The organism is Sulfuriflexus mobilis, assembly GCF_003967195.1.
Taxonomy (GTDB): Bacteria; Pseudomonadota; Gammaproteobacteria; order AKS1; family AKS1; genus Sulfuriflexus; species Sulfuriflexus mobilis.
In genome coordinates, this window is record NZ_AP018725.1 from 1,136,305 (window position 1) to 1,193,975 (window position 57,671).

General features: G+C 50.3%; 51 protein-coding genes (1 of these 51 running past the window's edge). 35 read left to right on the forward strand and 16 right to left on the reverse strand.

The window, feature by feature from the left end; all coding sequences use genetic code 11:
• Positions 1–116: 116 nt before the first annotated feature.
• The 3 genes from EL386_RS05805 to EL386_RS05815 all read left to right on the forward strand — a co-directional run bounded on the left by EL386_RS05805 (position 117) and on the right by EL386_RS05815 (position 1,725).
• Entirely contained in the window at positions 117–866 is a 750-nt protein-coding gene (locus tag EL386_RS05805) for an RNA polymerase sigma factor FliA (protein ID WP_126454325.1), read from the forward strand.
• Positions 867–925: 59 nt separating this feature from the next.
• Positions 926–1,357: a DUF1249 domain-containing protein gene (locus EL386_RS05810; RefSeq protein WP_126454326.1), complete on the forward strand. Its 432-nt coding sequence runs from the start codon at positions 926–928 to the stop codon at positions 1,355–1,357.
• A 164-nt stretch (positions 1,358–1,521) separates the two neighbouring features.
• On the forward strand, positions 1,522–1,725 hold the full coding sequence (locus EL386_RS05815) for a hypothetical protein (RefSeq protein WP_126454328.1): 204 nt from the start codon (positions 1,522–1,524) through the stop codon (positions 1,723–1,725).
• Between the two features lie 14 nt (positions 1,726–1,739).
• Here EL386_RS05815 and EL386_RS05820 read toward each other — a convergent pair whose 3' ends face one another.
• Complete coding sequence (locus tag EL386_RS05820) at positions 1,740–2,192, reverse strand: hypothetical protein (RefSeq protein WP_126454330.1); 453 nt, start codon at positions 2,190–2,192, stop codon at positions 1,740–1,742.
• Positions 2,189–2,644, reverse strand: a complete 456-nt coding sequence (locus tag EL386_RS05825; protein WP_126454332.1) for a YkgJ family cysteine cluster protein — start codon at positions 2,642–2,644, stop codon at positions 2,189–2,191. Before EL386_RS05825 ends, EL386_RS05820 begins: the two co-directional genes overlap by 4 nt.
• Positions 2,645–2,854: 210 nt before the next feature.
• Between EL386_RS05825 and EL386_RS05830 the strand changes: the two genes are divergently transcribed.
• A complete protein-coding gene (locus tag EL386_RS05830; protein WP_126454334.1) occupies positions 2,855–3,307 on the forward strand; it encodes a hypothetical protein in 453 nt (150 codons plus the stop codon).
• A gap of 12 nt (positions 3,308–3,319) precedes the next feature.
• Positions 3,320–4,237, forward strand: a complete 918-nt coding sequence (locus EL386_RS05835) for a hypothetical protein (RefSeq protein WP_126454336.1) — start codon at positions 3,320–3,322, stop codon at positions 4,235–4,237.
• Between the two features lie 55 nt (positions 4,238–4,292).
• Here EL386_RS05835 and EL386_RS05840 read toward each other — a convergent pair whose 3' ends face one another.
• The 3 genes from EL386_RS05840 to EL386_RS05850 all read right to left on the reverse strand — a co-directional run bounded on the left by EL386_RS05840 (position 4,293) and on the right by EL386_RS05850 (position 7,262).
• Positions 4,293–5,420 carry an NAD(P)/FAD-dependent oxidoreductase gene (locus EL386_RS05840; RefSeq protein WP_126454338.1) on the reverse strand — a complete coding sequence of 376 codons (1,128 nt, stop codon included), beginning with the start codon at positions 5,418–5,420 and terminating at the stop codon, positions 4,293–4,295.
• Positions 5,402–6,613, reverse strand: coding sequence for an SAM-dependent methyltransferase (locus tag EL386_RS05845; protein ID WP_172597634.1), 1,212 nt, complete (start codon positions 6,611–6,613; stop codon positions 5,402–5,404). Before EL386_RS05845 ends, EL386_RS05840 begins: the two co-directional genes overlap by 19 nt.
• 115 nt (positions 6,614–6,728) lie before the next feature.
• Positions 6,729–7,262, reverse strand: a complete 534-nt coding sequence (locus EL386_RS05850) for a metallophosphoesterase family protein (protein WP_126454342.1) — start codon at positions 7,260–7,262, stop codon at positions 6,729–6,731.
• A gap of 167 nt (positions 7,263–7,429) precedes the next feature.
• Here EL386_RS05850 and EL386_RS05855 point away from each other — a divergent pair, with 167 nt between their 5' ends.
• Positions 7,430–7,774 carry a histidine triad nucleotide-binding protein gene (locus EL386_RS05855; RefSeq protein ID WP_126454344.1) on the forward strand — a complete coding sequence of 115 codons (345 nt, stop codon included), beginning with the start codon at positions 7,430–7,432 and terminating at the stop codon, positions 7,772–7,774.
• A gap of 69 nt (positions 7,775–7,843) precedes the next feature.
• On the opposite strand, the gene EL386_RS05860 is transcribed toward EL386_RS05855, so the two are convergent.
• The gene (locus tag EL386_RS05860; RefSeq protein WP_126454346.1) at positions 7,844–8,290 is read right to left on the reverse strand and encodes a ligand-binding protein SH3; all 447 of its coding nucleotides are present in this window, start codon (positions 8,288–8,290) and stop codon (positions 7,844–7,846) included.
• Positions 8,291–8,602: 312 nt separating this feature from the next.
• Here EL386_RS05860 and EL386_RS05865 point away from each other — a divergent pair, with 312 nt between their 5' ends.
• The gene (locus EL386_RS05865) at positions 8,603–8,908 is read left to right on the forward strand and encodes a hypothetical protein (protein WP_126454348.1); all 306 of its coding nucleotides are present in this window, start codon (positions 8,603–8,605) and stop codon (positions 8,906–8,908) included.
• On the opposite strand, the gene EL386_RS05870 is transcribed toward EL386_RS05865, so the two are convergent.
• Together EL386_RS05870 and EL386_RS05875 are read right to left on the reverse strand one after the other, a co-directional pair.
• Positions 8,905–9,285, reverse strand: a complete 381-nt coding sequence (locus EL386_RS05870) for a response regulator (RefSeq protein WP_126454350.1) — start codon at positions 9,283–9,285, stop codon at positions 8,905–8,907. The two genes, EL386_RS05865 and EL386_RS05870, sit on opposite strands and share 4 nt — an antisense overlap.
• A 181-nt stretch (positions 9,286–9,466) precedes the next feature.
• Complete coding sequence (locus EL386_RS05875) at positions 9,467–10,210, reverse strand: glutathione peroxidase (RefSeq protein WP_126454352.1); 744 nt, start codon at positions 10,208–10,210, stop codon at positions 9,467–9,469.
• 455 nt (positions 10,211–10,665) lie between these two features.
• Between EL386_RS05875 and EL386_RS05880 the strand changes: the two genes are divergently transcribed.
• The 4 genes from EL386_RS05880 (at position 10,666) to EL386_RS15875 (ending at position 15,395) form a co-directional block, all read left to right on the forward strand.
• Entirely contained in the window at positions 10,666–11,331 is a 666-nt protein-coding gene (locus EL386_RS05880) for a response regulator (protein ID WP_126454354.1), read from the forward strand.
• Positions 11,332–11,463: 132 nt separating this feature from the next.
• Positions 11,464–12,453, forward strand: coding sequence for an ABC transporter substrate-binding protein (locus EL386_RS05885; RefSeq protein WP_126454356.1), 990 nt, complete (start codon positions 11,464–11,466; stop codon positions 12,451–12,453).
• Complete coding sequence (locus EL386_RS05890; RefSeq protein WP_126454358.1) at positions 12,437–15,103, forward strand: ATP-binding protein; 2,667 nt, start codon at positions 12,437–12,439, stop codon at positions 15,101–15,103. The genes EL386_RS05885 and EL386_RS05890 overlap by 17 nt, the downstream gene beginning before the upstream one ends.
• Before the next feature lie 163 nt (positions 15,104–15,266).
• Complete coding sequence (locus EL386_RS15875) at positions 15,267–15,395, forward strand: hypothetical protein (protein WP_269471119.1); 129 nt, start codon at positions 15,267–15,269, stop codon at positions 15,393–15,395.
• A gap of 262 nt (positions 15,396–15,657) precedes the next feature.
• Here the strand turns inward: EL386_RS15875 and fusA are convergent, their stop codons facing one another.
• The 3 genes from fusA to EL386_RS05905 form a co-directional block, all read right to left on the reverse strand.
• Positions 15,658–17,742 carry an elongation factor G gene (gene fusA / locus EL386_RS05895; protein WP_126454360.1) on the reverse strand — a complete coding sequence of 695 codons (2,085 nt, stop codon included), beginning with the start codon at positions 17,740–17,742 and terminating at the stop codon, positions 15,658–15,660.
• A gap of 239 nt (positions 17,743–17,981) precedes the next feature.
• Positions 17,982–18,539 (reverse strand): GNAT family N-acetyltransferase, encoded by a 558-nt coding sequence (locus EL386_RS05900; protein ID WP_197722157.1) that lies wholly within the window; start codon positions 18,537–18,539, stop codon positions 17,982–17,984.
• A 17-nt stretch (positions 18,540–18,556) separates the two neighbouring features.
• Positions 18,557–18,832, reverse strand: coding sequence for a type II toxin-antitoxin system TacA family antitoxin (locus EL386_RS05905; protein ID WP_126454362.1), 276 nt, complete (start codon positions 18,830–18,832; stop codon positions 18,557–18,559).
• 472 nt (positions 18,833–19,304) lie between these two features.
• Here EL386_RS05905 and EL386_RS05910 point away from each other — a divergent pair, with 472 nt between their 5' ends.
• The 6 genes from EL386_RS05910 to EL386_RS05935 all read left to right on the forward strand — a co-directional run bounded on the left by EL386_RS05910 (position 19,305) and on the right by EL386_RS05935 (position 27,547).
• Positions 19,305–20,390, forward strand: coding sequence for a DNA cytosine methyltransferase (locus EL386_RS05910; protein WP_126454364.1), 1,086 nt, complete (start codon positions 19,305–19,307; stop codon positions 20,388–20,390).
• Positions 20,383–23,361, forward strand: coding sequence for an ATP-binding protein (locus EL386_RS05915; protein WP_126454366.1), 2,979 nt, complete (start codon positions 20,383–20,385; stop codon positions 23,359–23,361). The genes EL386_RS05910 and EL386_RS05915 overlap by 8 nt, the downstream gene beginning before the upstream one ends.
• Positions 23,354–25,207 carry a response regulator receiver domain gene (locus tag EL386_RS05920; protein WP_126454368.1) on the forward strand — a complete coding sequence of 618 codons (1,854 nt, stop codon included), beginning with the start codon at positions 23,354–23,356 and terminating at the stop codon, positions 25,205–25,207. Before EL386_RS05915 ends, EL386_RS05920 begins: the two co-directional genes overlap by 8 nt.
• Entirely contained in the window at positions 25,197–25,616 is a 420-nt protein-coding gene (locus tag EL386_RS05925; protein ID WP_126454370.1) for a very short patch repair endonuclease, read from the forward strand. Before EL386_RS05920 ends, EL386_RS05925 begins: the two co-directional genes overlap by 11 nt.
• A gap of 2 nt (positions 25,617–25,618) precedes the next feature.
• Entirely contained in the window at positions 25,619–26,446 is an 828-nt protein-coding gene (locus EL386_RS05930) for a protein NO VEIN domain-containing protein (RefSeq protein WP_126454372.1), read from the forward strand.
• Between the two features lie 234 nt (positions 26,447–26,680).
• On the forward strand, positions 26,681–27,547 hold the full coding sequence (locus EL386_RS05935) for a hypothetical protein (protein ID WP_126454374.1): 867 nt from the start codon (positions 26,681–26,683) through the stop codon (positions 27,545–27,547).
• Between the two features lie 6 nt (positions 27,548–27,553).
• On the opposite strand, the gene EL386_RS05940 is transcribed toward EL386_RS05935, so the two are convergent.
• A complete protein-coding gene (locus tag EL386_RS05940; RefSeq protein ID WP_126454376.1) occupies positions 27,554–27,775 on the reverse strand; it encodes a hypothetical protein in 222 nt (73 codons plus the stop codon).
• 189 nt (positions 27,776–27,964) lie between these two features.
• Here EL386_RS05940 and EL386_RS05945 point away from each other — a divergent pair, with 189 nt between their 5' ends.
• The 3 genes from EL386_RS05945 (at position 27,965) to EL386_RS05955 (ending at position 30,916) form a co-directional block, all read left to right on the forward strand.
• The gene (locus tag EL386_RS05945; protein ID WP_126454378.1) at positions 27,965–29,377 is read left to right on the forward strand and encodes a CARDB domain-containing protein; all 1,413 of its coding nucleotides are present in this window, start codon (positions 27,965–27,967) and stop codon (positions 29,375–29,377) included.
• 320 nt (positions 29,378–29,697) lie between these two features.
• Positions 29,698–30,219 carry a hypothetical protein gene (locus tag EL386_RS05950; RefSeq protein ID WP_126454380.1) on the forward strand — a complete coding sequence of 174 codons (522 nt, stop codon included), beginning with the start codon at positions 29,698–29,700 and terminating at the stop codon, positions 30,217–30,219.
• A 28-nt stretch (positions 30,220–30,247) separates the two neighbouring features.
• Complete coding sequence (locus EL386_RS05955; protein WP_197722158.1) at positions 30,248–30,916, forward strand: hypothetical protein; 669 nt, start codon at positions 30,248–30,250, stop codon at positions 30,914–30,916.
• A gap of 442 nt (positions 30,917–31,358) precedes the next feature.
• Here EL386_RS05955 and EL386_RS05960 read toward each other — a convergent pair whose 3' ends face one another.
• A complete protein-coding gene (locus tag EL386_RS05960) occupies positions 31,359–31,916 on the reverse strand; it encodes a hypothetical protein (protein ID WP_126454384.1) in 558 nt (185 codons plus the stop codon).
• Positions 31,917–32,255: 339 nt separating this feature from the next.
• Here EL386_RS05960 and EL386_RS05965 point away from each other — a divergent pair, with 339 nt between their 5' ends.
• From EL386_RS05965 to EL386_RS05980, 4 genes are all read left to right on the forward strand, one after another.
• Positions 32,256–34,436: a RelA/SpoT family protein gene (locus EL386_RS05965; protein WP_126454385.1), complete on the forward strand. Its 2,181-nt coding sequence runs from the start codon at positions 32,256–32,258 to the stop codon at positions 34,434–34,436.
• 333 nt (positions 34,437–34,769) lie between these two features.
• Complete coding sequence (locus tag EL386_RS05970; RefSeq protein WP_197722159.1) at positions 34,770–35,207, forward strand: secondary thiamine-phosphate synthase enzyme YjbQ; 438 nt, start codon at positions 34,770–34,772, stop codon at positions 35,205–35,207.
• Positions 35,204–35,533, forward strand: a complete 330-nt coding sequence (locus EL386_RS05975; RefSeq protein ID WP_126454387.1) for a hypothetical protein — start codon at positions 35,204–35,206, stop codon at positions 35,531–35,533. The genes EL386_RS05970 and EL386_RS05975 overlap by 4 nt, the downstream gene beginning before the upstream one ends.
• 199 nt (positions 35,534–35,732) lie before the next feature.
• Positions 35,733–36,908 (forward strand): ketose-bisphosphate aldolase, encoded by a 1,176-nt coding sequence (locus tag EL386_RS05980; protein WP_126454389.1) that lies wholly within the window; start codon positions 35,733–35,735, stop codon positions 36,906–36,908.
• Positions 36,909–36,971: 63 nt separating this feature from the next.
• Here EL386_RS05980 and EL386_RS05985 read toward each other — a convergent pair whose 3' ends face one another.
• Positions 36,972–38,576 carry a cation:proton antiporter family protein gene (locus tag EL386_RS05985; RefSeq protein WP_126454392.1) on the reverse strand — a complete coding sequence of 535 codons (1,605 nt, stop codon included), beginning with the start codon at positions 38,574–38,576 and terminating at the stop codon, positions 36,972–36,974.
• Positions 38,577–39,176: 600 nt separating this feature from the next.
• Here EL386_RS05985 and EL386_RS05990 point away from each other — a divergent pair.
• From EL386_RS05990 to EL386_RS06015, 6 genes are all read left to right on the forward strand, one after another.
• Positions 39,177–39,794, forward strand: a complete 618-nt coding sequence (locus tag EL386_RS05990) for an SOUL family heme-binding protein (protein ID WP_232020250.1) — start codon at positions 39,177–39,179, stop codon at positions 39,792–39,794.
• Positions 39,795–40,041: 247 nt separating this feature from the next.
• The gene (locus tag EL386_RS05995; protein WP_172597635.1) at positions 40,042–41,952 is read left to right on the forward strand and encodes a metallophosphoesterase family protein; all 1,911 of its coding nucleotides are present in this window, start codon (positions 40,042–40,044) and stop codon (positions 41,950–41,952) included.
• A gap of 231 nt (positions 41,953–42,183) precedes the next feature.
• Entirely contained in the window at positions 42,184–43,566 is a 1,383-nt protein-coding gene (locus EL386_RS06000) for a phosphatidylserine decarboxylase (RefSeq protein ID WP_126454396.1), read from the forward strand.
• A gap of 49 nt (positions 43,567–43,615) precedes the next feature.
• The gene (locus tag EL386_RS06005) at positions 43,616–44,989 is read left to right on the forward strand and encodes a metallophosphoesterase (protein ID WP_126454399.1); all 1,374 of its coding nucleotides are present in this window, start codon (positions 43,616–43,618) and stop codon (positions 44,987–44,989) included.
• Between the two features lie 221 nt (positions 44,990–45,210).
• On the forward strand, positions 45,211–46,155 hold the full coding sequence (locus EL386_RS06010; RefSeq protein WP_126454401.1) for an aldo/keto reductase: 945 nt from the start codon (positions 45,211–45,213) through the stop codon (positions 46,153–46,155).
• A 14-nt stretch (positions 46,156–46,169) separates the two neighbouring features.
• Positions 46,170–46,754, forward strand: a complete 585-nt coding sequence (locus tag EL386_RS06015; RefSeq protein ID WP_126454403.1) for a DUF6064 family protein — start codon at positions 46,170–46,172, stop codon at positions 46,752–46,754.
• 77 nt (positions 46,755–46,831) lie between these two features.
• Here EL386_RS06015 and EL386_RS06020 read toward each other — a convergent pair whose 3' ends face one another.
• Positions 46,832–47,464, reverse strand: coding sequence for a hypothetical protein (locus tag EL386_RS06020; RefSeq protein ID WP_126454405.1), 633 nt, complete (start codon positions 47,462–47,464; stop codon positions 46,832–46,834).
• Positions 47,465–47,638: 174 nt separating this feature from the next.
• Here EL386_RS06020 and EL386_RS06025 point away from each other — a divergent pair, with 174 nt between their 5' ends.
• Positions 47,639–49,909, forward strand: a complete 2,271-nt coding sequence (locus EL386_RS06025; RefSeq protein WP_172597636.1) for a hypothetical protein — start codon at positions 47,639–47,641, stop codon at positions 49,907–49,909.
• 93 nt (positions 49,910–50,002) lie between these two features.
• Here EL386_RS06025 and EL386_RS06030 read toward each other — a convergent pair whose 3' ends face one another.
• Entirely contained in the window at positions 50,003–50,626 is a 624-nt protein-coding gene (locus tag EL386_RS06030) for a hypothetical protein (protein WP_126454409.1), read from the reverse strand.
• A 722-nt stretch (positions 50,627–51,348) separates the two neighbouring features.
• Between EL386_RS06030 and EL386_RS06035 the strand changes: the two genes are divergently transcribed.
• The 4 genes from EL386_RS06035 to hrpA all read left to right on the forward strand — a co-directional run.
• The gene (locus EL386_RS06035; protein WP_126454411.1) at positions 51,349–55,161 is read left to right on the forward strand and encodes a hypothetical protein; all 3,813 of its coding nucleotides are present in this window, start codon (positions 51,349–51,351) and stop codon (positions 55,159–55,161) included.
• A gap of 12 nt (positions 55,162–55,173) precedes the next feature.
• Positions 55,174–55,917: a hypothetical protein gene (locus EL386_RS06040; protein ID WP_126454413.1), complete on the forward strand. Its 744-nt coding sequence runs from the start codon at positions 55,174–55,176 to the stop codon at positions 55,915–55,917.
• 154 nt (positions 55,918–56,071) lie between these two features.
• Positions 56,072–57,073: a phospholipase C/P1 nuclease family protein gene (locus EL386_RS06045; protein ID WP_126454415.1), complete on the forward strand. Its 1,002-nt coding sequence runs from the start codon at positions 56,072–56,074 to the stop codon at positions 57,071–57,073.
• A gap of 211 nt (positions 57,074–57,284) precedes the next feature.
• On the forward strand, positions 57,285–57,671 hold the 5' portion of the coding sequence (gene hrpA / locus EL386_RS06050) for an ATP-dependent RNA helicase HrpA (RefSeq protein ID WP_126454417.1). 3,570 nt of this gene lie beyond the right edge of the window; 387 of the gene's 3,957 nt are visible here — the first part of the coding sequence; it begins with the start codon at positions 57,285–57,287; its stop codon lies off the right edge, out of view.

Sequence of the window (57,671 nt, forward strand, 5' to 3'; positions counted from 1 at the left end):
GCGTTGGCGGCTAAAGAAAAGGTCTTGGCTGCCGATCCCTTATGGAGAAGTGAGTACTGTGCCCACCAACATAAGGGTACTGGGCCGGGACACAAATAAGGGAAAGACAACGTCGCATGGCTGAATTGCCAAGAAAACCCGAGGACGTGTACAAGGAAGTCAGTGCCGACCTGGATGCCGTCGTCGTTGAGCATGCCCCCTTGGTCAAGCGCATCGCCTATCACCTCAAGGCCCGGCTACCGGATAGCGTGCAGGTCGATGACTTGATCCAGGCCGGGATGATCGGCCTGATCGAGGCCAGCCAGAAATATGATGAGCAACAAGGGGCGCGTTTCGAGACCTATGCCGGCATTCGTATCCGTGGTTCCATGCTCGATGAATTACGCAAGAATGACTGGGCCCCGAAATCTGTTCACCGCAAGGGCCGTGAGCTGGCCGATGCCATCAAGGTCATCGAGGGGCGCACCGGGCGCGACGCGCGTGATCAGGAAATCGCCACCGAGCTGGGAATCGATCTGGATGAGTATTACCGTATCCTGCAAGAGGGCAATGCCTGTATAGTCAGTATGGAGCAGTACGGCCTTGATAAGGAAGAATTCCTGACCGGACTGGTGGATAATCATTCCAATCCGGAGTTACAGCTCTACCAGGACCGTTTCCGGGACGCCCTGAAAACGGCGATTGCCGGATTACCTGAGCGTGAGCGGATCGTGGTCTCGCTTTATTATGAATCCGAAATGAACCTGCGTGAGATCGGTTCGATCATTGGTGTCACGGAATCGCGTGTTAGCCAGTTACTCAATCAGGCCCATGTCCGTCTCAGTGCCCGCATGATGGAATGGCAAAAACAGAAAAGTCAAGATTGACGCCCCGCCGTAACTAAACGATAGTTGAACACAGGTTTTCAAGACAATTTGTAATACTTATGAGCCATACTATTCAACGCCAGCGTCTGCATGATTTGAATCGCCTCAACGAGGTGAATTACCAGCTTATCATGCGCCTGCTCCCAGACCTGTTGAATATGGCGGATACTGCCGTCTCGAAAGCAAAAAATGCAGATGATCTGCATTTGCAGGTGATCGAACGCAGCCCCTACACCACGGCCCTGTCCCTGACGCATCACTACAGGGCTGGCGCTATTCGTCTTGCCGTCCCCGACCTGTGGTTACGCGTCTACCATGATGTTTGTGTGGCCGAGGCGATTGCCCAGATCGATGGTAATAGCCCGGCGCATGCACGTGCCTACGACTGGCACAGGGGCCTGGATGCCGAGGTTAAACGCCAGCTGAATACCTTTACGGAGAAATGGTTGCGTGACTGCCTGCAGCAGGGACACGTCTTCAAGCACGCCTGATCTCATTCAGTCACTTTATCTTCCTGATAAAGTTTTTTAGTTATCTATATCGTTCAATACATGAATAATAGGGTTTAGTTCTTTAACCCGGGTGCCGTTATAGTTTACAGGCCCGGCTTATTATTTTGACGGGAAATAGCATGTACATCCAAGGAGGTGCAAGCATGAACCGACAACATCCACCCACAGGACATCAGGACTACCCTGATACCAGCCAGCAGCTTCGTGACATCGCATTAGAGACCGATGACATGCCCGGTATTGAAGGCGTGCACCAAGGTGTGATCCTTATGGATGGCTGGGGAAATGAATGGGATGATACCGGAGACTTCGGTGAAATAGATTTTCGCCTTGTCGATGATGAGTAAATAATAGCGTTGTATTACTGGGCGGCCTCGGGAAATTCCAGGGCAGGGTGCCATCTTGCATGTATTAATTGCCAACGCCCATCTATGGGTCTCCAGTTTGTCTGTACCTTAAATAACTGCCCGCGTTCAGGTACCTGATCAGGGCCATCGGCGGTGCCGGCATAAAAGATCACCTTGGCTATATCATCCTTGATTTGAATACGGGTGTCGGCCATGTAGATATAGATAGTCCTGTTGTTATTCAGCTGTCGGCCGACAAATTCTTCAAAGACTCCATAGGTCCCGTGGTACTGGCCTCGATAATCTTTACTAACATGAAACATAAAGGCCTGCGGGTCGTGTTTTTGTATGGCCTCGCGCATGGTCTGCATAGTCGTTTGAATGGCCATCTCATCGGCAGTGTCACTGCAGGCGACCAGGCTGATGCAGGCAAACAACAGCAGGGAAGTGAAGAGTGTTTTTATCATGCGTGTTCCTCGGCAGCGGCCTGCTGTTTTAACTTGCGTTCAATCACCTTAATGTCGACAACCTGACCACGATTAATGCCCTCACAGTATTTTTTCTCGGCCTGCCAGTGTGCCTCGTCATCCATTAATTCAGGCCAGAAGGGATAGGTCCTGCACTGGGTGGGCCGCAGGGCATAGATGCCACAGCGGCCGTGTTTATCGAGAAACGCGCACTGGCCATTATGCATACGTATGCCCCAGCTATCACGTGTCAGATGCTCAACATAACGGCGCCTGAACCAGGCCTCTGAAACCTCAAGATGCTTACGTAATTTCGCGGCCTCGGTCGGCGTCAGTGCAATATAGTGTGTCTCGGCGTTGCCGGTGCAGCACTTGCCGCAGGCGGTGCATTCAAAGTGGATGGGTTTATCCTGGTAAAACATACATTCAGCCTCTACAACAAAGCCAATCATACCTTAATACCCTATCGTCATAACATTCGAGTTGCGGGGAGGCAACGATGGTGATTTAGGCATAAGGGACGGTTTTTTATAAAATAAAGTAAAAACAGTGGTTTATATATCCGGTTATGTGCGGCTATTCACAGTTTTCTGGCTATGGTGCTGGTACTTTTTCACATAAATATTGTTGTATAGCCCCGTGCCCATGTAAGGAATTTGCCCATGATAAATCAACAGCGAGTCTCACCTCGGCGACGCCTGGCCTATGCCGGCATTATTGCCTCTAGCTTTTTCCTCTCTGCCTGTGACCCCATCAGCCTGACAGCGCTGGGTATCGGTGCCTCAACCGGGGTGAACTATGGTCTTAACAGCGTGGCCTATAAAACCTTTACTGCTCCGATCAGCACCGTCAACAAGGCGGCGGTTACTGCATTGAAGACGATGGGCATCAAGATCAAGTCAATCGAAAAAACCAGCGAGGGTCAGGTGATTATTGCTCAGTCCTCTGACCGTGAAATTGAGTTGACGCTGGAGGCGGTGAGCAAAAAGACGACGCGCTTGCGCAGTATCGCTCGTCAAGGGACATTCCTGATGGACCGCGCAACCGCGACGGAGATAATTTTCCAGACGGAAAAGGCGTTAGTGGGTGATCGAAAAGTATATGTGGGTGCATAACTGGAGATAATTATGAAAAATTTATCTATTCATGCAGCGTTCTTGGCAGCAACATTTTCTTTACCTGTTATGGCCGAAACGGAGATGACCTCGACTTCAGATTCTGAAATGACCATGGAGGCCTCAACTGATAGCATGACAGGCGCAGAGTCTTCTACCGTAGTGACCACAAAGTTAAGCAATGATTATCAGCAGTTACTGGGGGAGAACGCTGAGGCCGTTGTCAGTGGTTTGCGTGAAGGGCAAGAGTTTACGATCAGTTCAACAACAACTGTGGATGGCGTGGAAATCACCGAGTCGGCCACGATCACACCGCCAACGGGAAAAATGGGTTTTGGTAATGTTTCCCACAGCCTGGCACTCACCGAGTATCAACTTGGGCAATTGGGCATATCAGACCCCTCCGTCCTGGAACTGGAGGCGGCGCTGTTAGGCGGTACTGTCACACTGAGCAATGGAGAGGTAATCGAATTACAAGGTGTGCTGGCCCTGCGCAGCGAGGGTATGGGCTGGGGTAAGATTGCACAGCAGTATGACACTAAGCTTGGTCACGTGATTAAAGCGGTAAAAACAGGCCAGCCCATTGCGGTATCGGCGACGGATACTACAGCATCCGCAAGCGGTACAATGACGGCGAAAAACCACGGTCATGGAAAATACACAACAACCGTGTCAAAAGGCCATGGTGGCGGGAATGCCTATAAGTACGGTCAGGGTATTACCAGTGCAACAGGCAGTAGTATAGGCGCAGGGCATGTCAATACATCCCACGGTAAGGGTGCTGTGAAGACGTATCAGAATCATGGTGGCAATGGGCATGCCTTTGGCAGTGGTATTGTTAGCGCCAGTGGCGGCAGTATTTCTCCCAATGCGGGCCACGGTGGCGGTAGATCGAATGCAGGAGGGAATGGTAAAGGCAGAGGGAAATAATAATAAAAATTATAGTGCGGTGAAAGGATCCCGTAGCCGCGGCTACGGGATCTTTTTATGTATGCTTTAAATCAGTGAGCGCAGCCTGTTGTTGATGCAGGAACCAGCGGTTGATAACAATATGTCGCGCAAACCATTTGCTTCTTAGCAGTATGCCGGCAAGCAGGCATTTTAGTCGAGAGGGTGAGTGGTTCTTCTGCGGAAGCATTTTATCGCCGAAACGTTGACGCAAGGCCGTTTCGTAACCGGCCAGGTGGGCAGGCGAATAATTACCCTTCGCGTCTATAATCGTCTTCGCGGCCAATAAAGCGGATTCTATGGCAGGGCGAATACCCTCACCACTTTGCTGATAGGCAAGCCCTGCAGAGTCACCGATAAGTAATACCCCATCATCATAAACACGCCGGGGCGCATCATTATAGAGTAAATAGGCGTGACCATTCAATTTTCCGGGAATATTCTCAGGAACGCGGCCAGCCCGTTTCAGTTCATTAATGAAATTATCGACATGCATGGAAAGTTTATTTCGATCCTGGCGGCCAAGTCCGATATTGAGGAAGTTGCCTTTTCGAAAAACCCAGCCATAACCCTTCAGGTCGGGGGTGAAAAATAACTCGGGTGTTTCGGCATCAACCGGACAGCTCTTCGATTGTTGCTCGGTCATTTCGAACTCAACTTCCTGTGCTGTAACCGGCGCCTCTGACGCACCAACATGGGCCCCGAGGTGGCGGGCGACCGGGCAGAAGTGACCACCGGCACCAATAAGTAACGGTGCAGAAAAATGATCATTAATAATCCAAATATTATTATCTCTGCGAATGGATTTGACCGGCTCATTCATGTGGCACTCGACACCACTGCGCTCAAGCAGGTAATGGTCAAATTCGCTGCGGCGTATACCATAACTGACCACATCATCGTATTGTGTATAAACGTCTCTACTACCAATGCGGCTGGTTCGGAATGATCTAATCGGTTGCAAAACCCGTGAGCTGGCGTAGTCATCCAGGTCAATATCAAGTGATTGCATAACCTCAGGGGTCACCCAGCCGGCGCAGACCTTGTTGCGCGGAAACTGACTCTTGTCGAGGAGACTCACCTTCAGTCCATGTTGATGAAGTTGCCGGGCACAACTGGAACCGGCAGGGCCGGCGCCAATAATGATTACATCACTTTTTTCCATTCGGCTTCTTCTTCCTTGCGATAGACGTGATCCCGTGTCCAGGGTACCTGGTTGCTGGTGCCCGGCGCAAAGACAATCTGGTAAAGTTGCATTGTGCCGGTGGAAAATGCCGCCACTGAGCCGGCCAGGTAGAGTCGCCAGGCACGGACAAACTCTTCATCAAACATCTCCGCGACCTGATCGGTATTTTCCTCAAAGCGCTCCAGCCAGTGACGCAGGGTCAGGGCATAGTGCAGGCGTAGATTTTCTACATCCAAAACGGAAAAGTTAACCGGTTCAAAAATATCCATGGCCTCGCGCAGTGTCGGCGGATAGGCGCCGGGGAAAATACGGCGTTGAATCCAGGCATTCATACGCTCCGGCTGGTTGCGGCCAATGCTATGTATGAGGCCGCGACCATCTTCCTTAAGGCAGCGTTTAATGACGGCACCAAGTTCTTCATAATTGTTAACGCCAACATGCTCCAGCATGCCGACCGAGACAAAGGCATCAAACTTACCCTGGATATTGCGATAGTCATCCTCGATAAAGGTCACCAGGTTATCCAGACCCTCTTCCTTGGCACGCTGTCGGGCGTGCAGGATCTGCTGGTGGGAAATATTATAGGCATGCACCTTTACACCATAGTGTTTGGCCAGATGCAGGGCCAGCGAGCCCCAACCACAACCGGCCTCCACCACGGTTTCGCCGGGCTTGAGTAACAGCTTGCGTGCGATGTGGTGCATCTTTTCCTCTTGTGCCTGTTCAAGCGGCTCTTCCGGGCTCGGGTAATAGGCACAGGTATAGAGCATCTTGTTGTCCAGCCACAGGCTGTAAAACTTGTTACCGATATCGTAGTGCTGGTGAATATTTTCCTTCGAGCCCTTCAGGCTATTGTGGCGCGGCCGGGCCTGCCAGTGAATAATGAGTTTTTGCAGCCAGTTACGCTTGCTTCTCGCCATGCCGCGGTAAATGTATTCGAGGAAGGTGACGAGGTCGCCGGTCAACTGGATATCGCCATTGCTGTAGGCGTCACCAAAGTAGAGTTCGGGGTTGATCATGAGACGGAACAGGGCGGCACGTGAACGGATGCGCACATGCGCCACCGGCATCGTATGTTTCGGCATGACCTGGACAGCATTCCAAAGGCTGATGCGTATAGGGGCCTCACCGATCAGGCGGTAGAGGATCTTGAGCAACCATCTGTCGAGCATTGATACCATAGGTAACCTTCCTCATGATAGCCAATCCAACACGGCTGTTGGTCAGCCGTGTCCTTATGCTGCCGCAAAAACAGGTAACAGGTCAATGCCCGACTGGGCGGTTTAATCAGATGTCTTGTTCGGGGAAGCGGTGTTCGCTGACCTGCCACGTGTCGTGACTGGCCTCGAGGAGCAGGCAGGAGGGGCCGCCACGGGTGCGTATGCGGCCGGCGGCACCGGGGTTCATTACCCAGGGGCTCGCCTCAAGGTCGCAGACCATCTTGTGACTGTGGCCATAAACGATGGCACGGGCATGGGGAAAACTTTCACGCAGCTGGTCGTGTTGCGGGTGATCGCCACCATGGCAGTGGCCGTGTACGACGACGATATGTCCGCCGGGGACCTCGAAACTGGCCTCATGGCCGATAGTGTCGAGGGCCGGGTGTTCATCGGCGTGCCAGACCTGCTCGATGTCATTATTACCGCGTACCGCAACGACCTGGCCACTACGTGGGCGCAGTTGTTCGAGGACATTCTGGCCCATGATATCGCCCGCGTGCACGGCGATATCGCAGTCCTCGATGAACGCGGCAATGCGTGGGTCGAGGTGACCATGGGTATCCGAAACAATACCTATACGCATGACAGAGGTTTTATTCATGATGACAGTGTGGCTGACCAGATGGTTTGCAGGCGCGCATAATAGCCGAGATGGGCCGTGGCGTCACGCCTAAAAACGGCCCGATCCGCACCCGCTTTTGCACGGCTTGTGTCTGCCGGGAGATACCGGATAATGGGATCATTCGTGACCCTGGAGTGAGGCGTAAAATGAGTGATTGTCTGTTTTGCAAGATGGCCACGGGCGAGATCAGCCCGGAGATACTTTACGAAGACGCTGAGCTGCTGGCCTTCCGTGATATCAACCCGCATGCGCCGAGCCATTTTCTGGTGATCCCGAAACGCCACATTGCGACCATCAATGACCTGCAGGCCGGCGACGCCGAACTGGTCGGCAAACTCTACCTGGCTGCGGCCAGGGTGGCCGCCGATCTCGGTGTGGCCGAGGCGGGTTATCGCACGGTGATGAACTGCAATGCCGATGCTGGCCAGACCGTGTTTCATATCCACTTACACGTACTCGCCGGACGCCACCTTGCCTGGCCGCCGGGCTGATCGCCCCAGGCAAATAAAAACGGCGTGCCGGTAACCGACACGCCGCTCGCTATCACTGGCCGGTCAGACTCAGGCATACTTGGCCTTGGCTTGTTTGGCGGCCTTGGCATCATCGGGGGAGTAGGCGGCACCTGACCAGAGCATGTCGTAGGCAATTTCCTCGTTACCGTTTTCACACAGTTCCAGCACGTTCTCGAACAGGGGCTGGAAGGTCTCACTGCGGTGTGATTCCTCGTGGTCGGCAAAGGTCTTCCAGAAGGTGATCACGAGGGCCTCTTTGCCCTTCATGTCACTCTCCACGGTCTGGCCCACGGTGCTGCCCTCGTTAGAGATGTCACCGCTGTTCATGCAGACAAAACCACCGACAAAACCGGTCTCAGAGTGGTAAGTCTTGACGTTCTCACACAGTACCGCCACACGTTCCTGCAGGTCATCAATCGTGTATTCCGGCTTCAGCACCACGCGGTTAACGGTGACAACACCATCATGTGGAAAACCATTAATTAAACTCGCCATGCGGCACCTCCAAATTTAGTGAATAAAAATAATTAATCTGCACATAAGTGCATTAGTGGTCTCTAATATAGCGACTTGTGAAGGAATGTCAATACCCTAGTAAATCACTGTGGTACTGCCGCGGGGAGAAACAGGAATATTTTTATAAAACAGCAGGTTAAAGAAGGTTGCGGCGTGGGTAATACGCGGCAAAAACCATGGGTTCAGGTAGACGGGCAAAAAAGGCGCCATGCCGGGCAGTGTCGCAAGGGGCTAGCCAGGCGACGGGCCGGTGGTATACTTTCGCGTCTGACCTTGGCACAGGATACAGGGATGCAGCTCGGGCTCGTATCAACACCGGCATATCGATTGCTTCAGCGGGTTGCTCCCGTTGAGGAAATCGTCGGCCGGCCGTCACCCGCCGATAGCCATCGCCGGCAGGCTGACGATCAGCGGCCACAGCCACTTCGCCTACCCACTACGACGGAATCAGAGAATGCCCGTCGGCACTATGATTACTCGCGCATCGAAGCCGTACCGGGGCGTACGGCACAGGCCTTGCGGGAATACACAGAGATCGCAGATGGACCGGAGCGGGAGCAATTACAGGCGCAACTGGGCCTGGATATGTTTGTCTAGTCAGGCAGGTACTTTTCGAGGACCTGCTTGATGGTGTTGATACTCAGGGGTTTGGGGATGTAATCATCCATGCCGGCCGCCAGGCATTTTTCCTGATCACCGCTCATGGCATTGGCCGTCAGTGCAACAATATAAATATGCTCGGATTTATGCTCGGATTCCGAGGCACGAATACTCCGCGTCGCCTCGTAACCATCCATAACCGGCATCAGGCAGTCCATGAAGATGATTGCATAATCATTCCTCGCCATGGCCTCGAGGACTTCCGCACCATTATGGGCAATATCGGCGTTGTAGCCGAGCTTTGACAGCATGCCGATAACCACCTTCTGGTTTACGGGATTATCTTCTGCTACAAGTATGCGGTTTGCACTCATGGGTTTAATGACGGTTCCGAATGATGGAATATTTTTATCAAGCTCGAATAAAGCTTAACACAGTATTTAGTCGTTACGAATATGCCTATTGTGCACAAGCCCTATAAAAACAATGGCTCACAAAAGATTTTGAGCCACTGTTTCCCGGACTATAAGAGCCTCAGCATGACGAGCCCCTGGCTCAGGCTGCCTGCCTCTTCTTCAGGTATTCCTCGAGCGCATCGGAACCACCAATGTAGTCACCGTTGATGAACACCTGCGGTACCGTCGACTGACCGGATACGGCACGAATCGTCGATTCGCTGAAATCACGGTTCAGCACCAGTTCTTCGAATGTCATACCGGCATCACGCAGCATGCCCTTGGCACGCACACAATACTCGCAACCTTCACGGGTAAAGACGGTGACATCACTCGGCTTGGCGGCATTGGGCGCGATGTAGTCAAGCATTGTATCGGCATCGGAAACCTCAAACGGGTCACCCGGGACATCCGCCTCGATAAACTGTTTTACAATCACACCGTCTTTCACCAGCATGGCATAACGCCATGAGCGTTCACCAAAACCCAGGTCGGTCTTCGGCACCAGCATGCCCATGCCGCGGCTGAAATCACCGTTGCCGTCGGGCAGGAAGGTGATGTTGAAGGCCTTCTGCTCGTTGCGCCATTCATTCATGACAAAGGCATCATTCACAGAGACACAAATTACCTCATCCACGCCATGCTGCTTGAAGACCGGCGCCAGCTGGTTGTAGCGTGGCACATGGGTAGACGAGCAGGTCGGGGTAAAGGCCCCTGGCAGCGAGAAGACAATCACGGTCTTGCCGCGGAAGACCTCATCAGAACTGACCTTGAGCCATTCATGATCCTTACGGGTGCGGAAAGTTACCTGGGGTACCTGCTGGCTTTCGCGATTTTCTAACATCTGCATATCTCCTGTTGCTGGAATACGTTACGGGCCTGCCTCGCAGTACCCGATGGACGAGGGCATTATCAGGCCTGTGCATGTATAGTAGAAATCGTTTATATCTAATATATTAATAGGTTTTACCAATCGATAGGACGGGGTAACACAGAGCCGCGGGGGCAGACGGGCATAAAAAATGGGCGTCTGCAGACGCCCACCGTGGTCATGTATATCCTGAAAGGAGGAGGGATATACATAACCGATTGAAGAAGCATTATTCTTTTTTGATTTAGCTTCTTGCCCCCCTGCATGTATAAAACCTTACAGTAAGTGTTGTAAGCTTAGCCTGCGGTGGCGGCCCTGACTAGTAACCAGAAGGTCTAATCCTTTGGTACTAGTGTATTTGTTCGCGGCAAAGGGTTAAATACATCGCAAGTATTTGAATAAAAATAATATATTGAAAGGATGCAACGATGAAGATACTGCTGGCCGATGACCATGCACTCATACGGGAAGGTTTTGAGCGCACCTTGTCGCAACTGGATCAAGCCATCGAGTTTGTGCACGCCGATGACAGGGCGAGTGTCCTGTCGCAACTGGCCATACATGCGGATACCGACGTCATCCTGCTCGACTTGTTTATGCCGGGGGTGAAGGGTTTTGATTTACTCAGCGAGATCTGTAACCGCTATACAAGCATACCGGTGATCGTGATCTCCGGTACCGAAGACCCGCGTTACATGCGCAAGGCTATCGATAAGGGGGCATCCGGTTATATCCCGAAATCCGCGAGTACCGACATCATGATGAGCGCCATTCAACTGGTGCGTAACGGCGGTGTGTATATCCCCGCAGACATGCTGCAAACGAAGTCGGCAGCGAACCCGCGGCAAATCCATAGCCCCAGCCAGACACGGGCGAATGAAATCCGTGAGGCAGCAAGCAAACTGACGGCTCGCCAGCAAGAGGTGCTAGCACTGATGGGGCGTGGCATGTCGAATAAAGAAATCGCCCGTGCCCTTGAAGTTTCTGATCACACCATCAAGATTCATGTGGCAGCAGTGTTGCGTTTATTCAATGCGGCAAACAGAACAGAGGCCGTTGTGATGGCGCAAAATTCCGGGATCATCGACGTTTAAACCCAAACCACAGGAGAGTGAGTAATACCTGCATTGATTTCATAGCTCATCCGTTCTCGTGAAATAAAAACATATTTGATCGAATAAACACCCCCGGAACGTGTCTGACATATCGATGATGACAAGCTATTTATGATTGCAGAAACTGCAAAACATTTCGTATTACTGTTATTGCTGATGCTTATCAGCAGTATGGCCGCGCCTGTGTGGTCGGCGGAGGGAGCGCATACGGTTGCCCTGGTGATTGATGAAGAATCACGCATTCATGACAAGGCCGTTGCCGGTATCAAACAGACCATAGAAGACAGTGGCAAGGCAAACATCATCTTCAGGACCATCAACATAAAAGACCCGCATAGCAGCGAGGCGCTGCATGCCAAAGATATTGACTATGCCATTGTGGTAGGGGTCAAGCCATCGCTGTTTGCCATGAAGCATAAACCAGACTACCCGGTGCTTTATACCCTGATCCCGGAAAGCACCTATCAGGAGATCATTCATCACCGCATCCCGGCGAGTGCACTATCGCCTGAAAATGACTACGTCATTTACCTCGGCCAGCCTGCCGCCCGTCAGCTGGCGCTTTCGCAAATCATTATGGGCCGTAAAAGTCGCGTGGGCATGGTGGTGGGTGCCGAGGCGACGGGTGAAGTTCAAGCCATACAGGCCGAGGCAAAAGCCATGCAGCTGGAGCTTGTCGTCAGGCAGGCGGGTAATGGAGAAAATACGATTGATGATATGAAACAGGCGCTGAAGGGGGCCGATGTTTACCTGGCGCTTTACGATACCAATATTCTCAATCGGCATAATGCAAAATGGTTGCTGTATATGGCCTATAGAATGAACAAGCCGGTCATCGGCTTTTCATCGAGTTATACCCGCGCGGGCGCGATAGCCTCCATTTTCTCCACCCCGGAACAGATAGGCAGGCAAAGTGGCGAATGGCTATTAACCATGCTGGCGAACGGCACGGTTAAGCATATTCAGTATCCGAAATACTTCACAGTCAGCACCAACCCGAACATACAACGCCTTTTACGGCTGGAGAGACTCCCCGGCGATAAAATTGAAGACATGATTCGTAACAAAGAGGAGGTCTTGAGCCATGCTGGGAATCAATAATTGGGGTATTAACGCCCGCGTTATTTTCCTGGCCATGGCGCCGGTGTTACTGGTGACCTTCGTGCTGGCATCGTATATCAATACGGCCCGCAATAATGACCTGAGCCAGGAGCTGGCAGTAAAGGGGCAGATCATTGCCAATAACCTGGCCTCGGCGATGGAGTTCCCGGTGGCCACCGGAAACCTTCTCCAGTTACAGGGCCTGGTGGAGGCCAGTATTAACAAAAATGACCTGGTCGGGGTAAAGATCACCGATGCCGACAATACCCTGATATACCAGGCGGGTGTGAGTGCCAGGGATAAGATGACCCAGACCTATCATGCCGTGATCCTCTCCTCGGCCATTGATTATGACGAGTTATTTAATCAGGATGACGCCACATCGGGCAGCTATGAACAGGTGCTGGGTATCATCGAGGTGTATATCTCCACAGACACCTATGTGGTTCGCCAGCGCAAGATACTCACGGGCACCCTGTTGATCACCCTTGCGGGCCTGTTAATGAGTTTGTTTCTGGCCTTGTTGATCGCCAGGGGGGTCACCCGCCCGGTACGCGAGGTTATCGAAACGGTTGACCAGTTGACGCGAGGTGAACTCAGTGCGCGCATGATTGAAGAGTCTGGCGGCGAACTGGGTAAACTGCGTGACGGTATTAACACCATGGCAGAGACCATCCAGAGCTCACAGCAAAAGCTTGAAGGACAGGTCAGGGAGACGGTCTCTGATTTACAGCAAAAGCTCAGGGAGCTCGAGGCCGGCAACATCGAGCTGGACATAGCACGTCACGAGGCCATGCAGGCCAAGGATGCCAAGTCAGACTTCCTTGCCAACATGAGTCACGAGATCCGCACGCCACTGAACGCGGTGATTGGTTTCAGCCGACAACTGGAAAAGACTGGCCTCAATCATCAGCAACAGGAATACACCCGAACCATTAACCGCGCGGCGCGGCAGTTACTGACCGTGATTAATGACATCCTGAATTTCTCCAAACTTGAATCCGAGACCATGCACATTATCGCTACGGAATTCAGGTTGCGTGATTGTCTCGAGGAGAGCGTGCTGATGCTGAGTCAGGCGGCGGCGGAGAAGGGCATCGAGATGGTCCTGCTCATCGATGCGGATATCCCGGATGTGGTAGTCGGCGACCAGGATCGCCTCTCCCAGGTGATCGTCAACCTGCTCAACAATGCCATCAAGTTTACCGATTCCGGATCGGTGGTTGTGCATGTCTACAATGAACTCGGCAGTGAAAACGACGCAATACACTTCTCGGTGGCAGACACCGGCTGTGGCATCAGCGAGGCCTCGCAGCCGCTGGTCTTCAGTCCCTTCTACCAGGCGAACCAGACGGCCAGTAAGCGTTATGCGGGTACCGGCCTGGGGCTGGTGATCTGCAAACGACTGATCGAGATGATGGGCGGTGAAATCGGCTTTACCTCCACGGAGGGTGAGGGCACAGAGTTCTCTTTCCATATACCAATGCAAACTGTCAGCCACCATGACGGTGTGGTGCTGGCCAATGACGTGCGCGTCTTGTTAGTGGATGAACATGATTATTCACGCCGGGCAATTCGTAACGCGCTGGTGCATATGGGGGCGCATACCTATGCCGTGGCGGGCATGGACAAGCTCATGGATTTGCTGCAGGCAGAAACCGGTGAACGCGCTAATGACGTGGTCATGCTGTCACTGCCGGCGGCATACCCGGTGAAAAACTTTGAGGCCGACTATCTGCAGCGGGTCAGGGCGGTTTACCACGGCACCATTATCGTCTTAATGAGCGGTGACTACCATGATATCCACGCGCTATTGCAGAAAGACCCGGATATTCGCATGCTCACCAAACCGCTACGCAGTGATGCACTGGTGGCGATGTTGTCACAGCCCGGGGACGATGCCATTCCGGCGATAACCGAGGGGGCAGACAATCCATCTGCCGACAATAACTTGCCGTGCACGATCCTGGTGGCTGAAGACAACGAGCTGAACCAGAAATACATGCTGGGGCTGTTATCAGCCTACCATGCGAATACCGTGTGTGTAGACACCGGCATTAAGGCCGTAGAGGCGTGCAAGAATATTCACTTTGACCTGATCTTCATGGACCTGCACATGCCCGGGATCGACGGTCTCGACGCCGCCCGCCAAATCCGGGCGCTACCCTGTGATGCTGCGCAAACCCCGATTATTGCCGTCACCGCCGACGTCTTCGCCAACGAAGACAAGCGGCTCCTCGAGCAGGGCTTTAGCGGCTGCCTGTTAAAACCCGTCGATGAAGACAAACTCGATGCCATCCTCAAACACTATATCCGCGCAGACGATCACCACACGCCGGTCAGTGAGGCGGACATAAAAAATGGCCTGAGCCGGCTGCCTGAAGACATGGTTGAACGGTTGTTCACCAGCCTCTACGAGGTTTATACCGAACTGGCAGGCAGTATTACCAGCAAAGACGCCACCCAGGCATACGAACTGGCGCATAAGATATTGGGGCTGGTGTGTTACTTCAAGGTCGGCAGCCTGGGCGACGATATTCGCCGCCTGCAGGATGCCGTTAAGCAGGAAGATTTTGCCAGCGCCGGCGATTTGCTCCTTGAGAGCCTGCAACAGACGCAAAAGATAGAAAAAATCTGGCGTTCCGGCTAATTTGTAAGCCATTTCCTATAGCCCGCCGGGCAGATTGCTGACGTCATAAGCCAATGTAGTCTGTCATCAGGGGAATGGTGTTTTCCACGCTACAGTATTAGTATTTTCCCCAGGTAGTACGGCATGTAAGCAAGGCGTTTATTTATCCTGCCAGGGGTGAAATATGATTAATACCATTCACATCATCGCCATCGCCTCATTGCTGGTATTGTTCGTGATCTCCGCACATGCCAGCCCTCCCAATACCGAACAGGCAAGCGCTCAGCCCGTCGTCCACGCGACCGCAAAATAAAAAATGGGCGCCAGAGGCGCCCACCAAAATAGTCTGTATGTCGAACTGTGAGAGATGGGAGACATACTGACAATTTTGCACAACAGACTCAGTGTATGGGCTATGCCTTGTCTTGTATGTGTCAAATCGCACAGTGCATGCATCAAGCGTTTTTTCCCGGCCGCCGGTTATAAAAAAAAGGGCCGACAAAATGCCGGCCCCTTTTTTTATAGGGAAGTGCAGGAGCGGTTTTGTACACGGAGGTACTTATTCCGCGTAAACCTTACTTCTTGGCTTCGCGCTCGTGGGCTTCCTTGATCACCACCTCGGCCACATTCTTCGGACAAGGCATGTAGTGCAGGAACTCCATCGAGAACTGGCCACGACCAGAGGTCATGGTACGCAGGTCACCGATGTAACCAAACATTTCAGACAGCGGGCACTCGGCCTTGATGCGAACACCAGTCGGACCCGGCTCCTGTGACTTGATCATGCCGCGACGGCGGTTAAGGTCACCAATCACATCACCGACGTTATCATCCGGTGTAAACACGTCCACCTTCATGATCGGCTCCATCAACTGCGGGCCGGCCTTCGGCATGGTCTGACGGTAGGCGGCCTTGGCAGCGATTTCAAAGGCAATGGCCGAGGAGTCAACGGCGTGGAAGGCACCGTCGTTCAGGATCACCTTGAAGTCCAGGCAAGGGTAGCCGGCGAGTACGCCTTTTTCCATGCTGCTTCTAAAGCCCTTTTCAACGGCTGGCCAGAATTCACGTGGCACGTTACCACCGGTAACCTTTGATTCAAATTCGTAACCCGTACCCGGTTCACCTGGCTCGATGGTGTATTCGATCTTACCGAACTGACCCGAACCACCCGACTGCTTCTTATGGGTGTAAGAATCTTCAATACGCTGGGTAATCGTTTCGCGGTAGGCCACCTGTGGTTTACCCACCACGACTTCAACACCGTGGGTACGCTTGAGGATGTCGACCTTAATATCCAGGTGCAGCTCGCCCATACCCTTAAGAATGGTTTCGCCACTCTCTTCGTCGGTTTCAACACGGAAGGAAGGATCTTCCTGCACCATCTTGCCGATGGCGATACCGAGTTTTTCAGACGCGGCCTTATCCTTAGGCGCCACCGCAATCGAGATGACGGGGTCCGGGAAGACCATCGGTTCGAGTGTGGCAGGGTGCTTCGGATCACACAGGGTGTGACCGGTCTGCACGTTCTTCATGCCGATAAAGGCGACGATGTCACCGGCGCGGCAACCATCCAGCTCAATACGGTCATTGGCGTGCATTTCCACGATACGACCAATACGCTCGGTCTTGCCCGTGAAGGTGTTCAGAATGGTGTCACCTTTATTCAGCGTACCGGAGTAAACACGCACAAAGGTCAGGGCGCCAAAGCGGTCATCCATGATCTTGAAGGCCAGGGCGCGGAAGGGTTCTTTGTCATCCACAATCGCGAACTTGCCAGTCTCGTTACCTTCTTCATCGGTCAGCGGCTGTGGCGTCACTTCGGTTGGGTTAGGCAGGTAATCGACTACCGCATCCAGCACCAGCTGAATGCCCTTGTTCTTGAACGCCGAACCACAGTAGGTCGGGAAGAAGTCCAGCGCGATGGTGCCCTTGCGAATGCAACGCTTGAGGTCATCAATGGAAGGCTCTTCACCCTCCAGGTATTTTTCCATCAGGTCATCGTCTTGTTCAACGGCGGTTTCGATAAGCTTCTCGCGCCATTCTTCAACCTTGTCGGTCATGTCAGCGGGAACCTCTTCAATTTTGAAGTTTTCCGGCAGGCCGGAGTCATCCCAGACATAGGCCTTGCGGCTGAGCAGGTCTACCACGCCAACAAAACCTTCTTCCACACCGATAGGCAGCACCATCACCAGCGGGTTAGCGGCGAGCACGCTCTCGACCTGGCCAACCACGCGGTAGAAATCGGCACCCATGCGGTCGAGCTTGTTAACAAAAATAACACGCGCCACCTCAGACTCGTTGGCATAACGCCAGTTGGTCTCAGACTGCGGCTCAACACCACCGGAACCACAGAAGACACCCACACCGCCGTCGAGCACCTTCAGGGAGCGGTACACTTCAATGGTGAAGTCGACGTGTCCCGGGGTATCGATAATGTTCATGCGGTGGCCGTTCCACTGACAGGAGGTTGCCGCAGACTGAATCGTAATACCGCGCTCCGCTTCCTGTTCCATGAAGTCGGTGGTGGCCTCACCATCGTGCACTTCACCGGTCTTGTGGATCTTACCGGTCAGCTTGAGGATACGTTCCGTGGTCGTGGTTTTGCCGGCATCCACGTGCGCGAAAATGCCTATGTTTCTGTATTTGCTAATATCAGTCATGACTCTACTCTGCGGTTAATCTTAAATTTGTGAATGCGGGTCGAACCACGGCCAACATTGCGTAAAAGGGGGCTGATTTCTAAAGGATTCAGCGGCGCGCATTATATGCTAAAGCACGCCTCATGTGTATGAGATTTCGGCTATTTCGACGATTTTGCACCAAATTGATGGAAAATTGCCTGTCACCGACCGCGCAGCCGCTCCACGCGACCAAACAGTACGAAGAATGCCGAATATAACTAGGAAAACACTGCCTGTATGGTTTCGATTGGTAAAAATAGCTTATATTCCTGGCCAGGTAAGGCCATAAACCCATAATGCTCATAGAAGCGGCGGGCCTCATCATCCAGGGCATCAACGATAACGACCTTAACCGCCATTTCAGCCGAGGCCGTTAATACCCGTTGCAGGGCATCAATGAGCAATCTTGCCCCAAGCCCTTGCCCCAAGGCGCCACGGTCTACCGCAAGCCGGGCAACCAGTGCAGCCGGTATAGGGTATTCCGGTAATGAACCTGAGAACGAATCTGGCAACTCTTCAAATTCCACTTGTGAGGTGCACAGGGAGTAATACCCCTTAACCAGCCCATCATCATCGACGGCCACAAAGGTCTTGGCGATGTTTTTTTTATCGTTTTGGCGTGCAAAACGACTCAAATACTCATTTAAGCCGGGTTTTCCGCAATCGAAGGCCTTGCGCCGGTGTTGCTTGTGAATGGGCTCAATGATGTACATGGAGGTACGAATGTCGCGGTAGGCATGGACGCCGTTAGCGACCCCTGAGCCCGTCGATGTCATCCGTCACATTGAACGCCTTATTTCACAGCATATTTTTCAGCGGCACGACGCAGGGCATCGCTAGGGGCGGGTGGGCTGGCGAGCGCATTTAAGAAAACATCACGCGCCTGGTTCTTCAGAAGCAGGCGCTCATGCTCGGCAATCAGGCGTGCAGCGCGCTCGCGGGCGGCCTCAATAACAAAGGCCGTCATACTCAGACCAGAGATCTCCGCCGCACGGGCAAACAGGGTCTTCGAGTCAGTGCTGACCCGAACATCGATACGCTCATCTTTTTTTGATACAGAGGTTGCCATGCTGCTCACCTGTTGAAGTAATGCTACATCGTAGTATAGGTCATGTACGGTAAATGTACACACAATATATTTTGGACTTCGTCATTCCGGCGCGACCAGAACAAGGTTCAGTAAGTACTTAATGAACATCGAAGATGTTCTAAGTGCAGGCCGAAATCCATAATTGTTTTTCATTACAAAATAGCGCTATATCATTGAATTTAAAAGGGTTTTATTCACATTTTAATGTGATTAATTCAACAAAAACAAGCATTGCAGTCATTATCGTCATCATCGCTTAGTTTCTATGTTACGTAAGTATAAAAATATATATTTTTCATTAGCTTGCCAGATATAACCAATGCTCCTTCTCATGTGATATATTAAAAAGCAAATTTGTTCTGGGGGTTAGCTAAATAAGAACAACAAACCAGGGCTCTCAACCTTAATTACTAGAGCACTTGTTCTATTATTTTACGAATCATGTATTTATATGGCGAAATATAAATTTAATTGTGTGGATTTATTCGCGGGAGCGGGTGGTTTTTCATTGGCGGCCAGTAATGCCGGCATAAACGTGGTAGCGGCGGTTGAGTGGAATCCCAAAGCTTGTGAAACGTACCGCCATAATCTTATAAACAACAAAAAACACGTACTCTACGAGGAAGATATCCTCCAATTTAAGCCACAGTCTCTTTATAGAAATCATTTCTCCAATGGTGTCGGGTGCGACATCCTTCTAGGCGGTCCTCCATGCCAGGGTTTTTCAGTACACCGTTTAAATGATGCGGGGGTCGATGACCCTCGAAATGAATTGCTGCTTCGATACTTCGCATTCGTAAAGAAACTGAAGCCCAAGGTTTTCCTGATGGAAAATGTGCCCGGACTGCTGTGGAAAAGGCATGAAGATTTCTTAAATGAATTTTATAAACAAGGGCGGAAGGCTAAATATAAGGTATATGCACCTGAAGTCATTGATGCGCAGTGCTACGGTGTACCTCAACGGAGAAAACGTGTATTTATCTTAGGCGTTCGAAATGACATTGAACTCGATATCGTTTGGCCCCCAAAACCGACACACGGTGACGAGAAAGCGCGAGAGGTTGATCCAAACCTTAAACCATTAGTCACCGCATCACCCATTTTTAGAAAAAGGGTGCTAAAGTCGGATAATAATAATATTCACATGAAACACGGTCCGGAGCTGATAGTGGTTTTTAAGAAAACCCCCATCAACGGCGGCAGCAGGAAAGACTCCGGTCGAGTACTGCCGTGCCATAAAAATCATAATGGCCACAAGGATGTATATGGAAGAATCGATCCAAATAAACCCGGTCCAACAATGACAACCGCGTGCATCAATCCGTCGAAAGGGCGCTTTGTTCATCCCACGGAACACCACGGAATTACTCTGCGACATGCAGCGCGTTTTCAGACATTCCCGGATGACTTTGTTTTTAAGGGCGGTCTCATTGCGGCAGGTGAGCAGATAGGGAATGCCGTGCCGGTAAAGTTGGGGGAAGTTTTGCTTACGACTATTGCCGCTGGACTTAGAAAATGGAGCCGTAAAGATGCTTGAATCTATCTCCTTCCGTACGCGGGCGAGGACCATAGACCATCTGGGAAGAGAGCAAATTGCTGACTGTCCAACAGCAATTTCCGAACTTTGGAAGAATGCCTACGATGCTTATGCTGAAGCTGTGGCATTACACATCTATGATAGTGAGGTGCCAATAGCCGCCATCGTTGATGATGGTCATGGAATGAATCGTGATGAATTCATTGATAAATGGTTGGTTGTCGGTACGGAATCGAAGACCACAACAGGTGAAGTACCCGAAGAAGATCGGCATGGACTCCCATATCGCCAGAAACAGGGGCAAAAGGGTATCGGGAGATTGTCCGTTGCCGCTTTGGGTCCGCTTTTGCTTGTTGTTTCGAAAAGACGCCACGATCCTTTCACTGCAGCTCTGATCGACTGGCGCCTATTTGAGAATCCCTTTCTTTTCCTTCAGGACATCAAGATTCCCATAGTCGATTTCAACGAAAAGGAAGACCTGTTCACTAAGCTGCCTACTCTCTTCGACGGACTCATGACCAACGTATGGGGAGAAAGTGGAGAGGGTGCGGATACAGCAAGAAATGAACGTGTATCCGCCGCTTGGCGGAGTTTCGACGAGTTGGAAAAAGAAGAGAAGAAACCGTCAACACGTGCAGCAATCGAAACGATTGTGATCGATACGGCATTCGAACCAATACATATCGAACAATGGCCACTTTGGAAGGGTGAGAAAGAGCACGGAACGGCCCTTCTGATCGGTGACTTAACTTTCGATCTTGAGGCGCAACTAGATAGTCGTGCGAACCCAGCTGAAAAAAGTGCAGTAAAGCAAGCAAGAGATCGGCTTATCCAGACACTATCTAGTTTTACCGACACATTTTCAGATACTGATGAGCTTAGGGAAGGTTATGGCCCCGGGCCCTTTAAGTATTCTGTGACCGCATGGGAAGGTTCCTTAAGACGACCTATTGTTACGAGCGAGAGAGAATTTGATCACAACGCACTGGAACAGCTTGAGCATGTGCTGGAAGGGGAGGTTGACGAGGAGGGATTATTCGTCGGGCGAGTGAAAGCATTTGGTAAATGGCTGGAAGGCGAGGTGAAAATAAAAGCGGAAGGGGAGGTGAGTCATCACGCCAAGTCTATGGTTGGGCCTTTTCATATCCGGCTCGGGACCTTTGAGAGTAATGTAGGGTCATCCAGCCACGCGGCTGCCGTACTCAGTGATATTAAGGAGAAGTCCGCGCTTTATGGTGGTGTCATGGTGTACCGCAATGGTCTTCGCGTTATGCCCTACGGGCGTGAGGATAACGATTTCTTCGAGATAGAGAAGCGACGAAGCTTTAAGGCTGGACGCGAATTTTGGTCCAATAGACGAACCTTCGGTCGTGTTGCAATTACACGACAAGGAAACCCGAACCTTAAGGATAAGGCTGGCCGAGAAGGAATTATCGACAACAAAGCGGCCAAGATTTTCAGGGATCTTGTTGAAAATATTCTAATGACAGCGGCACGCAAGTATTTTGGTAGTGATTCCGATATACGGAAAAAACTGCTGCCTGAGATTCAGAAAAATAAAGCGAAGGAAAAGGCGGAAGCTGAATATAAGAAACAACGCGCCAGTAAGCGAAAGCGTTTTTCCGTAAACCTGAAGCGCTTTGCTCCGCAGTTGGAAGTGCTGTTGTCTGAGACTGAGCTACTTGCCGAACAAATTGGTAGCGCAAGCCAGCCGGAAGAATCGGAAGTAATTCATTCCCGACAGGCCGTTGGAGAAATAAAAGAGCAGCTGAAAATATTTTCACTGGGTGAGGCGCCGCGGCCTCTAGGCACGCTTGAAGATGCCTACACAGCATACCGCATGAATCAGAAACGTGTTGCTGAGCTATTGGCAGGCATGGAGCAGTCTTTGACGGAAGCAATTGAAGCGATTAACCCACGCTCGCCGAAAGACATCGCCTACTCCGAGCTGAGTTCTCATGCCACATTCTTGCAGAAACGACTGCGTGGATGGCTCAAGGATGCAAAACATCTCCTTGAAAGTGAACAACAGCGTGTCACTGTGCTCTACGAGGATCGCAGCAAGGCATATCACGCTGCGATGATGCCCTTATTGGATGATGTCGAGAATGAACGGATAAAACTAAGCAGTGCGCTGACAATGTTCGCAGAACAGCGCGAGAAAGCAGATTACGACAATGCCGAAACGTTTGAACCCTATATCGCTGCGTTGCAGAGTTTAAGTGAAAGCATTGATCTGGAGACGCTTGCCAGCTATGGAATGGCTGTGGCCGATGAAATGCGGGAAGAATTGGATCGGCTCCACTCTTTGGCGCAGTTGGGTATCACTGTTGAAATCATCGGTCATGAGATTGAGGGGCTTGAAGTAAGCATTGCGGAAGGTCTGAATGAGCTCCCGGCCAATGTGAAGGAAACGGCGGCCTTCAACAATGTTCGTGTTGCACATGATGCCTTGTCGGACCGTTTGCGTTTTCTCTCGCCGTTAAAACTTTCGGGTACCAAGCTGAAAAGCAACCTTACCGGGCAGCATATTTACGATTACGTGAATCACTTTATGAGTAAGGCTCTTGTCCAGATGCAGGTCAAGCTGGAAACATCAGAGCGGTTCCTAAAATTCTCAGTATACGAGCAGCCTTCACGTATCTATCCGGTTTTTATCAATTTGATCAACAACGCCGCCTATTGGGTCAATCAGACGAGCAAAAGTGACCATCGAATATTGCTGGATATAGTCGATGATCGTGTAATCATCGCCGACGATGGACCAGGTGTAGACGAAGATGATCTGGGCCATCTGTTCAGCCTTTTTTTCACTAAAAAGGTAAGGGGTGGGCGAGGTGTTGGGCTTTATTTATGCCGCGCCAATCTGGCTGCTGGTGGGCACGATATAAGATATGCCACTGAGGATAAATACAGGTTGTTGCCTGGGGCAAACTTTGTAGTCCAATTCAAAGGCGCCCAGTATGAATAATGCAAGCTCTATGGGCACGGATGAATACGGTCGCTTAATCAAAGAGGCATTCATTGAGCCGATTCGTGCAGTTGTTGTAGTCGATGACGAATATCCGACTCTTGATGGATTGATTGATAAAGAGCTCGGCAAGAATGAGAAGACCTGGAAATCACAAAACACCAAGAGGGCAAGAGATATTATTGCGTTCTGCCGCAGCGAGGAGCGACGTTGGATGCTGGAAATCCATGACGGTCAACCTGCTGCAGGAGTGACTACTGATGAAGGTGCGGCACATCATCTGAACCAGACTGACTTGATGGTTCTGGATTTTCATCTCGATGAACATGATCAGACTGATGGCAGCCAAGCAATCGATATACTTCGCCAGCTCGCAGCCAATGATCATTTTAACCTGGTCGTGGTTCATACCAAAGGTTACGAAGGTATCGGCGGTGCCATTGAACGCGTTGTTAGAGAAATTGCGGTAGGCCTAACGAAGTACGATGAAGGTCTCGCTTTAGAAGGCGGTGGTTTGGATGCGGCTCTCGGTGCTATAGGTGAATGGGAGAACCTCGAGCCGGATATTCTCTCGAAGCTACAGGAGCAGTTGGATGAAGGTGCTTATTTGAAGGCACGTTCCTCTGAAGAATGTGACGTTGATAGTTGTAAGCAGTTTAACGAGTTTGGTGGATTGTTTGGTCTTTTGGAACAGGCTCCTGCTGAGATTTCCCGAAGGGTTGGATTGCTTCTCAAATGGTCTATCTCTGATCTGCAGGAGCAGCTTAAGGATAAGTTATCAGCAGTCGACCTTGGTAAGGTCGAATGCAAGTGGTTTGAAGATGGCGTGAATTGGATCAGAACGAATCGACTCTTCGTCACTGTTGTTAGTAAGGAACATGCCCCTGAAACATTGCCCGATAAATTGTTGGATGCCTTGATTCGATGGTCGCCTACACCTCATCGGTTGTTAATGTCGAAGATGAGGTCGGAGTTGGATGAACGAGGTGTGCTGGCGGAAGGTCGCGTGCTGAGCGACACTTACCTACAGGCTGGTTGGTTTGCTGAGTACTTGACACCAGGTTCTGCTGAACGCGCGTTGAAAATCAGGAATACGGTTAGTAGGCATTGGGAGAGCTTAGGCGATGCTCTTCAACATAACGTTTTGGATTTTGCTTCGCGTTTGGGAAGTCACTTCGAGAGCATCGGGCGGGAGGAGGCAATTAATAAGTATCTTCCATTCAAGCCTGATGTAGCCCCTCACAATGAGAATATCGCCACGAGCTTGAATAAGTACGCATGTAGTAAGGAAGTAGAAGGTGCGTATCTATCTACTGGCCATGTGTTGGAGATAGTAACCGGTGAAAGTACTAACTATTGGTTGTGTTTATCACCAGCCTGCGATCTTGTACCGGGGCAAAAAACTACTGGCTGGCCTGGACGACTGGGGAGTTTTACCCCATTTAGAGCTGTGATGCTTTTCGATGAAGATATCCAGACGGCATTGAAGAGTGCCGACGCTGGTAACCACCTATTCCTGAATATTGGTGGTTCTATACAGGCTTTCCAGTTTACGCCCCCTATTGATGAGGCGGCCGACATCCTGAACCGAGAACCCAATCCGAAGTGGGAGGAGATGTTTGTCGCAGAACAGGGAAGGTTTAGTGGCGATAAATACGAACTTGGACTGGTTCGGATCGCATCAGAAGATGACCAGCTAGTCCCTAAATCAGCAAGCGCCAAGGTAGTAGCTCAGTTACGTTACGAATATGCGCTTAACTTGTTGCATCGGCTTGGTGCAAATCTGTCCAGGGTCGGATTGGACTTTGCCCCATTTAATAGGCCTGCTGGTAAGGATGGCGGATAAGCTCTCACCCCAGCGGCGTTCTGAGGTGATGTCTGCGGTCAAAGGTAAGAATACAACGCCAGAGCTTCGTGTAAGACGTGTTCTTCATGCCATGGGTTACCGCTTCCGTCTACACCGCAAAGACCTGCCGGGTAAACCCGACATAGTATTGCCTAAATATAAGCTATGTATTTTCGTTCACGGCTGCTTTTGGCATCAGCATTCAGGTTGCAAGCGAGCAACAATGCCCGCCTCGAACAAAGCGTTTTGGAAAAAGAAGCTCACGGGTAATTTTGAACGAGACAAGAAGAATACTGCTGATCTCAAATCCTTAGGCTGGCAGGTATGTATTATTTGGGAATGTGAAACCAAACAACAAGAAGTACTGGAGAAGGCGTTGAGTAACTGTCTCGCCCTAAAGGGTTATTAAATATGGAATGGTCTCTATTGGAATGTGAGGTAATTGTTGCAGATTATCTGGATATGCTGGGTAAAGAGCTTAAAGGCGACTCCTATCAGAAGTCGGCACATAGACGGCTTTTGCAAACTAAACTTAATAATCGATCAGATGGGTCAATTGAATATAAGCACCAGAATGTCAGTGCTATATTGATCGAGTTGGGCTATCCCTACATTTCAGGCTACAAGCCTGCATTTAACTACCAGCAATTACTTAAACATACCGTTGAGTCCAATCTTGATAATTCCACTATTACACAGACTGCAGATGAGCTGATTACCCAAGAGCCTGACATTATCCAGGAGCTAGAGTGGGTGAACGTCCTCACTGATACACCTGTCACAGAACGGGTTAACTTTCAGACACCTGTGCGTGACTTTATACCACGACAATATAATTTTACTGATAGGGAAAGACAGAATAGGAAGCTAGGTGTCTCGGGTGAGGAGTTTGTACTGCGGTATGAACGTCAGCGACTAAGTAAAGCGGGGCGAGAGGATCTCGTCAATGATGTTGAATGGACTAGTCAGGTAAAAGGCGATGGTGCAGGCTATGATATTCGCTCATTTAATCCTGATAATGAGGCTGAACTATTTATCGAAGTCAAAACCACAAAATTAGGTAAATACTTGCCTTTTTATATCTCAGATAATGAAGTGGAATTTTCAAAGTTACATCAGGAACAATATTCCTTATATCGAGTTTTTGAATTCAGAAAGGATCCAAAACTATTTATTTTGGATGGTGATATTTCTGAACGAATTAATTTACACGCCACGATATATCGGGCTAGCTTTTGATAACAAAGAAGCAATTGAAAGAGAAAAATTCGCCAGAATCAGACAGCGCATCCCCCAGGTATCACTGATGCATTATATCTAAATCAAGCCAAAGCTCCTTTTAACGCATCAGGCTCAACTCGCCATCCGTTTGCGGTAAAATACCCAATCGAAACAAGTGGTCAGAGTACTTGAAATTGTAGTGGCAGAGTAAAACTATTATAGTTATGCATGAGTGCGAACCGGAGAAGATGAGTGGAATTTATCTCTGAGGAAGATGCAAAAAATTATTGCATGGGGATTACTACAGGGCATCTCAGTCATGAGGAGATTAAAAATAAAATAGACTCCTATAATTTCTATAAGGAAAATGCCTGTTCTGAAGAGGATAAAAACCACTGGGAAGATGAAATTAATAAGCTTAAAAGCTGGTCTAATAGCAATGAATTCAAGAATGGAGACTATCCTCAAGGTATTGATGAGCTGATCCTTGAGCTTATAGAGTGGAGAGCTTCTATATACTCATTTCAAAATACAGATACAGAGAGAAACCCGTTTAAGAAATACGTATTCCATGCACAATGGCTGACGGGTGGTATATATGCAATATTTTGTTTGATAGGAAAGTTGGTAAGTAAGGACCCTAGAGATAATTCATTAAGGAGATTATGGAATGCTGTTTCTGGCTATATTGACTCTAGTGGTTTATGTGGAGAGGGTGAGCTAGAACAGATTGAAATTAAAATGCACTATTCGGAAGGGCATTTTTCGAATTTAAACTCAAAAGCCATGTTATATCGAAATAAAGTTATAGCACATAATGAGAGTAGTCCAAGAGTAGAGTGGTATGACGTTGATAAAGATATTGAATTACTTTGTAGAATTTGGGGGCTAATTACTATGTGGTCATCATTAGGGGTAGTTGAGCCGTTTAGAAAAGGTGAGATGGTGTTTTCTGCTTTAGATAACGTATTTACTCCAAGGGATATTATGGCTCTGAAGAATAAGCGCGAAGAATATCTAGATAAAGTTAATAAATGGTGCATAAGTAGTTTAATTGATGGGTCAACGGTTAGTGATCGATCGCCGTTTGTAATATTGTCTATATCAAGTAAGAATTAAGTGGGATCAAATTAAGTAAACAAGAACAATAAGAACAATAAGAACATTAAAGGTATCAGAGCCCTTTAATGAATACGTGATGACCTCAGCCTGAGGGTGTCGCCCAGGCTCAGCACCATTGCCGGCGGGCCGGGCATCCCCAGCCATGAACGCCTCGCCGGCAATGTCTTTAGCCCGCGCATGCGGCACTAAGAAAAATAGAATAAAAGGGGTCAGTGACAAATGCATCTCATTCTCATTTGTCACTGACCCCTTTCTTGGAATACCTAAGGGTCAGACTCGATCGATCCAGCACATAATTGACATTTCAATGGAGTCTGACAGTATTGATTCTATAAGCCTGGCCCAGGAAACAGCGTCCTGGCACTGTCATAATTAAGAACTTGACGTGCGGAATAATGAACAGGGAGAGTGGTTATGCGCATCATATTACACAGCAAGATAATCATCATGGCTTGTCTGGCGTTCGCTCCGGCGACGTGGGCGGCAGAAATCGTCTTTTCCAGCCCTTCAGCAAATGCTACCTGGTATCAGACACACCACTATGATATCTGCTGGACACGCACAGCAGACGTGTTGCCACCGCTGAAACTTTCTATTGAAAAGGCGTCTGGCGGTGGTCAGCGTTTTATCTCGCTTAATCTGGGCACCACCGATCTTTCCCATTGTTACCATTGGGGTGTTTACCATGACTTGCCCCAGGTCCCACATCGCCTGTGCGTGCATGGCACAGCCAATAATGTCGTATTCAAAGGCTGCAGTGAGCCGTTCTCTGTTCTTGCCCCATCCGAGTTGTCTGCAGACAATATCAGCATTACCCCCGATCCACGTAATTCCTCTGATTTACTCCAATATCAGGCAACGGTTCATGCAGAGGGCCCGGATATTCCGGAAAGCGTGAAAGCTGAGTTCAAAGTGTATGGCCCGGGTGGTGCCGTTATCATTAGCGACGATAGGACACTTCGTTTTGAAAACGCATCGACCTATCTGTTCAAGCGTAAGTACCGGGTGCCGCAGTGGGCGTTGTACCGAAATGAATTAACTCTGGATACGGCTGCCCAGGCCAGGGAGCGTGATGAAGAAAACAATAAGGTGAAAACGATTTATGCCGTCAACCCCGAGCCCGACCTGCAGGTCTATGTGCGCCCCCATGTGCCATCAGTGGCTGTGCTCAAACGCCGTTCAGTTCGCGCCTATGTCAAAAACGTCGGCGAACGGAAGTCACCCGAGTCAGCATTACGCTTCTGGATTGAGGGAAAGGGTACCGAGACCTATACCGTGCCCAGGCTGGATCCAGGAGAGAAATGGTCTGTTGTAAGAAAACCCAAGTGGACCCTGGGAGGGATGAAGGACTTCAGGGTAACGGTAGACCCCGATAATCAGCTCAATGAATTGAACGAAGGCAATAACGTGCACGAGGGCCGCATGTTTGTCCGCGGGATACCGGTGAAGTTTGATAGTCGGGGCCTGGGAACGCCAGCCGACCTGCGTGTAAGGGCCTGGATACCCGAGTCGATGAAGAGAAACAAGAAGACGCCCATCCTGCTGGAGGTGAAGAATTCTGCCATGAGTAGTCACAAGGCGGAAAACATCGTGCTGACAGCCACCCTGGATCATGCCGTTATCAAGCAGGGTTCATGGTCTGATATTGTTACACGTTTCGATATCGATGAGCTGTTGCCAGGCGAAAAACGTATCTTTGTGCTAAACATCGAGACGGCCAAATCGATTAACAGCAGGCAGCATTTTACTGCCTCGGTCAGGCTCACCGGTACGGAGCCGAACATGGCCAACAATGATCTGTCACGAATGATAGATATCACAAATTAAATTCGTGGGGCCGGAAAACGATTAAAAGGCGAATAAAAGTGGGTAGTGACAAATGCATCTCATTCTCACTTATCACAAATGAATTAAATTGAAGTCAACGCACATTACCCCGTGTCCGTGGGTCCAGCCGATGGGGAGGTAATGTAATTTGCTATGCAGTGACTTATGAATGTCGCGGGAGGCAGCACGCCGGGTGCGACCAAACCCGGATTTACAGTCGCCGATCCCGCCTGTGGTACTTGTGACGTTTTATTGGCCGCTTGACTTTGATTAGAGAGTTGTTATTCTTTATTCGCGAATCGCGAACAGAGAATGCTGAAATGAACCTTAAGCCACAAGATATACTCTTTTTATTGAAACTGGTCTCTATTCATACAAAAGACTGGACTTTCAATAAGTTAGCCAATGAGCTAGGCATGAGCCCATCGGAGGTACATGCTGCTGCCAAACGAGCGGTTTTTGCGAGGTTAGCAATCAAAAAGGGTGACAATATTTGGCCGAATATCAATAACTTGGAAGACTTCTTGTTGCACGGTATTCAGTACGTATTTGTACCAGAACGAGGTGAATTAAACCGTGGTATGCCGACTGCCTACGCTTCTGCACCCATGGATTCGTATTTTGATAATTATAAAGAATTACCACCGGTATGGCCTGATCCGGAGGGAGAGGTACGAGGTGAGTCTTTTTCACCGCTATATAAGTCAGCGCCCAAAGCAGCGAAAAACGACCCAAAGCTCTATGAGTTATTAGCTCTGGTGGATGCAATTCGAGGCGGGCGTGCCAGGGAAAGAGATATTGCTAAAAAGGAATTGAAAAAGCGACTTGAACAATATGGCTAGAATACAGAATCCTAACTTGGAGATATTAATGCTTGCCGTTGACCAGCTTGGAGAATTAGCTGATGAGATGGTGTTTTTAGGTGGATGTGCAACAGGCTTATTAATAACGGATCCAGCTGCCCCGCCTATACGTGTTACACGAGATGTGGATGCTATTGTGCAGGTAGTTTCACGTGCTGATTATTATCAATTATCAGAAAAATTACGTGCACGAGGTTTTACAGAAGATATTAGTGATGACGCACCCATATGTCGGTGGGTGGCAGATAATATAATTCTTGATGTCATGCCGATAGATACACAGATATTGGGCTTTGGTAATAAATGGTATGCACCAGCAGCTGCGAATGCGAAATTAATAGGCTTACCAACTGGAAAGAAAATTAGCATGGTATCAGCACCATACTTTCTGATAACCAAACTTGAAGCATTCGATGGAAGAGGGGGAGGGGATTATCTGGCGAGTCATGATATCGAAGATATCATTGCAGTATTGGATGGTAGACCTGCAATTGTAGATGAAGTAAAACAAGCAGAATCAAATCTTGCGAAAGAACTATCAGAGCGTTTCCAAGGGTTGTTGCAAGATTCAAGGTTTGTTGAGTCTGTATCCGGGCACATGCCAACAGATGAAACAAGTCAAGCACGTGTTATAGTTATATTGGATATTATGAAGAGTATTACGAAAAACCAATGAGTGCATCAGAAATAGTAAACAAAGTCTGGAGCTACGCGCATGTCTTGCGTGACGATGGCAAGAAAGGGATCGGTTACAAATGCATCTCATTCTCATTGATCGCGGTCCATTTTTGATTTAGTTTGATGAATTCTCAGCGAGCCCTTTTAAGGCATTAACAAACACTCCCGGTTTACTCTATGAATGCAATTTCCTTACCCGGATTTAGTGATTCCTTTAATGCACTAAGCCACTTATTGGGCGCGCTTATTGCCCTGTACTATGGCATTAGCTTGTTACGCCTCACAGGTGGACATCGGGATTTATTTGTCGCTGTCAGTGTGTTTGGAATAAAAGGGGCGGTGACAAATGAGAGTCATTAGTATTTCTATTTGTCACCGGACCCTTTAAGTAATGGGAGTAGGGCATAACGATCAGAATGAGAAATGGGCACGGAGAAAAATTACTTTCTTGTCGGGAGCTTGGGCATCCCAATTACTTTAAAGATTCTCTTGATACCTAGCCAGAGCCTGTGGCGATGGTATTCAGCCAGCGCATGCTGGATATTTCCATTACTTTTCAGTTTACGGGTTAATGCTTTGAACAGCAGACTTAGCCCTTCCCAATCGTCTATGTTGGACGAGGCGAGGTGGCACCTTAAGGAAAGGAAAAAATAGCTGTCTGTATCAAGTTTTGGATCCACGTCATTGAGTTGTTTCCTGCTAAATAAAAGACACGGCGTCTTGTTTATCTGCCGCCTCTCATGCCATGACCAACCTCCATGGTTAATCACATCATTATAGGTTGATTCCTGAGCCTTTTCATTTGCGGGGCTAACGATGGTTGCAGACTGTTCAGTGATTTCACCAAAATATCTAATAATCTTACTAATATTCTCGTGTTGTGATGGTACGAGCAAGGCATCAAATGGACTAATGATGACATACACATACCATGCAGCAGGACGAATGTTGTCATCTGTAAAGGAGTCCACTTCGTCAAATTGAAAGTGCTGAAACATACAGGGCCTTTTGCCTACCTGGGCGATATTATCAACAAGTAATATCCGCTTTTAATATTGCAGCAAGGTTCATATTATTTCCATCAGGTTTTTCAGAATCAAGAGATCAGAGTGAGTAACCCCACCAATCTCTGGATAGAGCAAGAAAGGGCTCGGTGACAAATGCGAATAATTTGTATTTCGATTTGTCACCGATCCCTTTAATTCTCCAATTTTCCAAAAAAACGCTTTCTAAAAGGCGTCCGGGAATTCGTAATTCAGGTTCAGCTATCTCAATCCATTGGCTAATAAGCGACCTTAAAAGGTGACGTAGGGCGTATTTCTATATCATAATTAGTTATGGAAGCCACAAAGCAACAGCAAAAGGTCAGCTCTCAATACTCTCTCTCAGAGTATATCGACCAACTCGTTAGCAATTCATCTCATCTTCACCAGCGCTCTGAGCTGCTGGAAAAAGCCTGCCAGTATGCATGGGATATTCAGGATGTTAAGTCTGAAATGCCCAGCAGCCTGGATGTGGCGCTATTGCTCAGCCAGTTAAGTGCGGATGAAACGACGATCATAGTCTGTTTGCTCAGCGACAGCCGTCTGCGCAATGAAGAGTTTTACAAGGTAATCAAAACCGAGTTTGGTGAAGATGTTCTGCACCTGGTTAAGGGCATTGAGAAACTTCACGGCTTTAAAGCCAATAAGATGGATAGCCATGAGCAGGCCGAGCGCCTGAGAAGAATGTTGCTGGCGATGGTCGATGATGTACGCGTGGTGCTGGTCAAGCTGGCCTACCGGGTGCAGCGTCTCAGGGAATTAGCCGATAAAGATGAGGTCACCCAGAAGGCGGTGGCATCAGAATCACTTGAGATTTTTTCCCCCATTGCCAACCGGCTGGGGATCGGGCAATTAAAATGGGAGCTGGAAGACTTGTCTTTCCGTTATTTACAGCCTGAAACCTACCGGCGTGTGGCAAAAATGCTGGAGGAGAAAAGGGGCGAGCGGGAAGCCTATATTAACGAGGTTGTTACAGAAGTTCAGGCGCTGCTCAAAAGTGCCGGCATTGATGGCCGGGTCTATGGCCGGCCAAAACATATTTACAGCATCTGGTCGAAAATGACCCGTAAAGACGTACCTTTTACAGAATTGTTTGATGTTCGGGCCATCCGGGTAACGGTCAACACGGTAACAGAATGCTACACCGCGCTGGGTCTGATTCATGGTCGCTGGCATCATATTGCCAAAGAGTTTGATGATTACATCGCCAATACCAAGGAAAACGGCTATCAAAGTCTGCATACGGCTGTTTACGGGCCTAAAGGCAAACCCGTTGAAATCCAGATCAGAACCTGGGCCATGCATGAGTTTGCGGAATACGGTGTTGCCGCACACTGGCGTTATAAAGAGCGCACAGCCCAGGACGAGGTGCTGGAAAAAACCATCCATTCCATCAGGAAGCTATTAGAAACACCGGAAGCCGATGAGGAAGAATTACTCGATAGTTTTAAAACTGAATTGTTTTCTGACCGGGTCTTTGTGTTAAGCCCTGATGGCAAGGTTATCGACTTGCCGCAAGGCGCGACACCTGTCGATTTTGCCTACAGCATTCATACTGAAGTTGGGCATAAATGCAGGGGCGCCAAGGTGAATGGCAAGATTGTGCCGCTAACCACCAAACTCGAAAACGGCGTGCAGGTAGAGATTTTAACGAAAAATAATCCAGGGCCAAGCAGGGACTGGTTAAATCCTAACCTGGGCTATATCGCCAGTAGCAGGACGCGTTCCAGAATAAAAGCCTGGTTCCGGCAGCAGGACTACGAGCAGAATGTCATTGATGGAAAGGCCATCATTGAGCGCGAACTAAGGCGCATGCATATTTTGAATTACGACGCGGAAAAATCGATTAAATATTTTAACGCGCAAACGGAAGAAGAGTGGCAGGCCAAGGTTGGTCGCGGCGATATCAGTTCGGCTCAGCTAATTTCCGGATTAAACCAGGCCTATTCAGATGAGACCGTTAAACCCTTGCCGGATCGGCCCAGGCCAAGAAGGGCGGCCAATAAAGGCGAGAGCAATGCGGTTAATGTTAGCGGGGTGGGTAACCTGTTAACCAGTATTGCGCCCTGTTGTGAGCCTGTGCCGGGTGATGAAATCATCGGTTTCATTACGCGAGGTAAAGGTGTTTCCGTTCATCGGCAGGATTGCATCAATATACTCAACCTTGAACAGGATAAACAGGATAATTTAATTTCAGTCGAATGGTCTAACCAGGATAACCAGGTGTTTGAAATCAACCTGATGATCGAGGCGATTGATCGCCCGGGGCTGTTAAGAGACATAACAGGCATACTGTCTGATCTTAAGGTCAACGTGCTTGGTGTACAAACCAGCTCAAACAAAGAGACACAAATGGCTGATATGCAAATCATTATGGAAATACAGGACCTGCAACAATTACAAAAAGTCTCTGATAAAATTATGCAATTAACAAATGTGCTTAAGGTTTATAATAATAGGGCACAAACGAATTAAACGGGGTGGAGTGACCTGGGGTCCCTTTGGACTTCATCAGGCATTTTCTTGGCCAAAGAACCCTTGTAGTTTTTCAGCATAGAACTCTATGGGTTCTATCATGCATAGCTTACCCACCGTTCCGGAGGGTCAAGACAATGATGGATACCTTAGCCTGCGGGTCCTGGCAACTCGCCTTGCCTGTTCTGGTTGTTTAATTTTAACCAGTTTGGAAATAACCAGACAAACCAGGTCAGAGTGCATTGGTTTCTATATCAGGGAATATTCTTCTCTACAGTCATTTAATTATTTGTTAGATTATTATATTGTCTAGCGCTCACAGGAAGACCTGTTTTGAAAATCAGCCCATCATTTATCGAACTGGAAACCGGCAATGGCATTGCCCTGCATGACCTCATGCCGGGCATTCGAGAGGCTGTCGCAAAGTCCGGCATCACAAACGGCTTTGTGACCGTGACCTCGCAACACACCACCACGGCGATCGCGATTAACGAGTTTGAGGAACGGCTGCTTGAGGATGTCAAAACGTTTTTAACGCGCCTTATTCCACCCGGTGACAGATATCTACATAATGATATTGACATGCGTGATTGCCCGGAGGATGAGCCGGAAAATGCCCATTCGCATCTCGCAGCGATGTTACTCGGCAGTTCTGAGGTGATCGGGCTCAGCGCGGGGGAGTTGGTACTGGGCCAGTACCAGTCCGTGATGTTGTATGAGCTGGACGGGCCGCGTCAGCGCAAAGTGAATGTACAGGTTGTGGGTGAATGAAACGTTTAACGATATTTATCAATGACCTGGCCGTCTATGAATATGATCGCGACACAGCGTTAGACGAGTGGCAGCAGGCCTTTCTTGAGAAAATGGATAGCGATATGGGACGCGGGTTCACGATCCAGGGCGAGTTGATCGCCCATCCAGACAGCCAGCAGCGGGCCAGGTTTGTTGTCATGAATCTTATCAAGGCATTGCAGCAGGAAAATGAAGCGGCAATATCGGTTTCCTGTGCCTACTTAAGCACCCGGCTACCCGGGCTGGTTGAAGTGCATGCGAATGATCACGAAGGCACGGTTAAGATCGAGTTGCTTGAAGAATAAGGTAACAGGGGTCAGGCCACGATGTATTCATATCAATAAGCTATTACCTGCCATGAAGTTGCCATGTTTCTATCCGGGCCTGTTCCATAAGTGGCAGCTTATGGAAATTATAAGAATAATCTACTTTTACTTATACCTGATTCTGCCTATGCTTTAGCCTGTTTTGTAGCGGATATTTGTGGAAGCAGGGGGGTAGACCATGCCTTTGGTGAACATGAAAGACATGCTGGTGCATGCTTATCAGAATGGTTATGCGGTGGGCGGCTTTGACCTGGTGAGCCTGGATTTCCTTGAGGCCATTATGGCGGCGGCAGAGGCCAGGCGCTCGCCGGTGATTTTGTCTCTCGCCGAATCGCATTTTGACTATTACGACTTCGAGCTGGCCATGGCCGCGGCCGAACTGGCCGCAAAGCGGGCGACCGTTCCGGTGGCCATTCACCTGGATCATGGTGCTTCGCTTGAGTCGGCCGTGACGGCGATTAACCTCGGTTGCAATGGTGTCATGGTGGATGCCTCGCACGAGCCGTTCGCGGGCAACGTGGCGATGACACAAAAGATTGTCAACATGGCGCACGCCTGTGGTGTACCGGTGGAGGGTGAGCTCGGCTATGTTGCCGGTGTGGAAGGCGAAGACGCGGAGAAGCACCCCGGGGAAGTCGTGTATACCTCGGTGGATGAGGCAAAACGTTATGTTGAGCAAACCGGCGTTGATGTACTCGCCGTTTCCATCGGTACGGTGCACGGCCGTATGCAGGGCGAGCCGGAGCTGGATGTTGAACGCCTGCAGCAGATTAACGCGGCACTGGGGATCCCGCTGGTCATTCATGGCGGTACCGGCCTGTCGGATGAGCAGTTTCGTCAGCTGATCGCCAACGGTGTGGCGAAGATCAATTACTACACGGCATTGGCGGATGCGGCCGGTACGCGCATGCGTGAGAACGTCGCGGCCGATGATCGCTGTGGCTATACCGGTATTGTCAGGGAGATCCAGGAGGCCATGCGCGTTGAGATTGAGCGCTGCATGCTCAACTGGGGCAGCGCCAACCAGGCAGATGCCGTGCTGGCCGTCGCGGAGGCCTGGCAACCGGTGCATCACGTGATTATCTATAACGTGAATACGACTGACGAGGCACAGGTGGCGAACATGATGGCAGAAGGTGAAAGGATCTTAAGCCAGATCCCCGGTGTGCGCCGTGTGGTCACGGCTAAGGCCGTCCAGCAAGCGGCGCAATATCAATTTTCCTGGCTAATCGAATTCGTCCATGCCAATGTCATTGATAGCTATCGTGAACATCCTGATCACATTGCCTTTGCAGATAGCCTGTTCCGTCCCATTGCCGGGGACCGCATCAGTATTGATTTCAGGCAAAACTGATCGGCCGTGCAATAAGAAGAAAAGGGGACAGTACCTTTATCTATTTTATATTATCGGTTTATCTCAGGAGTGTTCAAAGCGACGCTTGAGATCGTTGGCGAAACCGATCCCCGCTTCGGCATAGATGTTAAACGACATATCCACGCCCATTTCTTTGAGTTCTTCCGCCTCATCGTCGTATTTGGAGGTAGCCGCTATCTGCCCAGTGTAACCCATTTGCTTGAGCATGGCGACCGCCGCCTTGTTTGCACTATGGGTGGGTAAGGTGAGTAGCACCCATTTGAGACCGATGAGCAATGAAGGTGCCCTGGCCCAGAAGTCCGGGTTGGTTGCATCGCCATCGATGACATGGAGACCGGACGACTGATGCATTTCGATTTGATGGTCGTCTATTTCAACGCCGACAATTCGGCCCTTAAACTCAGGTTCTATTGCCTTGTAGACAGCAGTGCCGACGCGGCCCATACCAAACACCACTGCTTCGATACTCTGTAAATCAAGGTCCTCTTCACCTTTTACTCGCTGTCTACGTTCAAAGCGTTTGAAGAAGTGGCGCCAGCGCTGGTACAGACTGTCGCGAACTGATGTTAACGGGGCGGAAATGATAAATGAAATTGAAAGCACTATCGCAAAAACGGCCAGCCATTCTTTGGATAACCAGCCGTAAGCCGTCGCAAGGGTACCAACAATCAAACCAAACTCGCTGTAGTTGGCCAGGTTCAGGGAAGTACGCCATGAGGTACTCGCCCTTAACTTGAAGGCATTGAGCAGAAGGTGATAGAAAGCGACCTTGATGGGTAAAAATAGTATGAAAACCAGCGCAACCAGGAATTCATTCCAGCCCGGCAGCGCAGTCATCCCCACACTGAGGAAGAACCCGACAAGGAATAGATCTTTGAAACTAAGCAAGGATTTAGCCATCTCGCTGGCTTTGACGTGATTCGCCAGTAGCATGCCTAAAATCAGTGCACCGACATCGCCTTTCATACCGACAAGCTCAAAAATGTCCGCACCACCGAGGGCCAGAACGATTCCGTATAGCACCAGCAGCTCACCATGGCCGGTGTGGTCCAGAACCTTTCGCAAGAGATGTCTTAAGGGGATGAGCAGTAACAGTGCCAGCGCCCACACTGAAGGTACCTTGCCCGTAGATGCTGCGAGAAAAACCACTGCCGCGATATCCTGCACAATCAATATGCCAATAGCTAGGCGACCATGATGTGACGATGTGGCGCCCAGCTCATCGAGGAGTTTGATGGCAAAGACGGTGCTTGAAAATGACAGTACAAAGCCGATGAGTATGGCCGTTTTGAGATCCAGACCTGTAAATATAGAAATGTTCAGCTGCGAAATAGCCAGTACCAATGCAGATAACACAGACGTTATCAAGACCATGTGAATCGAGGCCACGCCCCAGACTTGGGGCTTGATGAGTGACTCAACCCTGAGTTTTAGCCCGATGGTAAAAAGCAGCAGGGTGATGCCCAGATCCGCCATGGTGCGGAGAAAGTCACCGCCTTCAGCACCCACTGCATTAAGCATGAAGCCGGCGAACAGAAACCCTACCAGTGGGGGCAAACCTATTAATTTAACGGCAAATCCACAGATAAATGCGATGCCTATCCAGACTGGGTCACTCGGGTGGATTGATAATAATATGGATTCCATTTTGTTTGTGGTAAATGGCCTGTCTCTATATCCGGGTAAGGAAGTTCTTTAACCTTTGATAAATTAAGGATAAGGGTATTTCACAGTTAACAAATTGAAGGTAGAGCACAGTTTTCTATATCAGAAATAATTGTTCTCTGTCCCCAATTAGTTCAAATTACACCAATTACTTGGTGACCGCAAAATGTCACCAGAATAATCTGGGTCAGAGTAAAAACTAACTACAAAAGAAGTCAGTGACAAAAAGAAAATTAAAGGGGTCGGAAATAAAAGGGGTCAGTACCCTTTAGTCTAATTAACTGGTGTCAGAGCTCACTTAGAATCTCTTAAGAGTTTCATTATTGGCTCAAAGAACCCTGTCGGGTTCATTATGAGTACCCTACACTTCCAGTGTCAGGGCAACTTCCTGAACCACAGGTTCTGGTCGCACTTGTTCCTAATATAAGCCTAATCTGTGCTCTGACCCCAGTTATTTCATTGTTTCTTCCGCTACCGTAATAATATAAACACAGGCATAAAGGGTGGTAGTAGCCTTTTATTGAGAACTTGTCCTGTGATCTGATGTCATCTTAATAGTACTGATAAAAGAGGCGGTGACGAATGAAAATTATTCGTGTGATATTAGCATTCACAGCGATGCTGGTTGGAGGGGGCGATGCCATGGCGATCGAAGAAGCGAAGTACACCGTGGTGGAAAAAGAGGATATTTTTGAAATCCGTGACTATGCACCACATGTCCTCGCTGAAACCATTGTTGAAGGTAGTCTTGAAGATGCTGGCAACAAGGCCTTCAACAGGCTCTTTCAGTACATCTCTGGTAATAACCAGACACGTAATAAGGTGGCGATGACAGCCCCTGTTTCCCAGGAATCAACAGGCATAAAGATTGACATGACGGCACCCGTTGGGCAACAGCAGGCAGGAGAACGCTGGGCGGTAAGTTTTATGATGCCAGCGGCATACACGTTGGAAACACTACCGAAGCCGTTGGATCCAACCGTCAGATTGCGTCAGGTGCCTGCGAGAAGAATGGCTGCAATCCGTTATTCGGGTTTCTGGAGTGAGGAAGGTTACTTGCGTAATAAGGCAGCGTTGGTGTCATGGATTGAGAATAAGGGGCTCAAAGCTGTTGGTGAACCAATTTGGGCGCGCTACAACGCCCCTTTTAGTCTCTGGTTTTTGAGACGTAATGAAGTGTTGATCTCGATTGGGAATTAAAAGAAATCGGTGATCAGATTAAAGGGGTCAGAGCCCTTTAATGAATACGAGGGGGAGATAGGGTCAGACTCGATTTCTGAATTAAAAGGATCAATGACAAATGAAAACCATTTCCAGTAAGGGCTCCAGCCATCTCTGATTGAAGCATTCATTGCAATACGGCGCTTTCCAGGTGCATTATCAACTCTACACAGGGACGAGATTGGAGACGAGTATGCGACATGTAGTCTGGATTAGCGCTTTAGTTATGTTGCACCTCATCGAGCCGGTCTGGGCGCTGACGGCGGACGACGTGCCCGCCATCTATGACAATATCCACATCAAAGACGGTCAGCCGGTGGTGGTCAGCGGCAAAAAGACCTTGCGCCTGGAGCCGAATCAGGCGACCCCGGATTACACCGTGGCCATGCTGCAGGGTAATCCGGTGGGGACGGACAGCGGGTTTCTCTTTAGCTTCACTGACGCAGCAGCGTCCGAGACCGTGGCGGGCGGCACACTGTTTTACTCCCTGTGGGACCCGCGTGAGAGCCGCTACCCGATGCCGCACTACCGCTACGACGCGCCCATTGATGCGCAGGGCCAGGCGCGGGTGGATATGTCGACGCTCACCGGCAAGTACGACCTCAGCGGCTGGGAGTCGGCAGGCAAGGGCATTCTTTATTACCGCGTGACCGACGCCAAGGGCGCTATCGTCTACGAAGGCAAGTTCTTCTTTACGGCCAAGCCCTTCAAGGTCGGGACGAGCATCACCGCCGGGCCGTGGGTCGCCAAGGTGACCGACACGACCGCGACCATCGCCTTTGACACCAATCGCGCCGTGGTGGCCAGCGTGATCGCGAACGGGCGCAGCTTTAAGGATAAAACCGCCACGACTCGCCATGAGATCGCGCTCAGCGGGCTGCCGACGGCGAAGAGTATTGCCTACACGGTGCAGGCCGGCGGGCATGCGGAAAGCTATGCCTTCAGCACGGCGCCAAAACCCGGTACGCGCAGCAAGTTCGTGTTTGCCTACTCGACCGACTCCCGCGAGGCCATTGCCTCGGGCGAGCGTTCGATGGCGGGGGTTAACGCCTACATCATGCGCAAGGTCATGGCGGTCGCGGCGGCCGAGGATGCGGTGTTCCTGCAGTTTACCGGTGACACCATGAGCGGCTACGACGCCAACGTGCCCATGCAGTGGGTCAAATATGCCAACTTCCAGCGCGCCATCCTGCCCTGGGCGAGCCGCGTTCCCGTCTACACCGGAATGGGCAATCACGAAACCATCGAATTTCTCTGGGACAACAACACCGAGTACGGCCTCACCTGTGACCGCTTCCCCTTCGACACCGACTCGGCCGAGGCGGTCTTCGCCGATGTCTTTGTCAACCCGGAGAACGGTCCTGAGAGCGAAGACGGCAGCTTCTACGATCCCAACCCGGGAAAGCCGGGCGACTTCCCGACCTACAAGGAAAATGTCTACTTCTATACCTGGGACAATGTGGCAATGGTCGTCCTCAATTCTCAATACCTGTATACGGGGTCACTGCCGAACGACACGACCGTTGGCGGTAACGTGTGGGGTTACATCATGGATAAGCAACTCGCCTGGTTGCAAACGACGTTGGCGACGCTGCAACAGGATGCCAATATCGACCACATCCTTGTCACCCAGCATACCCCGGTCTTTCCGAACGGCGGGCACGTGCACAGCTACAACTCGATGTGGCTGAAAGGGGAAAATCACACGCCTGTCATCAAGGGCACACCACCGTCGGAATTTCTCAAGCAGGGCAAGGGCTCCATCGACCGGCGCGATGATTATCTGCGCACGCTGCTTGCTCACTCGAAAGTCAAGGCCATCCTTGTCGGCGATGAACACAACTACTCGCGTTTGCTGATCAAGCCGGGCATGCCCATCTACGATAAGCGCAAATACCAATCCCGCAAACCCCTGACCATCGACCGCGATCTCTGGCACATCACCGTCGGCTCGGCGGGAGCACCTTATTACTATGTTGAGTCCGCACCCTGGAATAAGGGTTATCCGAAGGATACGCAGTACTTGAAGTTGCTCAGCACGCAACACGCGGTGGCCTTGTTCCGCGTCCACGGCACTTCGCTCGAACTTGAAGTCGTGAACCCCGATACCCTCGACAGGGTTGATACAATAGAATAAGAATAAAAGGCGTCGGTGCACTTAGAATTACAGTTGAGATTCACCTCGGAACTGCCTGCGACATTTCGTCAGGTACTTTCTACGCGTTACTCCGATCGCATCAAGCATTCCCTGATCTCACTTTGTGCGTTCAAATGATTGTCATTACGAATCGAGAAGAATAGGGTGTAGTCCAGTCTGTTCCCTAACACAACATGGAACCGGCTACATATATAGAGGAGGTATAGGTTGATGAAACGGCACGCGATATTACGGATGGTGACGGCTGCGACGGCGGTTTGTTTATGTTTCAGCGTCTTTACGGCCCAGGCCGCATTGTTGACGACCGCGCAAAAGAAAGAAGTGGCGAAATCGCCCTGTGCCGTGTCGATCAACTATTTAATCAAACAGTACCAAAGCGAACCCGATGTGGCCGCGTCTTTCGACCTGATGGCGGGTAATCTCGTCGACCCGCCCGAGAGCTACCATATGCTCAATCCGTGGCGAGTGACGGGCGGTGGCGAGGCGTTGCTGGGCAAGATGGTGGATTACTTCACCGAATGGTGCACCTTCCTGCCGCGCATCAACGGCAGCGAGGACAACGGGCTGGCTTATATCCAGGGGTTCGGCTGGCTTTATTATCAGAATACCCCGGCACAGAATTTTGTGCAGGGCCGCAATCCGCTCGATCCGAGCAAGGCGCTTGAAACCGGTCTGAAGTTCACGTCTGATTTCAGTAAGCAGCGCGGCGCCTTCATGGATGGGCCGGATTCGACCACCTATATCCAGCAATGGATCGACGACCCGCGTATCGAGATAGTGGATTATCAACGCAAACGAGCGAGTGACTATAAGTCCTGGAACGACTTTTTCGCCCGTGAATTGATGATCGACACGAAAACCAGGACCATTCCCAGCCGCCCGGTGACCATGCCGGACAGGGATTACGTGATCTCGGCACCGACCGACTGCATCATGAACCCGCTGGTACAGGTACTGACCGAGGACGGTAAGGTGGTTCGTCGTGAATATCTGCAAAACCCGTTGCAATACAACACTGTGCTGGACGTTAAGGGCATTCCGCTCAGCATGGCAGAGTTGTTGAAGGGCGTCGCTCCCGAGCTGCAGAGCCGGTTTGTTGGTGGCAATGGCCTGGCCTGTATCCTGATGCCCAATACCTATCACCGATTTCACACCCCCGTCACTGGCATCATTCGCCATGCGGACGTGGTGGTCTCCGGTACCTATGGTTACCCCGACTGGCCGAACTGGGTGTCGCAAAGCGGCAACGTGGCCGGACCGGGAACCGACTTCAGCCAGTTCCAGCTGTTCCAGCGCGGTGTGATCATCATCGAGGTGAATTATGCCGACGTCAAGGAAGGTAATGTGAAGACGGGTTACGTGGCATCGATTCCGGTCGGGTTGGACACAATCGGTTCGGTGGTGTTGCGCAAGAATATCAGGCCCGGTGAAAAGGTTACGCGGGGCTACACCGAACTCGGTAATTTCTACTATGGCGGCTCGCTCAACATCCTGTTGTTCAGCCCGGGTATGGTGTCACCGGCCGTGCAAACCCGCCTGGGTAATCAGATAGGCGTTATCAATGTCGGCACCACGCCGCCGGTGAAGAATTAAAGGGGTCAGAGCCCTTTTTTCTTACTTCAGTGCCGACTAGGAGGCTGTTATGAACAGGATATGGTTGTTGCTGGCGGTGGTACTCTTCTCCATGCAGCTGAATGCCGCATCGGGGCGCTTCGTCACCATTTCCGACCTTCACTTCAACCCCTTTTTCGACCCCACCTTGGTGGCGGATTTGAAGGCGAAGCCGGCGTCGGAGTGGAGTGCCATCTTCGCCTCGACGACAAAAAAGGGTTTCGGCGACTACGGCGGGAGCGAGGAGACCAACGACGCGCTCTTCGCCTCGGTACTGGCGGATGCCGCCCGGCGGTTGCCCGACGCCGACTTCGTGCTCTTCACCGGCGACATCATCGCCCATGGGTTCCAGAAGCGGTACGGGATGGCGGCGCCGACGCCCGAATATGAGGCGTTCGTGCTGAAGAGCGTCAACTACGTGCTCCGGCGCATCACCGAGACCTTCCCGAACAAGCCGGTCTACTTCACTCTGGGCAACAATGACTCCTACTGCGGCGACTACAAGGTGGCACCGGAGGGGCGCTTCCTGGGCGATACTGCGAAGCTGATTACCGGCACCCTGCTGCATGACCCCGCCAATGGCCCGGCAGTGGCGGTCAGCTATGCCAAGGGAGGCTACTACTCGGTAGCGCTGCCGCAGGGACAAGGGAGGATGGTCGCGGTCAATACTATCCTCTTTTCGCGCCACTATGAGGAGGCCTGTGGGCCGAGGGTCGACTACGACCCGGCGAAGGCGCAGTTCCAGTGGTTAGAGATGGTACTGAAAACTGCGAAGTCGAAAGGTGAGCCGGTCTGGCTGCTACTCCATGTGCCGCCGGGGGTGGACGTCTTCGCGACGCTGAAGCGGGCGAAGGGTGGCCGGATCGAGTCGGTGGCCTCCATGTGGCAGCCTCTGCATCTCTCGCGCTTCCTGGATCTGGTGCGCCAATATCAGACCACCATTCGGGCGGCCTTCGCTGGCCACACCCACATGGACAACTTCCGCCTCATCTCCTCTAAACACGAAGGGGCTCCTGCGGCCGCCTACGTCCACACCTCACCGGCGGTGAGTGCGCAGTTCGGCAATAACCCCGCCTACAGTCTCTATAGCTACGACGTCAACACCTTCGCGCCGGCCAATTTCGAGGTCTACTACCTCAATATTGCCGATCGGGGAGAGGGGGGCTGGCGGTTCGAGTACGACTTCGTCCAGCGCTACGGCGTCCCGTCGATTAACGTGGCGAACCTCGATCGCATTCGCGCCTCGCTGCCCACCGACGCCGAGCGGCGTGCCTGGTGGGAACGCCTCTACAACGTCTCCCACACCGCCACCCCGGCAATCGATGGCACCAACTTCAAGGGATACTGGTGCGGAATGAGCGAGTTGACCGAGGCCGCCTTCACCGACTGCTATAACACTCAATAAGAGCGTATTATTCGAGTGCAGCACGAAGAACAAAAGAGGAAGGAATATATGCTACGAACACAGAATAATATCTGTGGAACTGGAAAAAACCGGGTCAGAGAGCAATGAGATGAAATCAATGGGGTCAGACTCGATTGATCTGATATTTAATTGATATTTCAAAGGTGTCTGACCTCAGATCCAATAATAGGTAATATCTGATAACGTTCGGAAGTGTGCTTATGAAAGATCAACACAATCGGTCCCGTCGTCGTTTCTTGCAGCTTATGGCCCTTGGCGTGGCTGGGGGCATCAGTGGGCTGGCAGTGCCACGGGTTACCCAGGCCGGCACAGGTTCATTTATCACCAAACCCATTCCTTCCACTCATGAACGCCTGCCGGTGATCGGCCTGGGCAGTTCACGAACGTTTAATGTCGGTAATGATCCGCTCGGCCTGGACAATGTGGCCGAGGTCATGCGCCACTTTTTTAATGCGGGTGGCAGACTGATTGATTCCTCACCCATGTATGGCTCATCACAACCGGCTATTGGTTATGGCCTGAAAAAACTGGGTAAAACAAAAACGGTTTTTTCGGCAGACAAGGTCTGGACATGGGACCATGACGCGGGCCCTGCGCAAATGGAACAATCCAGGCGATACTGGCAGGTTGATGCGTTTGATCTCATGCAGGTACATAACCTGGTGGCGTGGGAACAACATCTGAAAACCCTGGCTCGCATGAAACAGCAAGGGAAGATCCGTTATGTGGGGATCACCACCTCGCATGGTCGCCGCCATGAGGAAATGGAACACATCATGAAAACTGAGCCGCTTGATTTTGTGCAGTTCAGTTACAATATTCTTGACCGCGAAGCCGAAGCGAGACTGTTGCCTCTCGCGGCGGAGCGTGGCATTGCCGTGATCGTAAACCGGCCATTCCAACGCGGCGATTTAATTGAAGAACTCAAACACAAACCATTACCAGAATGGGCAAAGACTATCGATTGCAAAAATTGGCCACAATTTTTATTAAAATTCGTTGCCTCACACCCAGCGGTGACTTGTGTCATTCCGGCAACGACACAGATTGAACATGTTAAGGAAAACATGGCGGCAGGTTTTTCACCGATGCCCGACGGGGCCATGCGGGCGCGTATGATCGACTATGTTGAAAAAATACTCTGATAGTGATGACTGTAATGGGTGATCTGACAGACTATCGGCTGTCCGATTTTATTCTGTTTTCAGAAACGGCCTATTACCGGCAATTTGAACTCTATAACCAGGCCATCTGGCCGCTGCATTGTGTAGCCATACTCTTTTCGTTGCTGATGCTCTATATGTTATGGAAAAATTCTGCCTGGGCCGGGCGAGTGATTTCGGGATTACTTGTTGTGAGCTGGTTATGGGTGGCGTGGGCGTTTTTGTATCAACGTTTTTATCAAATCCATGTCGTGGCTGACTGGTATGCGCTCGGCTTTGTCCTCCATGCGGGGTTCCTCGCCTGGTACGGTGTCGTAAAAAACCGCTTTGACAGGGTTGTGAGCAGTCGGCCCGGAATGATCATTGGGGCCGCGTTGTTATCGATCGCATTGATCGTTTATCCTTTTATAGCCGTTATACGCGGTCGTGGTTGGATGCAGTTTGAAATGTTTGCCCTTGCACCTGACCCTACGGTTTTAGCGACGGTCGCCATTCTACTTTTTTATAAAGCTCCCAAAGTGCTTTATGCAATTCCGATCATATGGGTTTTAATAAGCGGTATGACATTATATGTAATGTAGGAATAAAAGGGCTCAGTGACAAATGCTGATATAAATGATTCGCATTTGTCACTGCCCCCTTTAAGCTTAAACCTTGTCTAGCGACGGTCCCGTTTATAACCTGGGGGCTGAACGGCTTGACCAGGGAAGGGGACAGTATTTGATTGTGCCGGGTTCTTGTTTGTTAGGTCCTTGCAGGCCACGCCCCAGGAACCTGTATGCCAGGATTCTTTGTTCTTGATTCCGTCAACTGCCAAGTCAAGGCGGAAGAACAGGAAGCGGTGGGGTTGCTTTTCCACTACCCATTCGAAGTTGTGACCAAATGCAGTGCCAGGGGGGTAGTGAGTGATAAATGGCCCGGCCTTACGTTCTTCGTCAGGTACTACCCGCTCCATTAGAGGCGCTTGGTCTTGTATGGCCTGCAGGTCAATGTAGTCAATTTTCTTGCCACTGTCCGGTGCCGCGTACTCCCATACCCGCCAGCGATAGGCTGCCACGTCATAGCTGCTACGACCTGTGTTCTCATGATCTACGCGGAAACTGGCAATGCAGCGGTTGCTGTCCAGGTCATGCCATTCAAGTGAACTCGAGGTATTTGCGCGGAACTCGAGGCTGGGGACCTCGGTGCGGATGAACAACAAGTAGGTCCAGACTGCCGCCACAATGAGGGCAAGGATTTGCGCCAGGTTCTTGGCAATGTCGGTATAACGTGCCAGACGATCCATATCCATGGGCCCTCCCAGTCGATTGTAAAATACCTCAAGGTATTCAAAAACACTTTGTTTCGAGAATCAAGGGGTCAGAGTACTTGAAAAACAAATATTAACCCGATAGCTTGTTAATATAAATTACTCAATCTTGTAAAGGACCTTGAGATGGCCAATAGGAGGAAAAATATCCATCCGATGAAACGGCCATATTACGCAGTTTTATGTGTAATCTCGGCGTTGGTCGCGGCGCTTGCAACATCTGGCACGCTATCCGCCGATGAGATGTCAATTACGCCCACACTCACCATCGTCAATCCCCATCCTACTCCCGACTCTGCCTATCACCAGCGCTTCGGCGCTGCGCTGGCCGAACTCGATGGAGATATCCTGGTCGGCAATCCCAACAAGCAGGTTGTCGAAGACAGAGCCGGGGCGGTTTATCTATTCGATGAGAAATGCGGCGATCTCATTCGGACCTTTACAAATCCCACACCCGCCAAGGACGATTGGTTCGGTCAAGCGGTCGTCACCGTCGGAAATCGTGTTCTCATTGGCGCGCCCAATGACGATACGGCCGGTATTAACAGCGGGGCGGCCTACCTTTTCGACAGCGAGACGGGAAATCTCCTCCGGACCTTCCTTCCCCCGGCCTCGACTTCTGGCGTCCCGGTCAGACATTTCGGGAGAGTCGCGGCAGCAGAGGGGAACAAGGTGCTTATCGGCGCGCCGGCCGGAGCCATGGGCGGTGGCCCCTATCAATCCGGGCTCTACCTGTTCAATGCGGATACCGGCGAACTCCTCCAGACGTTCCAGAATCCTAACCCTTCGCTGAGTTCCAGTCGTTTCGGCATTAGCGTCGCCCTCAAGAATGACAAGGTCTTGGTGGGAGACGACTTCCTGTCGGGGCCCGGGACGGCATATCTCTTCGACGCCCTGACGGGGACTCTTCTTCATACCTTTTTACCTCCGGCCACTTATCAGAATGCACAATTCGGCGTGAATGTCATTTTCCACGGCGATGATGTCCTCATCTCATCCTCACGTCACATGGAGTCCGATAGTGGTGATGTTCAGTTCATGGGCGTCGCCCACCTTTTTGATGCCGAGATGGGTTCTTTCCTGCGTACTTTCGCCAATCCCGATCCGGCGCAAAGCGTCGGCTCCGTCTTTGCGCTCGCCTCATATGGCGAGTACGTCGTTATTGGCGGCGTGTATGAACCCTATGAAGAACCGACATTTCTTTCTGCCGGAAAGGTCGACATTTTTGATTTCGAGACGAGTGAGGTTGTGGCGACGTTGACACCTTCAGCCCCCTCCGCCGGCGACTATTTCGGTTCCCGCATCCTGACAACAGGGTCTTCCATTATTGTGTCTGCAACAAGGGACGACATTGGCGGCACGGATACCGGCGCGGTTTTCCGGTTCTCCGAGATCGCATCTCTTCCTCCGGTGGAGACCGCCCACCCTACCATTCTATGGGTTGCCAGTTACCCCGATTCAATCAAGCGCTTCGACGGGCAGTCCGGAGAATTCATCGACGATTTCGCCGTTGTCCCGGAAGGGCAGAGGCCCGCCGATCTGACCTTTGGTCCCGACGGCAAGCTTTATGTCAGCGTTCCGGGAAATAATTCGGTCCAGCGTTTTGACGGTGACAACGGGTCTTACCTCGGTAACTTCGTCACGCCGGGGAGCGGTGGTCTTAGCGGTCCCTATGGCTTGAGGTTCGGGATTGACGGCAACCTTTATGTCAGCGACCACTGGAATAACACGGTCAGACGCTACGACGGCGAGACCGGCACTCATTTGGGTAACCTTTCCAGCGGCGGCCTCGGCAGGCCGACCTGGCTTTTCGTCCTGAGTGATCTCTATGTCGCAAGTTCGATCACGAATGCCATCAAACGTTTCGACGAGGAGACGGGTCAGTTTGTCGGAGACTTCCTAACTCCCCCAACCGGTGGGCTGCAGCAGCCCCTGGGTTTCGTGATCCAGCCGGACGGTTACATGTACGTGGTGAGCGGCGAAACCCATGAGGTCAAGCGCTACGACATGTCGACCGGTGAATTTGTCGACAACTTCGTTTCGAGATGCAGCGGCGGCCTCAAGGGGCCTGTGGACTTACAGTTTGCTGGGGACTACCTCTACGTTTCCAGCTCCGCTACCAACGAGATCAAGCGCTATGACGGTGCGACCGGAGCGTTCGTCGATACGTTCGTTGGCGCGGAAAGCGGTCTTGCCAGGCCTTGGGGTCTGAGGATCAAGATAGAACAAAACAATGACGAAGGCGGCGGCATCACCATCGTTCCTGGGGGTAACATCTTCCCACGGTTTTGCGAGTTTGTGTCGTTACGCGCCCCTTATATTTCCTGCTTCTGGGCCTACATCATCGTCGTTATCTTGGTTTTGTTGATCATTGTCATTGGTGCCCGAGTATGGCGAGCGCGGCAGCAAGCCAGTCGCAATTTCTGAAGCGATAATAGGGGACAGACCACAGTTAAATTATAAATAAAAGGGGGGACCCAGCTCTGACCTCAATTACTTAGAGTTTTTGAACTTAAGGAATTACTCCCTTTCTTGAAGATCTGGCGGAATTACAATTTCCATCACCTGAAAACATCTTTCATAGTGGAGGTCCCAAAGTTCTCTGCCTGCCAGTCCCGAATCATTGAAACGCCCAGCACGTGACTGACCATAATTATAGGGACAGCCTTTGGCGCTGTCTTTGCAGCATCGATCGCCATCGATCCTGCCATACAGTTTCCCTCTGAGTAAACGTCCCATTAAGTCTGTTCTTCCTTGATTGTTTAAATCAGTGCAAATTGATCGTGTCATCAAGGTTCGAATATCAATGCTACCAAAATCGTCTCCGTAGGATGTAGATCTTGCTTTACTGCAATTCTCGCCATGATACCAGTTGTTTATGCATTTCTCGGCAGTCTTTGAGGCTCGCATTCGCGCTTTATTGGGTGATCCAGTTGGAGCAGATCCTCTGAAAACGAGATTACCTGCATTTAATCTTATGGGTGGACTGAGATCGGTATATACATCATCAATTTCCACTTGCTCTACAAGAAAGTATACTTCAGAGGTACAATTCCGATAGGTTCGACTGTAACAAGTCGATGTCCAGATTAATACAAAAAAGAAGGCCAACAAAGTGAATAACGGCTTACTTATAATGCTCATGTATCTCTCCTTCTGTAATTATTTGTATGTTGCAGAGTAATGGTGAATATCCAGTAAACTTGAAACACAACTAAGGTTGTTTTCACAATCGATATCATCGGTCTAGGATTTATTTCCGGTAAACCTGCACAGGAAAGGCATGGATTATAATAACTAAAGTGCAGCATATTTCCCTAATAGCAAAAGAGGTCAGACTGCCGCTCACAATACTTGTATATTGACTACATGAATTGAATACTCAAATACTATGAAAATATATAGCACTGAACCTGTACGAGCGCATTGATCCAGATCAACAATAGAGTGGGGGGGGTAAATAGTGTGTAGCTACACAAAAAGACGGGGAAGAGTAAATAGGGGACAGGCTACGGTTTAATTATAAATAAAAAGGGGGGCAGTATGAACTTCCCTAAAGTAAATAAAATTGATTAGTACCCTTTGTTCAAAGTACGGGTGCGAAATAATAATATGTTAACGTTGACTGGACTGAATAATTGTTTATATCATTGATATAGATCAATGATATATTCAGATTAACAGACTATATAAATAGATTAAATATTAATAAAATCTAATTGTTTATATTGCTTTATTGCTTTATTGCTTTATTGCTTTATTGTTTTCTTACGCTCGTGCTTTTTCTGGTAACTTTTAATAGCTGTGATTTCAGCCGTTTATAGAAGTGCTTTCATTTATATTGACCAGGTGACATTGGGGGGCATATGAACACTTGTTATGGAAGCCTTTGCAGAGGAACCTTTCTTTCACTGTTAATCTATCTGCTTGCTTTCGGTACCAGCAGTGCCGAGGAAGGGGAAGTCAACCCCGGCAAGGTATCCGGAACAATCAGTTTCATCAATACCTCCCCGGATGTGGCGGCCCGCCTCTCCGCCAATCCGGTGACAGTGCCGGCGAATGCATTACCAGTCAAACTGTATCGAGACAATACCCTGGCAGCTAGTGGCGCGTATGCTGTTGTCAACACCGCTCCGGATAGTAATACCTATCAGGCTGCATCGTATGTATTGCATCCTGATGTAGAGGAGACGGGTAGCGACTTTCATGTCCTCGTGAATTCCATGCTATTCGCTGATACATCCACTTATCGTTTTGCCTCCTCAAGTACGAACTCTGTAAGTGTCCAGCAGTGTCCCGGTGTCTTGCCGGAAACAGTACAACCTGCCGGTACAGTGTGTGATGTAAATGAGTGTGCGGCACTGTTGGGTCTGCAGTACAAGTTCGTACCGGATCCTGCTGAGCCCGATATCTTGATGGCCCTGGACCCTAATGTGGATGTTGTTTGTACGGTCTCGGCGTACCTGGAAGATCCACCCGGCAGCAATACGACCGGCCTGCAGGCCGCCACTGGTGAACTGACCACCCCCTTGAGCGAGATGATCGGTGCTGGCGCACAGGCCCAGTTACTGGTCAGAGCCTCGGCAGCACCGGTGTCCTTGACCGTGAGTTGTCAGGTCAAGACTAAATCAGGTGAAGAGGGTTTCGTTATTATTCCCAGTACGGGGTTCACTCCTCTGGATAAATCCGTCAGCCTGGGTGTGCTGGCCTGTGGTGAGACACAAACACCGGCGACCATCGAGATCCCCGTAGAGCGAAATGCCGGGAGGCTAATTGGCTATTTTGATATCAATGGTTATGACGAAGCCATCGCCCAAATATCACTGGATACCGCGGGCGGAATATTCTCGAAAAGTCCGCCACTGGTCGCGGCTGGTACGTTGCCGACGGAGAAATGGGAATTCAAGGGTGCCCCCCAGGGCCCACATAGCGTCATTGCCCGCACTGTCCTGGACAATGGTGATAAGTGGTTGATGTTGCCACATCGGAATGGTCTGAATGGCCAGGTCACCGTGGTCAAAGATCAAATCACGGATATCAATGTCAGCCTTATCAGTAAGCCGGTAAAGGTCCAGGGTAATGTTCTGCTCTTCGATATCAACGGCAAAACCGATTTGGATGCCATCAATAACCCTGCGTTCTTAACGACCACGCTGGTCACAACCAAACAAAGCTATATGGAAGCGCTGGGTATAGAGGAATTACCCTCCATCAATGGCGGCAGTGGTTTTGGTGGTATTTCGCGGGGACGCCTGAACGGTGCCTATGACCCCGCGAGCCATGAGGCCCCTTTGAATTATGAATTATTGCTCACCGGCCTGAGCCCTGAGGATGGCAATCTGGATGGCAGTGACGCCAAGCCCACGCTGTGGGATGTCGATACTCTCCGCCTGTATTTTGACAAGACACCGGCAGTATTGGGCGGCTACAATTTCGTTGATATCGATCTGGCTCAATGGCTGAACGAGCTCGCGGATCCGGCAACAAGTGATGATGTGATCATGTTGCCCGAACAGAAATTCTGTTTAGGCAAGGCAGCACTCACCATTCGTGTCGATGAATCGCTGGCCACATTGTATCGGCCGCAAATGAGCACATTTTCCACAAGCCAGTACTTCCCGACGGTCAGTGGTACCTCACCTGTCGCTGGTATCGACGGTTTTGCCGTGGGTGATAAATACTCGGATAATGACGCAGCAGCCGAGGTACACATCAGCGCAACCCTTCCCGAAGGATTTCAGTACAAAATCAGGCCGACGACGAATTATCTTCCTGCAGATGGCTCGTCATCATCATGGTTATCGTTAGGAGACATGCTAATTCCACAAGATGGTGTCATCGGTTGTGGCAAAGTCGAGAATCTCTGTGCCAACCTCACCGACTTGGAGGGCGGTGCCTCTATACTGGATGTGTCCATCACGAATCCGAGTGGGGTAGATAATCAGAACTACTGTGTGAATAGCGGCAACCTGGAACTGAATATCACTGCCAGCTCAACTGGTAACGATGTACAGCAGCTTGCCTATGTGCTTGATCCACCGGCATCAGTGACTGATCTGCAGGAATACTGCAACAGCAGCGGCACGGCAACGGTGCTGTGCACCGATTGCGGCATGGCCCCGCAATTTCCCGTGAATCTCACCTCACTTGCCTCCGGGTCGCACACACTGGTTGCTTGCGCGCAAGATACGGGCAGCTGCGTCTCGTCGGAGGAATACAGTTTCTCGGTAACAGAACAGGAACTGGCATTGCAATGCACGCCGGACTTCACCGTGGAACTGAACATCGGCGAAACCGGGATAGCCAAGGATGATCCCCGCATTACCGATAACCTCGGGGCCGAATTGCTTGGGAACTGTGGTGTTCCCGATACTATTGCAGACGATCAACCTGATGTATTCCCCATCGGTGATACCACGGTTACATTCTCCGCCAGTGGTGTCGATGATTGTACGACCACGACCACCGTAGTCGAACCGGTCTTACATGAGTTGGCCTATGTGGATCGTATCAATGCTAACTCGCATGCCTTGAAGGTTTATACTGTGGAGTTGGGAACGGAAAAAACCTTTGACTGGTTTGATGCGGCTACGCCGAATGAGGTATGGGTGGAATACGATCGTCTCGGCGACGTGCTCGGCTATGCTTACAGCGCCGGTAATAATAAGGTGAAAAGTTTTGATGCCGATTCTGCGGCACAAACCCTGCCGCCCTATCCCTGTACCGGAAACTGTGTGAATATCGCCTACCGACCCGAACATGCGGGGCAATATGCCGTGGTCGAGACAACGGACTTTGCCACATACACGATCAGACTGGTCGAAAACGGTGTGGAACTGGATAGCCAGTCGCTATCCGCAGTCGACGGCATGAGTCGGGTCGAACTTGCCTGGTTCCCCCTGGGTAGCAAGTTATCGGCAATATTCACATCACCGCAGGCAAATGACGCGAATGCCGGTAAAATCCATTATTATCAATGGTCGGTCATCAATGATGCCTTCAGTACCGAAACGTCTATGCTTGAGCAGCGACCCATTAGGGAATACGTGCACGAGTTGTTGCATCTCGGTGATGACTCAGCACTGTTCGCTACGAAATATACAATCAACACTGTGCAAGGCGGGGTGATTACTAATTTGAACGCGGCCAGCGTTTTCATGAATGCCCTGGATTTTACTGACAATGGCGACGCCGCCGGTATTATCACCTCGAAGGCATTCGGCCCCGCGACACTCGGCTATGTCTGGGGGATGATCGATATCGACAAGCCGGCTGACATCAGTGCGGTGCTGGGCGGGCTTGTTCCCGAAGTCACGAATACGGTCGCGATTTCATCTGATAAGGAATATATCGCAGTCGGTACAATCCAGGGGATCCATGTCTTTACGTTTCCAGATTTCTCATTCGTTGCAACGATTCCTGCGACCAGACCATACGATCTGGCATTCCGCCCTGTCGGTCCCTACCTGCCTGTCGCGGCAAATCCGTTGACAAAAGGTGTTACCCGCTTCCCGATGCGAGAATTTGAGCCTGTTGATAAATGGCCGCAGCGAAAATTACTTCCCGACGCCGGCGACAGACCGGACAGCGCCAAACAACCTCTGCCGTGGAAGAAACCAAGGCTACCTGTCAAAAAAGTGCCAAATAAAAAAAATTCAAGTATTCCGGCGCCACGATAGGGAGATTGTCTCATGACGATTTCGCAACGCAGAAGAAAGCCATTAATACTGATTTCGATGCTGGCGGTTATTGCAGGACTGACTGCCTGTAAGCCCGTTGCGACGATAAGCTTGTCATCAACAGATGTGGGTGAAGGGGATCCGCTTGTGGTCGGATGTGCCGCGAATACGGCAGGAACCTATACTATTAGCTTGCAACCCGCCGGCGAAGGCACGGTCAATCCTGGCAATCCAGTACCGATCACAACCGAGCCATATCGAACACAGGGCACGATTCAATGGCATATAAGCGGAAAGTCCAGGCGGGTCACTGTTGTCTGTACGGTGGTCAACGCAGATGGACAAGACGTTAGAAGTGCTGAGGTTACTATACGGGATTCACATCCTCCCAGCCTTGTCCAGGGTTCTGGCTGGGTATTTGGTGGACCGCATCCTAACCAGAAGGTAGGGCAGGTTTTTCCAATTACGGTGAATGTTGAGGACCTTGCTATTGCTCAATCAGGTGGCGATGTGAGTGGTATAGATAAAGTGCAGATCAACACTGCTGGTCCTATTACGGTGAGCCCGGTAGAAGAAAACCCACCTGGAGATTTTCCTGGCCCACCGGTTCGCTTACCAAGGGGGCCTACACCCTTTGCCGCGACGTTTACCGGCCATTGCTTTCATGAGGGAGATATTAGTATGCGTGCAGTCATCACTGATACCGCAGGCTCGTCAACTATAACAGCAGACGAGACATTTGCCTGTGTGCCTTAAAAATAAGAAAAAGATCAAGGTGGTTAGAGAACCCCCTTTGGGTTTTGTTTAAGTATATTCTGAATACACCCTGCTTGTTCTGGTAATTAAATAATAACCTGTTCATTCTGAATGAATAACCAGAGGGTATGCAGTGTCGAAGGAGGTAAACGTTATGAAACAGACCATTTCATTCTGTGTTGTGATAGCTGTAGTCTTGGCATCGACATTTACATTTGCATATTCGCCTCGTTTGGCACACAAGCCGTTAACGTTGCTTGCCTTAAGTGTTTATAACAAATGTAACAGTAACGAAGTTACCTATAAGGATTTCGAACGCAGGGAGCATGTAGTGCTTGGTAATATTGCCATGGATGAAGGCAAGCGTGCATTGCCAGGGTTGCATAAGTATTCTTTTGCGAATGGTTCTCTGGCTATGATCAAGCGAACGGTTAACTGGCACTTTTATAACCCCTTCCGTGAGCGGTTATCAATTCAAGGGTGGGTTGACAAGTCACAAACTCGTTTATGGAAGAGGGCGAAAGAAGAGTTTAACAAGTACGAAAAAAATGATAAAAGAGAGTTTTCCCTTGGGGGTATTCTGCATCTTGTCGAGGATGCCAGTGTCCCTGCACATGTTGTTCCTGTCTACCATGGCCCGGTGCTTCCTGATTTCTACGGAAAATTTGAGCACCTGGTAGATTATATGAAGGATCACGTGGAAAATGGTTTGATTAAGGACAAGATTGATCTTATTGAGCCAGATACCATTGCCTTGTCTGTACTGATACAGGCTGATATTGGTTCGTTCTGCAAATTAACACAGACAGAGCTGACAGCCGATGCCATTCGGAGAAGTCTGGCTTATAAAACTTTAACTATGGTAGAGTCAGAAATACCTGGGTGTGATGGCTTTAGTTGGTATGACTTCTGGATAGCGCCAGAAGGGCAACGCTATTTCGGAAAATATAATATTGAGAACGGTAACCCGCTATTTGGCAATGCAGGAACGTTAACGAAAAACAAAGCAGGTAGTATATTGTACTGCAAGTTTGAAAAAGATGATCTTCGATACAAGGGTTTTGTGACAAAACTCCATACTGAGGCAATCAAGGCGGATCTACAAATACTCGGTTGGGCGAGTAAAAGACTAGAATTAAATGGATCGAATAGATAAATGGAGTATGGGCTCACTTAGAATCTCTATCGAGCTTCGTTAATTGTCTCAAAGAAGGCTCTCAGCATTCATTATGAGTGGATCTGGGCAACTCTATGCTTCCAGCATCAGGGCGACTTCCTGAACTTGAGGTTCTGGTCGTATTTTCTCAAATATTTGTCACAACGCTGCTCTGAGCTCAATACTGTCGTAAAATACGCAATAGATGAAAATGCCTCCAGAACCCCTTAATAACTTGATTGCCGATTGCATGCTGCGTGATCAATTCCGCTTTCGTCGGCGTTTTAGGCAAATACAGCAACAAAAGAACAAAAATGAGCAAGTACCGCAGCTGGCTAAGCTGGAGGCGGATATCCAGGCCTCGGCCTTGCTTCGCGCCGGGCGCCTCGCGGGCCTGCCGGTACCCACCTTTCCCGACAATTTACCCGTCTCTGACCGCCGTGAGGCGATCAGTGAGGCGATTAAAAACCACCAGGTCGTCATCATTGCCGGTGAAACGGGTTCGGGCAAGACGACCCAGCTACCGAAGATCTGCATGGCGCTGGGGCGTGGGGTGGCTGGCCTGATTGGCCATACCCAGCCGCGACGCCTGGCGGCG

Bases quoted from the DNA above. Each gene is read 5' to 3' on its own strand.
- EL386_RS05805 (WP_126454325.1), top strand. From the start codon at position 117: ATGGCTGAATTGCCAAGAAAACCCGAGGACGTGTACAAGGAAGTCAGT.
- EL386_RS05810 (WP_126454326.1), top strand. From the start codon at position 926: ATGAGCCATACTATTCAACGCCAGCGTCTGCATGATTTGAATCGCCTC.
- EL386_RS05815 (WP_126454328.1), top strand. From the start codon at position 1,522: ATGAACCGACAACATCCACCCACAGGACATCAGGACTACCCTGATACC.
- EL386_RS05820 (WP_126454330.1), bottom strand. From the start codon at position 2,192: ATGATAAAAACACTCTTCACTTCCCTGCTGTTGTTTGCCTGCATCAGC.
- EL386_RS05825 (WP_126454332.1), bottom strand. From the start codon at position 2,644: ATGATTGGCTTTGTTGTAGAGGCTGAATGTATGTTTTACCAGGATAAA.
- EL386_RS05830 (WP_126454334.1), top strand. From the start codon at position 2,855: ATGATAAATCAACAGCGAGTCTCACCTCGGCGACGCCTGGCCTATGCC.
- EL386_RS05835 (WP_126454336.1), top strand. From the start codon at position 3,320: ATGAAAAATTTATCTATTCATGCAGCGTTCTTGGCAGCAACATTTTCT.
- EL386_RS05840 (WP_126454338.1), bottom strand. From the start codon at position 5,420: ATGGAAAAAAGTGATGTAATCATTATTGGCGCCGGCCCTGCCGGTTCC.
- EL386_RS05845 (WP_172597634.1), bottom strand. From the start codon at position 6,613: ATGCTCGACAGATGGTTGCTCAAGATCCTCTACCGCCTGATCGGTGAG.
- EL386_RS05850 (WP_126454342.1), bottom strand. From the start codon at position 7,262: ATGAATAAAACCTCTGTCATGCGTATAGGTATTGTTTCGGATACCCAT.
- EL386_RS05855 (WP_126454344.1), top strand. From the start codon at position 7,430: ATGAGTGATTGTCTGTTTTGCAAGATGGCCACGGGCGAGATCAGCCCG.
- EL386_RS05860 (WP_126454346.1), bottom strand. From the start codon at position 8,290: ATGGCGAGTTTAATTAATGGTTTTCCACATGATGGTGTTGTCACCGTT.
- EL386_RS05865 (WP_126454348.1), top strand. From the start codon at position 8,603: ATGCAGCTCGGGCTCGTATCAACACCGGCATATCGATTGCTTCAGCGG.
- EL386_RS05870 (WP_126454350.1), bottom strand. From the start codon at position 9,285: ATGAGTGCAAACCGCATACTTGTAGCAGAAGATAATCCCGTAAACCAG.
- EL386_RS05875 (WP_126454352.1), bottom strand. From the start codon at position 10,210: ATGTTAGAAAATCGCGAAAGCCAGCAGGTACCCCAGGTAACTTTCCGC.
- EL386_RS05880 (WP_126454354.1), top strand. From the start codon at position 10,666: ATGAAGATACTGCTGGCCGATGACCATGCACTCATACGGGAAGGTTTT.
- EL386_RS05885 (WP_126454356.1), top strand. From the start codon at position 11,464: ATGATTGCAGAAACTGCAAAACATTTCGTATTACTGTTATTGCTGATG.
- EL386_RS05890 (WP_126454358.1), top strand. From the start codon at position 12,437: ATGCTGGGAATCAATAATTGGGGTATTAACGCCCGCGTTATTTTCCTG.
- EL386_RS15875 (WP_269471119.1), top strand. From the start codon at position 15,267: ATGATTAATACCATTCACATCATCGCCATCGCCTCATTGCTGGTATTG.
- fusA (WP_126454360.1), bottom strand. From the start codon at position 17,742: ATGACTGATATTAGCAAATACAGAAACATAGGCATTTTCGCGCACGTG.
- EL386_RS05900 (WP_197722157.1), bottom strand. From the start codon at position 18,539: ATGACATCGACGGGCTCAGGGGTCGCTAACGGCGTCCATGCCTACCGC.
- EL386_RS05905 (WP_126454362.1), bottom strand. From the start codon at position 18,832: ATGGCAACCTCTGTATCAAAAAAAGATGAGCGTATCGATGTTCGGGTC.
- EL386_RS05910 (WP_126454364.1), top strand. From the start codon at position 19,305: ATGGCGAAATATAAATTTAATTGTGTGGATTTATTCGCGGGAGCGGGT.
- EL386_RS05915 (WP_126454366.1), top strand. From the start codon at position 20,383: ATGCTTGAATCTATCTCCTTCCGTACGCGGGCGAGGACCATAGACCAT.
- EL386_RS05920 (WP_126454368.1), top strand. From the start codon at position 23,354: ATGAATAATGCAAGCTCTATGGGCACGGATGAATACGGTCGCTTAATC.
- EL386_RS05925 (WP_126454370.1), top strand. From the start codon at position 25,197: ATGGCGGATAAGCTCTCACCCCAGCGGCGTTCTGAGGTGATGTCTGCG.
- EL386_RS05930 (WP_126454372.1), top strand. From the start codon at position 25,619: ATGGAATGGTCTCTATTGGAATGTGAGGTAATTGTTGCAGATTATCTG.
- EL386_RS05940 (WP_126454376.1), bottom strand. From the start codon at position 27,775: ATGCATTTGTCACTGACCCCTTTTATTCTATTTTTCTTAGTGCCGCAT.
- EL386_RS05945 (WP_126454378.1), top strand. From the start codon at position 27,965: ATGCGCATCATATTACACAGCAAGATAATCATCATGGCTTGTCTGGCG.
- EL386_RS05950 (WP_126454380.1), top strand. From the start codon at position 29,698: ATGAACCTTAAGCCACAAGATATACTCTTTTTATTGAAACTGGTCTCT.
- EL386_RS05955 (WP_197722158.1), top strand. From the start codon at position 30,248: ATGCTTGCCGTTGACCAGCTTGGAGAATTAGCTGATGAGATGGTGTTT.
- EL386_RS05960 (WP_126454384.1), bottom strand. From the start codon at position 31,916: ATGTTTCAGCACTTTCAATTTGACGAAGTGGACTCCTTTACAGATGAC.
- EL386_RS05965 (WP_126454385.1), top strand. From the start codon at position 32,256: ATGGAAGCCACAAAGCAACAGCAAAAGGTCAGCTCTCAATACTCTCTC.
- EL386_RS05975 (WP_126454387.1), top strand. From the start codon at position 35,204: ATGAAACGTTTAACGATATTTATCAATGACCTGGCCGTCTATGAATAT.
- EL386_RS05980 (WP_126454389.1), top strand. From the start codon at position 35,733: ATGCCTTTGGTGAACATGAAAGACATGCTGGTGCATGCTTATCAGAAT.
- EL386_RS05985 (WP_126454392.1), bottom strand. From the start codon at position 38,576: ATGGAATCCATATTATTATCAATCCACCCGAGTGACCCAGTCTGGATA.
- EL386_RS05990 (WP_232020250.1), top strand. From the start codon at position 39,177: ATGAAAATTATTCGTGTGATATTAGCATTCACAGCGATGCTGGTTGGA.
- EL386_RS05995 (WP_172597635.1), top strand. From the start codon at position 40,042: ATGTTGCACCTCATCGAGCCGGTCTGGGCGCTGACGGCGGACGACGTG.
- EL386_RS06000 (WP_126454396.1), top strand. From the start codon at position 42,184: ATGAAACGGCACGCGATATTACGGATGGTGACGGCTGCGACGGCGGTT.
- EL386_RS06005 (WP_126454399.1), top strand. From the start codon at position 43,616: ATGAACAGGATATGGTTGTTGCTGGCGGTGGTACTCTTCTCCATGCAG.
- EL386_RS06010 (WP_126454401.1), top strand. From the start codon at position 45,211: ATGAAAGATCAACACAATCGGTCCCGTCGTCGTTTCTTGCAGCTTATG.
- EL386_RS06015 (WP_126454403.1), top strand. From the start codon at position 46,170: ATGGGTGATCTGACAGACTATCGGCTGTCCGATTTTATTCTGTTTTCA.
- EL386_RS06020 (WP_126454405.1), bottom strand. From the start codon at position 47,464: ATGGATATGGATCGTCTGGCACGTTATACCGACATTGCCAAGAACCTG.
- EL386_RS06025 (WP_172597636.1), top strand. From the start codon at position 47,639: ATGAAACGGCCATATTACGCAGTTTTATGTGTAATCTCGGCGTTGGTC.
- EL386_RS06030 (WP_126454409.1), bottom strand. From the start codon at position 50,626: ATGAGCATTATAAGTAAGCCGTTATTCACTTTGTTGGCCTTCTTTTTT.
- EL386_RS06035 (WP_126454411.1), top strand. From the start codon at position 51,349: ATGAACACTTGTTATGGAAGCCTTTGCAGAGGAACCTTTCTTTCACTG.
- EL386_RS06040 (WP_126454413.1), top strand. From the start codon at position 55,174: ATGACGATTTCGCAACGCAGAAGAAAGCCATTAATACTGATTTCGATG.
- EL386_RS06045 (WP_126454415.1), top strand. From the start codon at position 56,072: ATGAAACAGACCATTTCATTCTGTGTTGTGATAGCTGTAGTCTTGGCA.